At 33.1% G+C, this 57,671-nt stretch carries 45 protein-coding genes and 3 pseudogenes (2 of these 48 running past the window's edge); 23 read left to right on the top strand and 25 right to left on the bottom strand.

Going from position 1 to position 57,671, the window contains the following annotated elements:
- The 8 genes and pseudogenes from AMD28_RS11460 to AMD28_RS11425 form a co-directional block, all read right to left on the bottom strand.
- Window positions 1-1,090 carry the 5' portion of a BatD family protein gene (locus AMD28_RS11460; RefSeq protein ID WP_055444238.1) on the bottom strand. 683 nt of this gene lie to the left of the window's left edge, so the window shows 1,090 of its 1,773 coding nt (coding positions 1-1,090); its start codon is at window positions 1,088-1,090; the stop codon falls past the left edge of the window.
- Between the two features lie 90 nt (window positions 1,091-1,180).
- Window positions 1,181-2,038 (bottom strand): aerotolerance regulator BatC, encoded by an 858-nt coding sequence (locus AMD28_RS11455; protein WP_055444237.1) that lies wholly within the window; start codon window positions 2,036-2,038, stop codon window positions 1,181-1,183.
- Between the two features lie 162 nt (window positions 2,039-2,200).
- Complete coding sequence (locus AMD28_RS11450) at window positions 2,201-3,241, bottom strand: vWA domain-containing protein (protein ID WP_055444236.1); 1,041 nt, start codon at window positions 3,239-3,241, stop codon at window positions 2,201-2,203.
- 59 nt (window positions 3,242-3,300) lie between these two features.
- Entirely contained in the window at window positions 3,301-3,732 is a 432-nt protein-coding gene (locus AMD28_RS11445; RefSeq protein ID WP_055444235.1) for a cytochrome c oxidase assembly factor Coa1 family protein, read from the bottom strand.
- Between the two features lie 5 nt (window positions 3,733-3,737).
- Window positions 3,738-4,742 (bottom strand): vWA domain-containing protein, encoded by a 1,005-nt coding sequence (locus AMD28_RS11440; RefSeq protein WP_055444234.1) that lies wholly within the window; start codon window positions 4,740-4,742, stop codon window positions 3,738-3,740.
- Between the two features lie 3 nt (window positions 4,743-4,745).
- Window positions 4,746-6,455, bottom strand: a complete 1,710-nt coding sequence (locus AMD28_RS11435; protein ID WP_055444377.1) for a BatD family protein — start codon at window positions 6,453-6,455, stop codon at window positions 4,746-4,748.
- A gap of 47 nt (window positions 6,456-6,502) precedes the next feature.
- A pseudogene (locus AMD28_RS11430) lies at window positions 6,503-7,368 on the bottom strand (DUF58 domain-containing protein).
- A gap of 94 nt (window positions 7,369-7,462) precedes the next feature.
- Window positions 7,463-8,467 (bottom strand): AAA family ATPase, encoded by a 1,005-nt coding sequence (locus AMD28_RS11425; RefSeq protein WP_083478289.1) that lies wholly within the window; start codon window positions 8,465-8,467, stop codon window positions 7,463-7,465.
- A gap of 160 nt (window positions 8,468-8,627) precedes the next feature.
- On the opposite strand from AMD28_RS11425, the gene AMD28_RS11420 reads away from it, so the two are divergent.
- From AMD28_RS11420 to AMD28_RS11410, 3 genes and pseudogenes are all read left to right on the top strand, one after another.
- Window positions 8,628-9,500 (top strand): aldo/keto reductase, encoded by an 873-nt coding sequence (locus tag AMD28_RS11420; protein ID WP_055444376.1) that lies wholly within the window; start codon window positions 8,628-8,630, stop codon window positions 9,498-9,500.
- Window positions 9,501-9,678: 178 nt separating this feature from the next.
- Window positions 9,679-10,431 carry an SDR family NAD(P)-dependent oxidoreductase gene (locus AMD28_RS11415; protein WP_055444232.1) on the top strand — a complete coding sequence of 251 codons (753 nt, stop codon included), beginning with the start codon at window positions 9,679-9,681 and terminating at the stop codon, window positions 10,429-10,431.
- Between the two features lie 34 nt (window positions 10,432-10,465).
- Window positions 10,466-11,598: pseudogene (locus tag AMD28_RS11410) on the top strand (DUF5929 domain-containing protein).
- A 167-nt stretch (window positions 11,599-11,765) separates the two neighbouring features.
- On the opposite strand, the gene AMD28_RS11405 reads toward AMD28_RS11410, so the two are convergent.
- The 5 genes from AMD28_RS11405 to amaB form a co-directional block, all read right to left on the bottom strand.
- Window positions 11,766-12,941: a DUF1501 domain-containing protein gene (locus AMD28_RS11405; RefSeq protein ID WP_241492491.1), complete on the bottom strand. Its 1,176-nt coding sequence runs from the start codon at window positions 12,939-12,941 to the stop codon at window positions 11,766-11,768.
- A 20-nt stretch (window positions 12,942-12,961) separates the two neighbouring features.
- On the bottom strand, window positions 12,962-14,335 hold the full coding sequence (locus AMD28_RS11400; protein ID WP_055444230.1) for a DUF1800 domain-containing protein: 1,374 nt from the start codon (window positions 14,333-14,335) through the stop codon (window positions 12,962-12,964).
- A gap of 145 nt (window positions 14,336-14,480) precedes the next feature.
- Entirely contained in the window at window positions 14,481-15,092 is a 612-nt protein-coding gene (locus AMD28_RS11395; RefSeq protein WP_055444229.1) for a hypothetical protein, read from the bottom strand.
- Between the two features lie 19 nt (window positions 15,093-15,111).
- Window positions 15,112-16,041, bottom strand: coding sequence for an OmpA family protein (locus AMD28_RS11390; RefSeq protein ID WP_055444228.1), 930 nt, complete (start codon window positions 16,039-16,041; stop codon window positions 15,112-15,114).
- A gap of 178 nt (window positions 16,042-16,219) precedes the next feature.
- Entirely contained in the window at window positions 16,220-17,773 is a 1,554-nt protein-coding gene (amaB, locus tag AMD28_RS11385; protein WP_055444227.1) for an L-piperidine-6-carboxylate dehydrogenase, read from the bottom strand.
- Between the two features lie 243 nt (window positions 17,774-18,016).
- Here amaB and AMD28_RS11380 point away from each other — a divergent pair, with 243 nt between their 5' ends.
- The 3 genes from AMD28_RS11380 (at window position 18,017) to pbpC (ending at window position 26,584) form a co-directional block, all read left to right on the top strand.
- The gene (locus tag AMD28_RS11380; protein WP_055444226.1) at window positions 18,017-23,587 is read left to right on the top strand and encodes an alpha-2-macroglobulin family protein; all 5,571 of its coding nucleotides are present in this window, start codon (window positions 18,017-18,019) and stop codon (window positions 23,585-23,587) included.
- A 266-nt stretch (window positions 23,588-23,853) separates the two neighbouring features.
- Window positions 23,854-24,168 carry an antibiotic biosynthesis monooxygenase family protein gene (locus tag AMD28_RS11375; protein WP_055444225.1) on the top strand — a complete coding sequence of 105 codons (315 nt, stop codon included), beginning with the start codon at window positions 23,854-23,856 and terminating at the stop codon, window positions 24,166-24,168.
- 64 nt (window positions 24,169-24,232) lie between these two features.
- Window positions 24,233-26,584, top strand: coding sequence for a penicillin-binding protein 1C (gene pbpC, locus AMD28_RS11370; RefSeq protein WP_055444224.1), 2,352 nt, complete (start codon window positions 24,233-24,235; stop codon window positions 26,582-26,584).
- Between the two features lie 97 nt (window positions 26,585-26,681).
- Here the strand turns inward: pbpC and AMD28_RS11365 are convergent, their stop codons facing one another.
- The 4 genes from AMD28_RS11365 to AMD28_RS11350 are packed head-to-tail and all read right to left on the bottom strand — an operon-like array spanning window position 26,682 to window position 28,986.
- The gene (locus AMD28_RS11365) at window positions 26,682-27,215 is read right to left on the bottom strand and encodes a YciI family protein (protein WP_055444223.1); all 534 of its coding nucleotides are present in this window, start codon (window positions 27,213-27,215) and stop codon (window positions 26,682-26,684) included.
- 12 nt (window positions 27,216-27,227) lie between these two features.
- Window positions 27,228-27,713: a CYTH domain-containing protein gene (locus tag AMD28_RS11360; RefSeq protein WP_055444222.1), complete on the bottom strand. Its 486-nt coding sequence runs from the start codon at window positions 27,711-27,713 to the stop codon at window positions 27,228-27,230.
- The gene (locus AMD28_RS11355) at window positions 27,700-28,350 is read right to left on the bottom strand and encodes a lysoplasmalogenase (RefSeq protein WP_161804635.1); all 651 of its coding nucleotides are present in this window, start codon (window positions 28,348-28,350) and stop codon (window positions 27,700-27,702) included. The genes AMD28_RS11360 and AMD28_RS11355 overlap by 14 nt, the downstream gene beginning before the upstream one ends.
- A gap of 24 nt (window positions 28,351-28,374) precedes the next feature.
- The gene (locus AMD28_RS11350; RefSeq protein ID WP_055444220.1) at window positions 28,375-28,986 is read right to left on the bottom strand and encodes a DUF2238 domain-containing protein; all 612 of its coding nucleotides are present in this window, start codon (window positions 28,984-28,986) and stop codon (window positions 28,375-28,377) included.
- 44 nt (window positions 28,987-29,030) lie between these two features.
- Here AMD28_RS11350 and dinB point away from each other — a divergent pair, with 44 nt between their 5' ends.
- The 7 genes from dinB (at window position 29,031) to AMD28_RS11315 (ending at window position 36,027) form a co-directional block, all read left to right on the top strand.
- Complete coding sequence (gene dinB, locus AMD28_RS11345; RefSeq protein WP_055444219.1) at window positions 29,031-30,134, top strand: DNA polymerase IV; 1,104 nt, start codon at window positions 29,031-29,033, stop codon at window positions 30,132-30,134.
- Window positions 30,135-30,203: 69 nt separating this feature from the next.
- Entirely contained in the window at window positions 30,204-31,898 is a 1,695-nt protein-coding gene (locus tag AMD28_RS11340) for a hypothetical protein (RefSeq protein ID WP_055444218.1), read from the top strand.
- A gap of 76 nt (window positions 31,899-31,974) precedes the next feature.
- Window positions 31,975-32,469 (top strand): hypothetical protein, encoded by a 495-nt coding sequence (locus AMD28_RS11335; RefSeq protein WP_152975588.1) that lies wholly within the window; start codon window positions 31,975-31,977, stop codon window positions 32,467-32,469.
- Window positions 32,470-32,550: 81 nt separating this feature from the next.
- A complete protein-coding gene (locus tag AMD28_RS11330) occupies window positions 32,551-33,114 on the top strand; it encodes a TetR/AcrR family transcriptional regulator (protein WP_055444216.1) in 564 nt (187 codons plus the stop codon).
- Window positions 33,115-33,175: 61 nt separating this feature from the next.
- The gene (locus tag AMD28_RS11325; protein WP_055444215.1) at window positions 33,176-33,922 is read left to right on the top strand and encodes an SDR family NAD(P)-dependent oxidoreductase; all 747 of its coding nucleotides are present in this window, start codon (window positions 33,176-33,178) and stop codon (window positions 33,920-33,922) included.
- A 97-nt stretch (window positions 33,923-34,019) separates the two neighbouring features.
- Window positions 34,020-34,994 carry an alpha/beta fold hydrolase gene (locus tag AMD28_RS11320; RefSeq protein ID WP_083478287.1) on the top strand — a complete coding sequence of 325 codons (975 nt, stop codon included), beginning with the start codon at window positions 34,020-34,022 and terminating at the stop codon, window positions 34,992-34,994.
- A 37-nt stretch (window positions 34,995-35,031) separates the two neighbouring features.
- Window positions 35,032-36,027: an alpha/beta fold hydrolase gene (locus tag AMD28_RS11315; RefSeq protein WP_241492488.1), complete on the top strand. Its 996-nt coding sequence runs from the start codon at window positions 35,032-35,034 to the stop codon at window positions 36,025-36,027.
- Between the two features lie 17 nt (window positions 36,028-36,044).
- Here the strand turns inward: AMD28_RS11315 and AMD28_RS11310 are convergent, their stop codons facing one another.
- The 6 genes from AMD28_RS11310 to AMD28_RS11285 form a co-directional block, all read right to left on the bottom strand.
- The gene (locus tag AMD28_RS11310; RefSeq protein ID WP_055444214.1) at window positions 36,045-36,437 is read right to left on the bottom strand and encodes a hypothetical protein; all 393 of its coding nucleotides are present in this window, start codon (window positions 36,435-36,437) and stop codon (window positions 36,045-36,047) included.
- 453 nt (window positions 36,438-36,890) lie between these two features.
- The gene (gene pyk / locus AMD28_RS11305) at window positions 36,891-38,333 is read right to left on the bottom strand and encodes a pyruvate kinase (protein WP_055444213.1); all 1,443 of its coding nucleotides are present in this window, start codon (window positions 38,331-38,333) and stop codon (window positions 36,891-36,893) included.
- Window positions 38,334-38,376: 43 nt separating this feature from the next.
- The gene (locus AMD28_RS11300) at window positions 38,377-38,853 is read right to left on the bottom strand and encodes an IPExxxVDY family protein (RefSeq protein WP_241492486.1); all 477 of its coding nucleotides are present in this window, start codon (window positions 38,851-38,853) and stop codon (window positions 38,377-38,379) included.
- 118 nt (window positions 38,854-38,971) lie between these two features.
- A complete protein-coding gene (gene rnc / locus AMD28_RS11295; protein WP_055444211.1) occupies window positions 38,972-39,718 on the bottom strand; it encodes a ribonuclease III in 747 nt (248 codons plus the stop codon).
- Window positions 39,719-39,725: 7 nt separating this feature from the next.
- Window positions 39,726-40,976: a beta-ketoacyl-ACP synthase II gene (gene fabF / locus AMD28_RS11290; RefSeq protein WP_055444210.1), complete on the bottom strand. Its 1,251-nt coding sequence runs from the start codon at window positions 40,974-40,976 to the stop codon at window positions 39,726-39,728.
- A 12-nt stretch (window positions 40,977-40,988) separates the two neighbouring features.
- Entirely contained in the window at window positions 40,989-41,222 is a 234-nt protein-coding gene (locus tag AMD28_RS11285) for an acyl carrier protein (protein WP_013869581.1), read from the bottom strand.
- Between the two features lie 182 nt (window positions 41,223-41,404).
- Between AMD28_RS11285 and purN the strand changes: the two genes are divergently transcribed.
- From purN to AMD28_RS11265, 4 genes and pseudogenes are all read left to right on the top strand, one after another.
- Complete coding sequence (gene purN, locus AMD28_RS11280) at window positions 41,405-41,974, top strand: phosphoribosylglycinamide formyltransferase (RefSeq protein ID WP_055444209.1); 570 nt, start codon at window positions 41,405-41,407, stop codon at window positions 41,972-41,974.
- Between the two features lie 71 nt (window positions 41,975-42,045).
- Window positions 42,046-42,687: a ribonuclease H1 domain-containing protein gene (locus AMD28_RS11275; RefSeq protein ID WP_055444208.1), complete on the top strand. Its 642-nt coding sequence runs from the start codon at window positions 42,046-42,048 to the stop codon at window positions 42,685-42,687.
- Between the two features lie 56 nt (window positions 42,688-42,743).
- A pseudogene (locus AMD28_RS11270) lies at window positions 42,744-43,672 on the top strand (PfkB family carbohydrate kinase).
- Window positions 43,673-43,792: 120 nt separating this feature from the next.
- Window positions 43,793-45,691: an amidophosphoribosyltransferase gene (locus tag AMD28_RS11265; RefSeq protein ID WP_055444207.1), complete on the top strand. Its 1,899-nt coding sequence runs from the start codon at window positions 43,793-43,795 to the stop codon at window positions 45,689-45,691.
- 584 nt (window positions 45,692-46,275) lie between these two features.
- On the opposite strand, the gene AMD28_RS11260 is transcribed toward AMD28_RS11265, so the two are convergent.
- Window positions 46,276-46,884 (bottom strand): superoxide dismutase, encoded by a 609-nt coding sequence (locus AMD28_RS11260; protein WP_055444206.1) that lies wholly within the window; start codon window positions 46,882-46,884, stop codon window positions 46,276-46,278.
- 122 nt (window positions 46,885-47,006) lie between these two features.
- On the opposite strand from AMD28_RS11260, the gene AMD28_RS11255 reads away from it, so the two are divergent.
- The 5 genes from AMD28_RS11255 (at window position 47,007) to AMD28_RS11235 (ending at window position 56,722) form a co-directional block, all read left to right on the top strand.
- Window positions 47,007-50,156 (top strand): UvrD-helicase domain-containing protein, encoded by a 3,150-nt coding sequence (locus AMD28_RS11255; protein ID WP_055444205.1) that lies wholly within the window; start codon window positions 47,007-47,009, stop codon window positions 50,154-50,156.
- Window positions 50,157-50,362: 206 nt separating this feature from the next.
- A complete protein-coding gene (gene kbl, locus AMD28_RS11250; RefSeq protein WP_055444204.1) occupies window positions 50,363-51,556 on the top strand; it encodes a glycine C-acetyltransferase in 1,194 nt (397 codons plus the stop codon).
- 123 nt (window positions 51,557-51,679) lie between these two features.
- Entirely contained in the window at window positions 51,680-53,068 is a 1,389-nt protein-coding gene (locus tag AMD28_RS11245; RefSeq protein ID WP_055444203.1) for an OmpA family protein, read from the top strand.
- Between the two features lie 70 nt (window positions 53,069-53,138).
- Complete coding sequence (locus AMD28_RS11240) at window positions 53,139-55,886, top strand: PD-(D/E)XK nuclease family protein (protein WP_055444202.1); 2,748 nt, start codon at window positions 53,139-53,141, stop codon at window positions 55,884-55,886.
- Window positions 55,886-56,722 carry an alpha/beta hydrolase family protein gene (locus tag AMD28_RS11235; protein ID WP_055444201.1) on the top strand — a complete coding sequence of 279 codons (837 nt, stop codon included), beginning with the start codon at window positions 55,886-55,888 and terminating at the stop codon, window positions 56,720-56,722. Before AMD28_RS11240 ends, AMD28_RS11235 begins: the two co-directional genes overlap by 1 nt.
- A 7-nt stretch (window positions 56,723-56,729) precedes the next feature.
- Here AMD28_RS11235 and AMD28_RS11230 read toward each other — a convergent pair whose 3' ends face one another.
- Window positions 56,730-57,524: a universal stress protein gene (locus AMD28_RS11230; RefSeq protein ID WP_055444200.1), complete on the bottom strand. Its 795-nt coding sequence runs from the start codon at window positions 57,522-57,524 to the stop codon at window positions 56,730-56,732.
- A gap of 83 nt (window positions 57,525-57,607) precedes the next feature.
- Between AMD28_RS11230 and AMD28_RS11225 the strand changes: the two genes are divergently transcribed.
- Window positions 57,608-57,671: the 5' end (the start) of an MATE family efflux transporter gene (locus tag AMD28_RS11225; protein WP_055444199.1), read on the top strand. The gene runs 1,271 nt beyond the window's last position; 64 of the gene's 1,335 nt are visible here — the first part of the coding sequence; it begins with the start codon at window positions 57,608-57,610; its stop codon lies off the right edge, out of view.

The following is a 57,671-nucleotide window of genomic DNA, read 5'->3' as shown; positions in this document are numbered from 1 at the left end:
TAAATTGCGGAACAACCGTATAACTCTGGCTACGTGTTCCTTGCATGCCGTTTATACTTGTTCTTACATTGTCTGTATTTTCTGGTTCATAAACCTCTAAGGAGCTAGGAAGACTTAGTTTTGGTAATTCGAATAGTTTTAAATTTCCATTACCGGAAACAGCAACGGTTGCTTGTAAGGATTCGGATGCATTTAATGCTGTTTTAGAAGTAGCTACTTTAAAATCGAAATCACCAACCGCTCCAGTAAAATTAGCTGGTTTATTATTTTCTGGTAACGGTTTCACGTTAATTTTTCTACTTCCTGCAGAAATTGTTTTGTGCGCTTGCGTCATTAAACGTTCTCCAAAAATATTTCGTCTACTTGTAGGAACATCTACGGTAATATCTAAGCTTAAAGGCTCAATTTCTAGCTTCCCTGTTTTTTGAGGATAAAGTACTGTTTTACGTAAAACAACATATCTATAATCTTCACCTTTATAGGTTCCTTTTAAAATTTTTAAGCCTTTTATATCTATGTTTTGTGACCAGAAATCATTGTATCTCGGACTATCTATTTCTCGCCAATTACTAACTCCGGTATTTGGTGAAACATAAAGTTTATAGACAACGGTTATTCCTTCGTTTAAATAAGGACTTGTCTTAGATACTTCTGCAACCAAATGAATATTATCTTCTATTATAATATCTGGATTATTAGGATCATTTGGCTTGCTTACCGCTTTAGAAACCACTACGGTTATTGGCGTTGTTTTATAGGTCTCACCATTAATTTCTATAGTAGCCTGATTGATAGTAAATTTTCCTTGTTTTTTTGGTGCTAAAAAGTAACTGTACGTCTTATTGAATGATTTTTTTCCATTCATCCAAGAATGACTAACAGACTGGTTTGGACCTGCAACTACAGTGAAATCTTGAAAGCTTGGCGGATTAAAATTATCGCCATCTTCGTTCATTTCAAAATCAATACGTAAACGTTCATTAACACCAAGTTTCTTCTTGCTTGTTTTTGCTTCAAATTTAACCTGTGCAGAAGCAATACTTGTTGCAAGTAGTATAAATAGTATGGTTATGTGTTTTAGTGTTTTCATTTTTAAGATGCTTCGACTGCGCTCAGCATGACAATCAATTTTAATTTACAATTATAACTTCTAGCTTCGGTCTTCAGACTTCTAGCTTTTTTACCAGTCCTTTTCGGTTTGTACTCTTTCTCCTTTTGTTTTTTGAGCATTCATTTTATCTTGTACTTTCTGCTCTTGATCATTCATTGCTTCTAACAAGTTTTTCACTTGCTGTGGTGATAATTGTCCGGGTTGTGGTTTTGGTTGTTCTTTTTTCTCATCTTCACCACCTTTCCCTTCATCTTCTTTTTCATCTTTAGGATTACCTTCTTCGTCTTTTTTATCCTCGCCTTCTTTTTTATCTTTTTCTCCGTCGTCTTTAGGCTCTTCGTCTTTATTTTCGTCTTCCTGATCTTTTTTATCTTCCTTATCCTGGTCTTGATCTTTTTGATCTTTTTCCTGATCCTTGTTATCTTCGTTTTGATCTTTATTCTCGTCCTGCTTATCTTGTTCCTCTTGTTGCTGCTCTGCACATTCTTTTGCTAAAGCGTAATTATAACGTGTTTCGTTATCGGTAGGATTGTTACGTAATGCATTTTTAAAAGCTTCTGTCGCTTCTTTACATTGCTTATCCTGCATAAGAATATTACCAATATTATGAAATGCTCTATATTTCTCATCTCTAGTGGTTGCGTGTTTTGCCGTTTGTTTTAAACGATATAACGCTTCATCAAAAATACCTTTTTTGTAATACGAATTCCCTAAGTTATACGCTCCAACGGTATAGTTTGGTTGCTCAGACATGGCTTTTCTATATTCCATTTCTGCCGAAACATAATCTTCATTATCTGCCAAAATGTTGGCATCATACACTAAATCGTTCGCTTTTTGGTGCGCAAGTATTTGCTCTTCTTCTTTGTCTTGTGCAAAAGAAGAAATGCTAAAAAGGGCTAATATGATTATTACTACGTGTTTCATTTTGATTTTACTAAATTATAAAACTCTTGGCTTGGTTCTAGTTAAAGATTTTATAAATTATTTAACTGGTTAATTCATGAAAGACCTTTCGGTTTGCTTTGCAAGGTACTTTCAATGAAAATATATTTTCATCTCAACCAATGCGCAAGGTGACATTCTTATTTATAGGTTCTCGTTGAATAGGTTTAACTTTTTCAGCCAAGCTGTTTTTCGTTCTAACAAAAAGACATCGATAAACAATAGAAATATTGCTAATGCTAAAAACCATTGAAATTGGTCTTTAAAATCGGCAAACTCTTTGGCTTCAAATTCTGTTTTATCCATTTTATTTAAAATGTCTCTAATGGTATCTACTACTTCGTTTGTATTTCTCCCATTAATATAAACACCGTTTGCTTCTGCAGCAATGCTTTTTAAATTCTCTTCGTTTAAACGTGTTATTACCGTTTCGCCTTGTCTGTCTTTTTTATAATTTAAAACAACGCCGTTTCGTTTTATAGGAATTGGCCCTCCTTTAATATCTCCAACGCCAATGGTAAAAATTCGTATTCCTTCTTTACTCGCCTCTTCTGCTGCACGAACTGCCGATTCGCCAAAGTGATCTTCACCATCTGAAATAATGATTAAAACCCTATTGGTCTGCTCTTCATTATCAAAATAGGTTTCTGCTAATTCTATAGCGCCATTAATTGCTGTTCCTTGCGAAGACAACATATCTGTATTCATGTTTTGCAGAAACATTTTTGCCGCTGCATAATCTGTAGTTATTGGTAATTGCGGAAATGCTTTTGCCGCATAAGCAATAATACCAACTCTGTCACTGGCAAGATTATTTATAATTTGTGTTACTAATTGTTTCGACTTATCCAATCTGTTTGGCGCAATATCTTCTGCCAACATACTTTTAGAAACATCTACAGCAAATACAATATCTACACCTTCGCGTTTTACCGTTTCTAGTTTGGTTCCTACTTTAGGATTTACTAAAGCAATTGCTAAACTAGCAAATGCAAGACACCAAATAGCTACTTTTAAGATGCTTTTAAAAAGGGATTGGTTCGGACTTAATTTTTTTAGGATTGCTTTATTGGCAAAGTTTTTTTGTGCTTTATGTTTCCAAATTTGAAGCACCAAAAAAAGTAGGATTATTACTGGAATAATCACTAAAACCCAAAACCATATTTTTTCTTCTAATTGATACATTTATTTTAATATTCTTTCGCAATATTCAGTGAGCAGTGTATCGCTACTGAAATTTTCAGCTATTTTTTTATAATTACTATTGGCTCTTCTACTCCTTTAATACGAATTTTCAGCGCTTTATAATCCCAACTATTTTCATTCCTTTCTGCAAGAATATCTAGCTTACCTTGTCCTTTGGTGCCTTTTATTCTAATCGTTGATTGTACTTTTTTATTATCTTCAGAATAGCTAACAAACCCTTCGGCAATAGCCATTTTATCTATTGGCTCAATATCTCCTAATACATGAATAGCCTGCTTATTATTTCCCACTTCTTTTATCGCATTTTCATAAAGCGTTGCGTCTGTATAAGCTTTACTAACATCTTTAATCTTTCCACCTAATCCTGAATTAATGAAACCTATTAACATAATTATGAGGAATCCAATTAACGGAATAAACCATTTTTGATTACGCTTCATCCAATTTTTATGTGGTATTAGCTCATTCATGTTTTTTACACAAAACTTCTAAAGATAGTAAAACGCAATAATAATTCTAATGCTAATAAAAGTCCTGCTAATAATACTAACGGACGATATTTTTCTTCGTAATTATAAAATTTAAATTCTTCGATTTCTGTTTTTTCTAGTTTGTTTATCTCGTCATAAATCTCGGCAAGCTTCTTATTGTTTGTTGCTCTAAAATATCTTCCTCCAGTGGCATCTGCAATTTCTTGAAGTAGGGCTTCATCAATTTCTACTTGTACTCTTGCGTATTGAAAAGTCCCGTTTGGATTTGTTGCGTAAGGAGATAGCGCCATTCCATTTGTTCCTATCCCTATTGTGTATACTTTAATACCATATTCTAAAGCTAACTCACTAGCAATTTTAGGATCTATAAAACCAGAATTATTTACTCCATCTGTTAGTAAAATAATTACTTTACTCTTGGCTCTACTATCTTTTAAACGGTTTACAGAAGTTGCTAAACCCATTCCTATTGCGGTTCCTCCTTCAATAATCGTGTTGTATTTTATATCGTTTAGCGATCGTATTACAATTGCTTTATCACTAGTAATTGGTGTTTTTGTATAACTTTCTCCTGCATATTCTACCAAACCAATTCTATCATTTGGTCTTCCAGCAATAAATTCTGCTGCAACTTCTTTTAAAGCCTCTAAACGATTAGGTCTTAAATCTTTCGCCAACATACTTGCCGAAACATCTATTGCCATCACAATATCTATACCTCGAGTGGTTTTTGTTTTTGTTGAAACATCTACCGTTCTTGGTCTTGCCATTGCAGTTATTAATGCTGCTAAAGCTGCTAAACGCAAAGCAAATAGCAAGTGTCTTAGTTTTGGCAACCAAGAGTTGGTTACTTTAAACCCTTTTAAACTGGATATCTTTAATTCTGCTGTTTGCTTATTATGCTTAAAAACATACCATAGCAATGCTAATGGAAGTAATAAAAACAACCAGAAAAATTCTTTATTTAAAAATTCTATTCCTTCAAACATGGTTTAATTTTCTTCTTGTTCTTTTTTTGCTACTTCTTCTTTTATAAGCTCTACAGAATTAACAATTCTTTCTGCAATCGCCTCGGCATAAACATCGCCTTTTCTATATGTAATTGCTATTTCCTGTATAACGTTGTCTGCAGTGAAATGTAAAAGCACATATTCACCATCATAATACTTATCGGTATTTGCTACAGGAAGGCTCGCTGTTCCGTAGGTTTTTAATCCTTCGGCATTATTAGGAGTTACAAACTTTTCCTTTTTAACAAGTAAATTGGTAACACCTTGTTTTTCTAATTGCTGAATTGCCTTTTCGGAAACTTGATTTAAATCTATTTCTTCTTTTGCTCCTTGATTTTCGGGACCTTCTTGCGGACTAATTTTTAGCGTAGAGAGGTTAACACTTAAGGCTTGGGAAACATTACCAAAACTAAAAACAGTCATCTGTAGTTTTGCTTTTATCTCTTCTGGAATTGGTGGGTTTTCTCTTTTTAAAACTTCTGGTGTGCTAATAGAAATTGCTGGAAAACCATAATCACTAGTTACCCAATTACCTTCTAGTAATTCTTTACTTTCATGACCAACAATAGTATCTTTTACATAACCAAAACCATATTTCAAACCAAAGCCTACAAAAGTGGCAATACAAAGACCAATAACTATTGCTACAGTAATAATTATCTTATTACGTTTTTGTTTTTTCTCTTGTATTTCTTGATATTTTTGGTCTTGCAGTTTTTCTTCTTCGGTTGGTTCTGGCAACGCTTCTTTTACTTGATCTATTTCTAAATCTATAGTATTTCTATCTAATTTTGCTAGCTCTACATCTGGAGCAGATTTTGCAAACTTTACTAAATCGGCACGCTTTAAGATCGTTTCAATATTTCTAATATCGTCTTTAGTAATATCTATTTGATTTGCATCTTTAAGTATGTTTAATCGTGTGATTAACTCATCGGTTGTACTCTCTAATGCGCGATCATATACTTTTTCGTCTAGGTATTTTCTAATAATAAAGGTTAACTCGGAATAGTAATCTTTTAATTCAGCATTTTGTAAATAGCTGGTTTCATCTAAATTTTGAAGTGCTAATTTCGCTCTATCATAAGGCGGAAGCAATGCAATTTTCTCTTCTTTTGTAAGTGGTTTTGTTCTCCAAATAAACCAATATAACAAGAAACCTATTACCGATAAAACCAATAAAGTTAGCAGTAAATATTTCCACCATTGACTCGGACTTTTCTCTACTTCAATAATTGGTTTAATATCAAACAATCCTTGTTTTGTAGTGTCTACAACAATATTTCTCACTTCTACTTGTAGAGAATCGGTTTGAAAGACTTTGGTACCAATTACAATTTTCTGTCTTGGAATAGTGAATGCGCCAGAATCAAATTGCGTTAATCCATACTTTTTTATAAGCGTGTATTTAGCATCTTCTTTTGTGGTGTCTATTGCAAACGAATGGATAACCTCTAACGGAAGAAAGGTTTGTCCTTCCGGAAAAACTACAACATTTGTAGTATCGGTTTCTACCTGAACTTTATAGGTTATTTGCTCTCCTATTTTTATGGAAGTAGAATCTATTGTTGCAGTTACTTGCGCTGCTAAAAATAAAGGCAAAAGTAAAAAGGCAAAAGTAAAAAGACCCGAAAACGGAAGACCGAAAACGGAAGCATTTGTATTATTATATTTAAAATTCTTACTCTTCATATTAAAAATAGGTTTCCATTTACCGTAACCTGACATTATCTTATTAATTATCCTCTTCTTTTAAAATAACCTAAAAGCTTTTTTACATAACTTTCATCTACTCTACAATCTATGGTTCCTGCTCCAGATTTCGCAAAACTATCTTTATAATATCTACTTTTTCATGGTAGAATTTCGCATAGTTTTTACGGACGGTTTTAGATTGTGTATTTACCAAAAGGAACTCTCCTGTTTCTTCATCTTGCATTTGAACCATACCAATGTTTGGCATCTCTTCTTCGCGTTTATCAAATACTCTAATTCCGGTTACATCGTGTTTTCCTGCTGCTATTTTTAAGGTTTGCTTATAATCGTCTGCAATAAAATCGGAAAGCACAAAAACAATAGCTTTCTTTTTCATTACGTTACGCATAAACTTCAAAGCTTCAGCAACATTAGTGCCTTTGCTTTTTGGTTTAAATTCTATAAGTTCACGAATAATACGCAATACATGGGATCTTCCTTTTTTAGGCGGAATATAAAGTTCTACGTCGTCGGTAAATAAAATAAGCCCTATTTTATCATTATTCTGTGTTGCAGAAAATGCTAATGTTGCTGCGATTTCTGTTACCACTTCATTTTTAAATTGCTCTTCGGTTCCAAATAATTCCGATCCCGAAATATCCACCATAAGCATCATAATGAGCTCCCGTTCTTCTTCAAAAACTTTAATATGTGGAAGATTGGTTCTTGCCGTTACATTCCAATCTATATTACGTACATCATCTCCATATTGATACTGTCTTACTTCAGAAAAAGTCATACCACGACCTTTAAAGGTAGAATGGTATTCTCCTCCAAAAATATGATCAGACAAACGGCGTGTCTTAATCTCGATTTTTCGTACTTTTTTTAGTAATTCTTTGGTATCCATTTTTATTAAGTATGCAGTGAGCAGTCTTCAGTTAGCAGTAATTACAATTCAGAATTCGAGTAAGCGACTGCCTACTGAACACTGAAGACTCTCTTTATGGTACTTCAATCTCATTAACAATCTTGCTAATAATATCTTCTGAAGTGATATTTTCCGCTTCCGCTTCGTAGGTAATTCCAATTCTATGACGTAATACATCATATACTACCGCACGAACATCTTCTGGTATTACATAACCTCTTCGCTTAATAAATGCATAACATTTTGCTGCGGTTGCAAGATTAATACTTCCACGAGGAGAAGCTCCAAAAGAGATTAATGGTTTTAAATCTTCTAATTTATATTTTTCTGGGTAACGTGTTGCAAAGATGATATCTAGAATATATTTTTCAATTTTCTCATCCATATATACTTCACGAACCGCTTCTTGCGCTCTAAGTATTTGCGATACCGAAACTACCGGATTTACTTTTTCCCAAGATCCTTTTAAGTTCGCTCGCATGATTAATTGTTCTTCCGCTTGCTTTGGGTAATCAATAACTGTTTTTAGCATAAACCTATCCACTTGCGCTTCTGGTAAAGGATATGTTCCTTCTTGCTCTACAGGATTCATCGTTGCCATTACCAAGAATGGTTTATCCAATTTAAAAGTTTCGTCACCAATCGTTACTTGCTTTTCTTGCATTGCTTCTAATAAAGCAGACTGCACTTTTGCAGGCGCTCTATTAATCTCATCTGCTAGCACAAAATTCGCAAATATTGGTCCTTTCTTAATTTTGAATTCATTTTCCTTCATGTTATAAATTAAGGTACCAGTAACATCTGCAGGTAATAAATCTGGTGTAAATTGTATTCTACTAAAACTTCCAGATACTGCTTGAGACAGTGTATTAATTGCTAATGTTTTTGCAAGACCAGGAACACCTTCCAATAAGATATGTCCTTGACCTAATAATCCTATAAGTAATCTTTCGATCATGTCTTTTTGACCAACAATTACTTTATTCATTTCTAGTGTTAGTAAATCTACAAAAGCACTCTCTTTTTCAATTTTCTCATTAATTGACTTAATATCAACTGTACTTGTATCTTCCATCATTTTTTAATTTTTAAAGGCATGAATTTAACATTCATAATTTCGAGGTGTAAATTTGTTAAAATTTTTGATGCGCTGCTGTTAATAATTGGTTAAAAATTGTAGTGTTTAATATATGTTTAAGCGTTTTTCTTTTCTATTTTTAATGTTCAAAACAAAAAAAATGATAAAGAATAAATTTTCTAGAATTATTGCTGGCGCTATGACCTGGGGTGACTGGGGAAAGCAACTCTCTAAAAAAGAGATGATTACACTCCTGCATCACTGTATAAACCAAGGTGTAACTAGTTTTGATCATGCAGATATTTATGGGAGTTATACTACAGAAACTGCTTTTGGTAACGCCTTCGCGGAAAGCAATATCGTACGAGAAAAAATGCAATTAATTAGCAAATGTGGCATACAATATGTTAGTGAAAATCGTAAAAACGAAGTAAAACACTACAATTTTAGTAAAAATTATATCATTTGGTCAGCGGAAGAATCGCTAAAAAATCTAAAAACGGACTATTTAGATCTCTTTTTACTGCATAGACCAAGTCCGTTAATGCAACCCGATGAAGTTGCAGAAGCAGTTTCTATTTTAGAAGTTCAAGGAAAAATTAAAGCTTTTGGAGTTTCTAACTTTACCACCTCGCAAGTCGATTTAATTTCTAAATATACAGATGTTTCGGTAAATCAAATAGAATTCTCATTAACCCAACATCAAGCAATGCATGATGGCACTTTAGACCAAATGTTATTAAAAAACATGACGTCAATGGCTTGGTCTCCTTTAGGAAATGTATTTAAAGAAGATACCGAACAAACCAGGCGCATACACAAACAACTTGGGGAGTTATTAGAAAAATACAATGCAACAGAAGACCAGCTTTTATTGGCTTGGATTTTAAAACACCCTGCTAATATACATCCAGTAATAGGAACTACAAACGCGAAGCGAATTGAAAACGCAGTAAAAGCAATCCATATAGAATTAGAATTAGAAGATTGGTTTAAAATTTTAGTGGCTTGCCAAGGACATAAAGTGCCGTAATACATTCCTGCGAAGGCAGGAATCTCATAAATTGAAACTATATTCTTGCTTTGCAAAAGATTAATAACCACCTTAAAAAGATTAGTAGTATTCAGTCGCAGTAGGCAGTTGCTTACTCGGTTTTAATATAAATAAGTAAAAGATTTTCACCTTCGTGGAAATTAAAAATAAATTTTTCATGAAAAAAACAGCCTTAATAACAGGAGCAACAAGCGGTATTGGTAGAGCAACAGCTCATGAACTTGCAAAACATGGTATTAACTTAATACTTTGCGGCAGAAGACAAGAACGCCTAGACACCATACAACAAGCGTTAAGTAAACAAACCAACGTGCAAACTTTAAATTTTGATGTACGTGATAAAGATGCCGTTTTTAATGCCATCGATTCGCTTCCTGCAGATTTTAAACAAATAGATATCTTAATCAATAATGCAGGAAATGCACATGGTTTAGATCCCATTGAAACTGGAGATTTAGACGATTGGGACGCCATGCTAGATATTAATGTAAAAGGATTACTTTATGTTAGTAAAGCGGTAATTCCTATAATGACAGAGAGAAATTCTGGACACATCATTAATATTGGTTCTTCTGCAGGAAAAGAAGTATACCCTAAAGGAAACGTGTATTGTGGTAGTAAACATGCGGTTCTAGCAATTACAGAAGGTATGCGAATAGACCTCAACCCATACGGAATAAAAGTTGGCGCCATTAATCCCGGATTAGTAGAAACCGAATTTTCTCAAGTGCGTTTTAAAGGAGATGCCATTGCTGATAATATATATAAAGGCTACAAAGCATTGCAACCAGAAGATATTGCAGACATCATCTATTTTGCCATAACACGTCCTGCACATGTAAATATTGCAGACTTATTGGTGTTCTGTACAGCCCAGGCTAGTAGTACTATTGTGAAGAAAGATATTTAATTAAAAAAGATTCCTGCCTTCGCAGGAAGTAAACATGATTAACAAACGCTTACTTATTAAAAACCTATTAGCTCACAATGATGAGAACAGTTTTTATGATAAAAAGCGAAAAATAAATATTGACCTAAGAGAAGGAAAAGCGAAGTTTCTAAAGCATGTTTGTGCGCTTTCTAACAGTAATCCGAAAAACAATTCCTACATAGTCATTGGTGTAGAAGATGAAGACAATACTATTGTTGGCGTTGATTTTTTTGATGATTCTAAGATTCAGAATTTAATAAATGCATACTTAGCCAATCCGCCAATTGTGCAGTATGAGAATATTCCTTTTCCGCATTTACCAGACGACAAAGTAGTTGGTTTAGTAACTATTCGCCCTATTAATAGCTTGACATCACTTCGGAAAAATATTTGGAAATATTATGGCGGTACAGTCTTTTTTAGAGATGGTAGCATAAGTATGCCAAAGGTTTTTAAAAGCGATATTATTGATGTAAATTCTAAAATCGTGGAAGCGATTGAAAACCATTCGCAAAACAATATTCAACATACACTCGATGGCGTTTTTACTTTTTTAAATAAGCGGAAAGATTACCATCCTAAATACAAAGTCTTTAAAGAATATTTTGTGCTTTGCTGGTCTGGACAAAAGAAAATTGTAGGTAATGAAACCTTTTATTCTAGAGTTGATATTGAAATGGTTAACGAGCAAGTGCGTTTGTTTTTTTCCACCTTAGACGAAGTAGCAATAAGCTTAATGAAGATAGTTTTAAAATTATTGAATACGTAAACCTTAGTCTGCAAAACACATCTAAATATTATCCTTTAGAAGAAACTTTAATTCATTTTGAAAACAACGCAAGCTATAATATTGAAACTAATTTACTATTTGAAGCTCCTCAATTGGATAAAAAAGTATTACATCATATTTATAATGCTAATAATGCTTTATTAGAAAAATTAAAAAAAGGACAAAAGCTGAACACTAATGAAGAGGTGGATTTAATGAATCTTCCAGAAACCTATTTAATATGCTATTTAAATAATTTTCATGAAGCTATAGATAAACTTACTGAGGCTAAACCCTTTTTAAAAATACACAGTGAAGAAGCATATCTTTTTTATAAAGAATCGCTAAGAATTTTACGAAAAGTAAAGTATAACTAAACACCAACTATACAAAAAACAATACCAACTATATACTTCTCACTACCAAATACATATTTAGCATGCATTTATTACATTGATTTACATACATTTACACTGCTATTAATCAACAGAGTACTTTAAACCTTGTTTCATTCTTTATTCATTTAAAGATAGATACAAGGTTTTTATATAAAATCTAACTGCTTAAAAGATTTATTCAATATTTTTTTATCGTTTACTTTTAGCCATTTTTTCAATATAGTTGCATAAATAGTTCTAAAATCTATTTCATATTTTAAATCGCCATTAGCATCTAAATCGCTAAGACTTGCTAAATCATTATACAAACCTTGTTGCTTTAAATTTTCGCCAATAACAAAAACATTATTTGCAGCGCCATGGTCTGTACCATATCCAGCATTTTGTTTTACGCGTCTACCAAACTCCGAAAAAGTAATAATTAGCGTATTTTTAAATGAATTGTTTCTTTTTAAATCACCCACAAAAGCAGACACGCCATTAGCATAAAGATCTAATAAATGCTCCTGCCTATTTACTTGTCCGGCATGCGTATCAAACCCACCTAAACTTGCATAATACACTTTAGTATCTAATCCCGAATTAATAAACTCTGCTATCGTTTTTAATTGTCCGCCTAATGGGTTTTTTGTTGGATAGGTCTGTTTAGAATTATAGGTTTTGGTTTTTTCGAATAAATAATTCGCAGATGATTTTGCATCAATCATTGTTTTATATAAATACCCTAAATTATGCTCATTTAAATGATTACTGTTCTGATACTCTAAAATTCTATTAAAATTAGATTCATGTAATAATTTATAAAGCGAAGAAGAGCTTCTAGTTGCAATACCATTTTTAAACTCCCCTTTTAACACTAAAGATAAACTATCATCAATTTCTATTGCTTGATGCGCTTTTTTACCATATTCATCTAAATATCGACCCACCCAACCTGTTTGTGGATACTCATTAGAATTACTAGCAGATTGCCAAATATCGGTAGATCTAAAATGCGATCGACTTGGATTTGGGTAACCAACATTATTTATTATACTCAAATCTCCTCGGTCATATAACTTTTTTAATGGCAACAATTTTTTATGAAAACCTAAGTCGTCATTTAGTTTAATAATTTCGTTTTTACTTACAGCAATTTCCGGTCTTGCTTTATAGTATAAATCATTTCTGTATGGCACAATTGTATTTAAGCCATCGTTTCCACCAGATAATTGTATAACCACTAATTTATTATATCCTAATCCATTTAAATCTACATCCTCAAGTGCTTTTAAAAAGTTTGGGACAAAAAATAAACTACTAGCTAATGCTGAATTTTTCAAAAATTTTCTTCTTTCCATAATTAGCACATTTGATATTCAGGAAGACTCATTATTTTTGATAAATTTTTCCTTTTTGTTAATCTACCAAGTGTCTTTAAATAATTTTGTGTCCCAAGATTTATTTCACTTAAAATTAAAGAGAAAATCAAATCATTGGATGACACTTTTTTAACCGCTTTTTGATACGATTTCCAATCGACTCTTACATCTAATTTTTCTTGGTATTTATTTTTAACAGACACTAACTTAAATTTATCTGTAAAATTTCCTTTGGGCTGAATGGTAAAAGATTCTTTCTCTAATAACATTGTAGGTAATTTTATTCGAACTAAAATACTATTGGTATTTATCCAGTTTCTTCCTCCTTTCCAGCCTGCAACATTTGCTGGGTACAATAGTTTTTGATCTAGTACTGTTTGTATTTTCAACAGTTCATTTGTTTTATTAAATTTTATTGGAATTATTCTACCAATACCTACCAATAATTCTATTGGAGACTTAATTTTAGTTCCAATATTTTCTGGATTATAAAACCAATCGGACCCAAAAATATAGCGCATTAAATTTTCAATATTATAATCTTTATAAAATACTTCGGTCATTAAATTTACATGACTAACATTAATATCTTCACTCACAAAATACTTATAAATCTTCTCACTAATAAATCGTGCACATTGTTTTTGTTTTAAAATAATATCTATAATTTGATCTCCTTCAAAATTTCCTTTTTCTTCAAAAAAAGTTTTTATTTCAGAATCATGCTGCTTTTCATTAAACACAAATTGGGATTTAAAATTAAATCTATAACCAGTAAATGCTCTTGCACTTTCTTTGATATCTCTTTCGGAATAATGCCCCGTTCCTAGAGTAAATAATTCCATTAATTCTCTAGCAAAATTCTCGTTAGGCTTGGATTTATTATTTTGATTTAAATTTAAAAACTGAATCATTACAGAATCCTTAGACACTGCTTTAACAAATTGCCTAAAATCTCCTAATGCATGCTTTCGCAGTAGGTTATTATATTGTTCTACATTTTTAATTCTAGCATCTTTTGCAACAAAATGATTTGCCCAAAATAGCGTCATTTTTTCTCGTAAAGTTTCTTTTGAGGTTGCTAATCTATTAACCCAAATATGATTATATTTCTTCATCAAATTTGCGTTTAAAATGTTGTAGTCTTTTTTTACTTCTGGAGATTTTTTTATGGTTTCTTCTTTAAAAGCATCTAGACCCGTTGTGTTTATGCGCAATGGAGAAATCTTTTTAGATTCTAAGAACAAATCATTAATTATTTGCTCTTTACTTTTCCCAACAAGCAAATCTAACTGTTTAGGTAACAGTCCAAAACCCGCTCTCCAATATAAATGTAATATGTGCTTTTTGTTCATATTTATAAAACTAACTTAACGCCAATGTGCAACATTAAACTTATCAAAAATCTAACCAAACCATAAATAAAATTCCTAATTTAATTATAAAAAAAACCGTTTTAGTAGCCTAAAACGGTTTTATATTTACTTAGAAATAAAGATATTACTTCCCGCCATCCAATTTATCTTGCCAATCAGAAAGCTCTTTCCATTTTCCTTGAGAAGCCAATAAAGCTTGTTTAGGCCAAGTTCCAGGTTTATGTATTTTATACCTATCTCCTCCAGAATTTAAAACCTCTTGGCATTTTTCTACACTACATTGAGATAATGCATGCCATGTTTTTACATCATGCGTATGAAAAAGTTCTTTGATTTTTGGACCTATACCTTCTACAACTGTTAGATCATCTTCTTTTATTTTTTTACCAAATACAGCTTTGGCTGCATCTGCATCAAAGGTTATTTTTGCTACGGAAGCGACTCCTGCTCCAGCCGCAAAAGAAGAAACAGCAGTTCCTAATCCTGAAGATTTACTAGACTTGCACGCTTGTAAATCTGTTTCTAATTTTGTTATTTTATTCTTGTAAAGATTTACATCTGAAGACTTCTCTGATTTACAAGTCTCTAAATCTGCTTCTAGCTTAGCTATTCTATTTTTATAAACATCTTCACCAACAGCGCTGTCATTGCCTCCAGATAATAATTTACCTAGTAAATATCCTAATAAGGCACAAATTGCGCCAACCAATAATGGAATTAATATACACCAATTCATATTCTATATTTTTTAAGTTTTAGTTAATTGTTACAACGGTTCTTCTGTTTTTAGCTTTACCTGCTTCTGAAGCATTATCTGAAATAGGTTCATTTGGACCTTTAGAGGCTGCTTCTATGTTAGTACTTAAAATACCGTTTTGTATTAAATAGCTTTTTGCGAAATCTGCTCTTTGCTGACCAAGCATTACATTATTAGCCGCATTTCCAGTATTATCTGTATGGCCAACCACAAGTACTTTTACACCTATTTTATCTACACATCTAGAAATATTAGCTATTTTTTCACGTTGCGCTGTTGTTAAATTAATTTGCGCTTCTCCCGTATTAAAATACAATACCAATGGATTTGTTTTTAAAGCTTCGCAAGCCACTTTTAAAACCTCATCATTTGCTTTATCATCTTCAGAAACTGCAAACAATTCATAATGAACTGGACCAAAAAAGATTTTATTTTCATCAGCAATCATACTGTCTTTTAATTCTCCTTCTGTGTCCATTATTTTTGAAGAAACGCCTTGTGTTACAAAATAATTTTTAACTGCATTTGCTCTTGCTAAACCTAAATTAGGATATGCTGAATTATTTGTTTCTTCATTGGTATAGTACCCTGCAATCGAAACTCGCTTTGAAGGATTTTCATCAAAATACGTTTTAAGATTTAAAACAGCATTTTTTAATTCCTCTGAAACGGGTTCTAAAATTCTAAAACTAGAATCCTTAAAATTGAAGTTGTCATTACTCTTTAAAGCATAATCACTATCCTTAATAGAAAAAGGATTTAACGTTGCTTCCATCACATTCGGAGTTTCTACTATAGTCTTTTCATCTCCTTTTTTGTGATCGCAGCTTTCAGCATTGCAACAATTACAACATAGCCACCAATACAAAATGGTACCAATAATAATGGTTAGCAAAATACCGAGTAGGTAGGATGTTTTTTTACTCATTCGTTATTTCTTTTATAAGTTATTGACTATTAAGGTATTGAATTTTTAACATATTATTCCTTTTTAATGTTTAAGATTGTTTTTAAAATCGATTAATGGCTTAAATTTCTCGTTTTTAAACAAAAAAAAGCCACATCTTTCGATGTGGCTCTTCCAAATATAATTTAATTAAATACGTCTATAGATCAAATTTAATCCCTTGTGCTAAAGGTAATTCGTCTGAATAGTTTACTGTATTTGTTTGTCTTCTCATGTATATTTTCCAAGCATCAGATCCAGACTCACGTCCGCCACCTGTTTCTTTTTCACCACCAAAAGCACCACCAATCTCCGCACCAGAAGTTCCGATGTTTACGTTTGCGATACCACAATCAGAACCTGCATAAGACAAGAATTTTTCAGCTTCTTTCATTTCGTTTGTCATGATCGCTGAAGATAATCCTTGTGCAACACCATTTTGTTTTGCAATAGCATTTTCTACTTCTCCAGAATATTTCATTAAATATAAAATAGGTGCAAAAGTTTCGTGTTGTACGATTTCAAAATCGTTTTCTGCTTCAATAATTGCTGGTTTCACATAGCAACCAGACTCATAACCTTCACCTTCTAAGACACCACCTTCTACTAAAACGTTTCCGCCTTCTGCTTTTGCTTTTTCAATAGCAGCTAAATAGGTATTTACAGCATCGTGATCTATTAATGGTCCGATATGATTTTTTTCATCTAAAGGGTTACCAATCGTTAACTGCCCATAAGCACCAACAATAGCATCTCTTACTTTATCGTAAACCGATTCGTGAATAATTAATCTTCTTGTAGAAGTACAACGTTGTCCGCAAGTTCCAACAGCACCAAATACAGCACCAGGAACTACTACTTTTAAATCTGCAGTTGGTGTAATAATGATTGCATTGTTTCCTCCTAACTCTAATAAAGATTTTCCAAAACGCTCTGCAACAGTTGCTCCAACGATTCTTCCCATTCTTGTAGATCCTGTAGCAGATACAAGTGGAATTCTTGAATCTGTAGTCATCATTTCACCTACTTTATAATCTCCATTTATAATACAAGAAATACCTTCTGGCAAGTTGTTATCCTTTAAAACTTCTGCTATAATATTCTGACAAGCAATAGTACATAAAGGTGCTTTTTCAGAACCTTTCCACACACAAACATCACCACAAATCCATGCTAAAGCTGTATTCCAAGCCCAAACTGCAACTGGAAAGTTAAATGCAGAGATAATACCAACAACACCAATTGGATGCCATTGTTCTCTCATTACGTGTCCTGGTCTTTCTGAAGGAATCGTTTGTCCGTTTAACTGTCTAGACAAACCAACTGCGAAATCACAGATATCAATCATTTCTTGAACCTCACCATAACCTTCTTGCAAAGATTTTCCCATTTCGTAAGAAACTAATTTCCCTAAAGGTTCTTTTAATTCTCTTAATTTATTACCAAACTGACGAACAATTTCTCCACGTTGTGGCGCAGGCATATGTCTAAAAGATAAAAATGCTTTCGTTGCCGCATCCATTACCTTATCATAGTCTGCTCTTGTAGTCGTTCTTACTTTTCCTATTAATTTCCCATCTACTGGAGAATAGGACTCAATAATTTCACCGTTAGAAAAATTATTAGAACCTGTTGATGTTCCATCGTTAATAGCCGAAACACCTAACGCTTTTAAAGCCTTATCCATTCCGAAATCCTTAGAAATATCTCCCATATATGTTTGTTTTTTATGAATTATTTAATTTCCTGCAAAGATACTAATTATTTACCTGTTGAACCCTCGTTTTATTTCTTAAAAATATTCGTTTTAATTCACAGTAATACCTGCTTCTTTTTTTAACTTTATGAAGAATTTAACAGCAACAAAAAATCTAAAGTGTTTAAGAAAAGAGTATCTATATTAATAGGAATTGTATTACACTTCTTTAACCGTCATTCACTTTAAAAATCCATCACTATGCGCATCAAGAAACTTCTTGCTTTTGCTTTTATCCTGGCTTTAGCATTTTCATGTAAAAAACAGGTAGAAGAAACAGACAATATCTTCAAATTTAAAGACTATATAAGTTACACCTCTTCTGGTCGCATTTCTGTTGCAAATCCTATTGAAATTAATTTAGCAAATGACGTGGAAGGCTGGGAAATAAACCAAGAGATAACCGATAATATTGTTTCTATTAAACCGCATGTAGATGGAAAACTACTAGTAAACAACAAGCATTCTTTGCGTTTTGTTCCAGATGAAATACTAGATGCTGACACAGAATATACCGTAGACGTTAAACTGGATAAGATTTTTAATAACATTCCTACAGATTTTAAAACCTATACTTTTCAGTTTAAAACCATTACACCAAACTTCAATATGGTTACCAATAATTTGCAATCGTATAGTAAAGAATGGCAATATTTAGAAGGTGTTATTCGCGCAGCAGATATTATTACTTTAGAAGAAGCTAAACAATTAGTAGAAGCTTCGCAAAGCGGAAAAAATCTAGCAATCGTTTGGAATAAATCGTATAAAAAAGAAAAACTTTTCGAATTTAAAATAGATAGCATTCATCGTTTGGCGGAAGACAGCCAAATACTTGTAAAATGGAACGGGAAACCTATTAAAGCAGATAATTCTGGAGAAAACACAGTAAACATTCCTGGTAAAAATAACTTTACTATTACTAAAGTCGATGTGGTACAAACTCCGGAACAATACTTATCTATCAATTTTTCAGATCCTTTAAAAAAGCAACAAAATTTTGATGGTTTAGTGACTATTCAGAATGTAAAAAACCCAAAATACATAGTAGATGGCAATGTATTAAAAGCCTACCCAAATACGAAAGTGGTTGGTAATATTCAAGTCGATGTTTTTCAAGGAATAGCAAATACAGATGGATATAAACTGAAGAAACCCTTTTCGGAAACCATCGCTTTTGAAGACGAAAAACCACAAGTTAGATTAATAAGTAATGGTGTAATTCTACCAAATTCCCAAGAATTAAAATTCAATTTTGAAGCGGTTAATTTAAAAGCGGTTGATGTTCGTATCATCAAGATATTTGAAGATAATGTATTGCAGTTTTTACAAGACAACAACCTCAACAACACCAATAGAAATGATGTACGTCGTGTAGGAAGAAGAATTGCAAAGCAAACCATTACGCTACAAGATGCATCTGAAAATACTGGAAAATGGAAAACCTATAGTATCGATTTATCGAAATATATGAAAGCCGATCCTGGAGCGATTTACAGAGTAGAGTTAGAAATGAAAAAGGAATACTCGCTGTACAATTGTGATGGCAATCAAAACATAACAAACTCCGAAGATAACGACGATTATTATGAAGAGGAATACTATGAAGAAGACTATTATTACGAGGACTATAATGAAACAGCAACCGAAGACGAAGACCTTCGTGAAGAAGAATATTGGGACAACCTGACCTACAGTTACCAAAACAATTATTACAACTGGAACGATAGAAAAAACCCTTGTAAAGAAGCTTTTTATAACAACAAAACCGTTGCACAAAATCTATTAGCATCTAATATTGGTGTGATTGCAAAAAAAGGGGCTAACAACAATTATTACTTTGCTGTTACTAATATTTTAGATACCAATCCAGAAGCTGGAGCAACCGTAGCTATCTATAATTTTCAGCAACAAGAAATTGCAAAAACCAAAACAGATGCAGAAGGTTTGGCCACCATTCTTGTCGAAAATCATGCTGCTTTTGCAATCGTTTCCAAAGGAAATAACACGAGTTACATCAAACTAAACGACGGTAATTCTTTATCCTTAAGTAAGTTTGATGTTTCTGGAAATCATTTACAACGCGGACTAAAAGGATACATTTATGGCGAGCGTGGTGTTTGGCGACCAGGAGATACTTTGCATTTGTCTTTTATGTTGAATGACGCTGGAAACAAACTACCAAAAGCGCATCCCGTAAAAATGGAAATTACAGATGCAAACGGAAAACTTGCATATAGAAATGTTACAACAAACAACCTCAACAACCTATACACCTTTACCGTTCCTACTGCTACCGAAGACAAAACAGGAAACTGGAATGCGAAAGTTTCGGTTGGTGGTGCTACTTTTTATAAAGGATTAAAAATAGAAACCGTAAAGCCAAATCGATTAAAAATTAAAGTCGATTTTGAAGACGAAGTACTTTCTGGTGAAAATCCGTTAAACGGAAAATTAGATGTAAAATGGCTACATGGCGCTCCTGCAAAAAATGTTAGAACCGAAATTAAAGCGAAATTCAGCAATGCATATACGAGTTTTAAAAATTATGCCGATTATACATTTAGAGATCCATCACGTTCTTTTTCTACCGAAGAAATTGTTGTTTTTGATGGTAAAGTAAACGAAGAAGGTTTAGCAGATATTACCAATAAATTGAATGTTGGAAGCAATGCACCAGGAATGTTAAACGCACAATTTTTAGTCCGTGCTTTCGAAAACGGAGGGGATTTCTCTATGGATGCTTTCACCAAACAATATGCTCCTTATAAGTCTTTTGTTGGTTTAAAATCGCCAAAAGGAAAAGGTTACGGATCTTTTGTGACTAATGAAAATCAAACTTTTGATATTGTTGTGGTAGACGCACAAGGAAAACCTATAAAGCGTAATGGTTTAGAAGTAAAAGTGTACAAAATAAACTGGCGTTGGTGGTGGAATTCTTCCTATGACAATTTATCCTCATACACCTCAAGTACGTATCATCAGGCGTACAAAGACATGAAGCTAAATACAGATGCTAATGGTAAAACTAGTTTCACTTTAAATATTCCGGAAAACGATAAAGGTCGTTTCCTGATTCGTGTATTCGATCCTAAAAGCGGACATGCAACAGGGAGAACCGCATACTTTTATAAAAACTGGTATACACCTTCAGGAGATAAAGAAGCTGCCAAAATGTTAGCTTTTGCTTCCGATAAAGAAAATTATAATGTTAGCGAAACAGCAACCATTACTTTTCCTTCTGGTAGTGAAGGTCGTGCTTTAGTAAGTATTGAAAATGGCACAGAAGTTTTGGAACATAAATGGGTAAAAACCACCAAAGGAGAAACTACGGTAACTATTCCTATTACTGCAGAAATGGCTCCTAATGTATTTGTAAATATTTCGCTTTTACAACCGCACGCTATTACTGCCAACGATTTACCAATCCGTTTGTACGGTGTAATCCCAATAATGGTCGAAGATCCTAACACCAAACTAGAACCAGAATTAAAAATGGCTAGTGTTTTACGTCCGGAACAAGAATTTGAAGTTTTTGTTTCCGAAAAAAACAACAAAGCAATGACCTACACTATTGCAATGGTAGAAGAAGGCTTGCTAGATTTAACACGATTTAAAACACCAAATGCGTGGAGCGAATTTTACAAAAGAGAAGCTTTAGGTGTAAAAACTTGGGATGTTTTTGATGATGTCATTGGCGCATATTCTGGAAGCGTAGATCAGATATTTGCTATTGGTGGCGATGGCGCTGCTGCAGATGGTAAAAACAAAAAAGCAAATCGTTTTAAACCTGTTGTAACCTTTTTGGGTCCTTTTCAATTAAATCCAGGCGACAACAAAGCACATAAAATAAAAATGCCTAATTATATTGGTTCGGTAAGAACCATGGTAGTTGCAGGAGATATCAATAACGAAGCCTATGGTAGCACAGACAAAACGGTGCAAGTAAAAAAGCCATTAATGGTATTGGCAACGCTTCCGCGGAAACTAAGTCCGGGTGAAAAAGTAACACTTCCGGTTACCGTTTTTGCTATGGAAAAAAACATTAAAAATGTAAACATTAGCTTAAAACTAAGCGATGGAATCGAAGTTGTTGGTAGTAAAACACAGGTATTAACTTTTGCAAAACCAGACGAACAAATGGTTTATTTTGAACTAGATGTTAGTAAAGCAAAAGGTATAAATACGGTGGAAGTTATTGCCAGTGGGAATGGTGAAAAATCTACTTATAAAGTAGAATTAGATGTTGTAAATACCAATCCGATAACTTCTGTAGCTTTAGATAAGGACTTAGAAGCTAATGCTTCCGAAAATCTAGATTTTGAAACCTTTGGTGTTATTGGAACGAATAGTGCAACGGTGGAGTTTTCTACCATGCCTCCAATGGATTTCTCTAGAAGACTGCAATATCTTGTTCAATATCCACATGGATGTGTAGAGCAAACAACATCTGGCGTTTTTCCGCAGTTATACTTACAGGATATTTTCGATTTAACCTTTAAGAAAAAACAAGAAATCCAATCGAATATAGAAAACGGCATCAAACGTTTAGGACACTTTCAAAGACCAAATGGCGGAATGAGTTATTGGATGGGAGAAAATAATGCCAATGATTGGGGAACCAGTTATGCTGGTCACTTTATGATTGAAGCCGAAAAGAAAGGCTTTGTACTTCCGCTTACTTTTAAAAGCAATTGGATTGCCTATCAAAAACAAGCTGCTCGGGATTGGAGACCAAGCTATAAAACCTATAACTCTGATCTTGCGCAAGCGTATAGATTGTATACTTTAGCTTTAGCTGGAAGTGCCGATTTAGCAGCAATGAATAGACTTCGTGAGTTTACCGAAATTTCAAACGAAGCGAAATGGCGTTTAGCTGCTGCTTACGCTTTAGCTGGACAAGGTGAAGCAAGTGCACAAATTTCTAGAACTGCAAATATTGAATTCTTGCCTCCTAGATATAACTATTACACCTATGGTTCTGTCGACAGAAATCGCGCAATGGCATTAGAAACTATGGTAATTACCAAAGATCCACGTGCAAGAGATTTAGCGAAAACAATTGCTAAAGATTTGTCTAAAGATAAATGGATGAGTACACAAACCACAGCATATAGCTTACTTGCAATAGCAAAAATGGTAGAAGCTAATGGCGGAAAAGCAATTAAACTGGAATATACCTTAAACGGAAAAACGGAAGAAATAGACACGAAAAGCGCTATTGCACAACGAGATTTAATTGTTAAAGAAGGAAGTAATTCGCTTTCCTTTAAAAACAACCAAGGCAATCTTGTTTATGTTCGTGTGTTAAATTCTGGAAAACTGCCTTTAGGAAACGAAAAAACAGAACAACGAGGTTTAAGTGTTTCAGTAGTATATAAAGATTTACAAGGAAACACAATCGACATTTCTAAGTTACAACAAGGTCAGGATTTTGTAGCAACCGTTAAAGTGAGTAATCTTAAAAACGAAAAGGTGAATGATGTGGCGCTAACACAAATTTTTCCTTCCGGTTGGGAAATTGTAAATACGCGCTTTACCGACTTTGGAAGCAGTACTACTAGCCAAGCTAGGTTTACAGATATTCGTGATGACCGCGTTAATTTCTATTTCGATTTAAATAAAAAAGGAAAATACGATACCAATACCTTTAATGTCATGCTAAATGCTGCATATCTTGGAACTTATTATTTACCAGGAGTGCAAGCAGAAGCAATGTATGACAATGAGTTTTTAGTTAGAAATAAAGGTCGTTGGATTGAAGTTGTGAAGTAACCTATTCCTGCGCAGGCAGGAATCTCGTAATTAAATTGCCTTTGTTGGTGGAAAACACCAACAAAGGCTAATAGAACTAGATTATAAAAATAGTAACACGCAAAACTCCTTCCCTTTTTTCAAGGGAAGGTGGATTTGATTTCAAAAAAGAAATCAAAGACGGAAGGGGGAAAAGAACAAAAACTATCTAAATAAGTAAAAGAAAACATAATTGCCTTTGTTGGTGTTTTCCACCAACAAAGAAAAAAATTAAAAAATTGTCATTTATGAATAATGAATCGAAACCCTATTACGCCGTAATTTTCACTTCTACTCAAAATAAAAACATAGAAGGTTATGGGGAAATGGCTGAAAAAATGGAAATACTTGCCAAACAGCAAAAGGGTTTTATTGGTATAGAATCTGCTAGAGAAAATGTTGGTATTACTGTCAGTTATTGGGAAACTCTAGAGGCTATTAAAAACTGGAAACAACAAAGCGAGCATCTACAAGCACAACTAAAAGGTAGACAAGATTGGTACAGTTGGTACCATGTGCGGATTTGTAAAGTAGAACGTGAGTATGCGTTTCTAGCCAATTAAGTGATGTGCAATAAAAGACGGAAGGGTAAAAAATAAAAGATTCCCACTTTCGTGGGAAGTAAACATGAACAAAATAATAACCTACATAAAAAAGCATAAAATAAAAACAGTAATTCTTGCTGTACTTTTTCTTGCTTATTATTTCTGTTTACCGAAGCAGCTTTTTAGAGACCCGACAGCAACAGTAATAACGAGTGCGAATAACGAATTGCTTGGCGCACAAATAGCCAAAGATGGACAATGGCGATTTCCGCAGAATGATTCGGTGCCCGAAAAATTTAAAACCTGTATTATTCAGTTTGAAGACGAATATTTTTACAAGCATCCTGGTTTTAATCCGATTTCTATTTTCAAGGCATTAAAACAAAACCTACAATCTGGAGAAGTAAAACGAGGAGGAAGTACGATTACGCAACAAGTAATTCGTCTTTCTAGAAAAGGACAATCCAGAACATATTTTGAAAAAATGAAAGAAATGATTCTTGCCACGCGATTAGAATTCCGCGAAAGCAAAGATCAAATACTAGCCTTTTATAGTAGTTATGCTCCTTTTGGAGGAAACGTAGTTGGTATTGACGCTGCTTCTTGGCGTTATTTTAATAGAAATGCAAACCAATTATCTTGGGCAGAAAGTGCCACTTTAGCGGTTTTACCAAATGCACCAAGTTTGATTTATCCGGGAAAAAATCAAGAGCGACTGCTTGTAAAACGAAACCGTTTACTTAAAAAACTATTGGAGAAAAAGATTATAGATTCACTAACTTATAGCTTATCTATTGCTGAAGGTTTACCACAAAAACCATATCCTTTACCACAAACCGCTCCACATTTATTGCAAAAAGTAGCGAAAACAAATTATGGTAAACGTACACAAACTACTATTAATTCTAGACTGCAAAAACAAACCAATGCGATTGTAAAAAACCATTATAATTTGTTGAAGCAGAATGAAATTTACAACATGTCTGTTTTGGTTTTAGATGTCAAAACGCGTAAAGTTTTAGCTTATGTCGGTAATGCACCAACAGACAGAGCACATCAAAAAGATGTAGATATTATAGACAAACCTAGAAGTACAGGAAGTATTTTAAAGCCGTTTTTATATGCTGCAATGCTAGATTCTGGAGACTTGTTACCAAACACTTTAATTGCAGATGTGCCCACACAATACGGAAGCTATTCTCCTGTGAATTTTAATAAAGAATACGATGGCGCAGTTCCTGCTAGTCGTGCATTGTCGCGCTCTTTAAACGTTCCTGCGGTTCGTATGCTTCAGGAGTTTGGTTTAGATCGATTTCATCATTATTTAAAAGAATTAAAACTGAAAGATTTAAAATACAACGCCAATCATTACGGACTTACCTTGGTGCTTGGTGGTGCAGAAAGTAATCTTTGGGATTTATGTAAAAGCTATGCATCGTTGTCTTCCACCATAAACCATTACAGTGAAAATTCTAGCCAATATTTTAGCAATGAATTTTGTGAACCTACTTTTTTAGCTTCGGAAGCAATAGATTTCGGAAAGAAAACGTCGGGTAAAACCTTATTTGATGCCGCTTCTATTTACTTAACCTATGAAAGTTTAAAGGAAGTCAACAGACCAGAAAGTGATGAGAGTTGGGAGTTTTTTGATGGCTCGAAACAAATTGCTTGGAAAACAGGAACCAGTTTTGGCTTTCGGGATGCTTGGGCTATTGGAACGACCAAAGATTATGTAGTTGGTGTTTGGGTAGGAAATGCAGATGGCGAAGGAAGACCAGGTTTGGTTGGTGTACAAACTGCTGCTCCTATTTTATTTGATGTCTTTGACGCCTTACCAAATAGCGATTGGTTTGCAAAACCTTTTGATGAAATGCAAGAGGTTTCCATTTGCGAAAAAAGTGGTTACAGAGCAACAGAAAACTGTGAGAAAACCGAAAACAAATTCATACAGCTTAGCGGCTTAAAAACGAAACCTTGTCCGTATCACAAATTAGTACATTTAGATACCAACGAACAATATCAAGTAAATTCTTCGTGTGAGGATATTAGTAATATTAATAACAAGTCATGGTTTGTGCTTCCGCCGTTAATGGAATTCTACTATAAAACCAAGAATCCGTTTTATAAACCATTACCACGTTTTAGAAGCGATTGTTTGGGTGAAAATAGTATTTCTATGCAGTTTATTTATCCGAAAGAAAACACCACTGTTTTTCTACCTAAAGATTTTGATGGCAACACGAATGAACTCGTTTTAAAAATTGCACATTCTAAACCAGAAACTACTTTGTTTTGGTATGTCGACGCTGTTTTTGTTGGTACCACAAAAGACATTCATGATATGGCTATTTTACCTAAAGTAGGAAAACATGTCATTACCGTTGTAGATACTTTTGGTAATGAAACCAAGCGAATGATTACTATTTCTAAATAATTAAGTTAAGAATATAACAGGTAAACAAATGTCACCTCGAGTATAGTCGAGAGGTCTCATCTTCTATCGACAAAACAGAATCGTCTTTAATAAATAACTAACGTAAAGATTGTCCTTTTTTACACCACCAAGGATGCATTTCAATTTTTAATCGACCTGCTTGCACCATAGGATCTAGATTAGCCAAGCTATCTGCCATTTTTTTAGTCGGTACGTTATATACTGCAATACCACGAATATCGCCATCGTCTCCAAAAGGCCCTATTAAATCGGCAAAGCCTTCGTCGTACATTCTACTTAAATGCTCTAAATGCTCTTCTTGTAATCCTTTATCTACTTCTTCATTCTGACTTCTTATTGGTCCTTTCTTTAAGAATGCCATGAAGTACTTTTGCATGATTACAGTGTCTTGTGTTTTTTCATCTATGTAATCAAAAGTCTCAAATCCTTTCGCTTTCAATTCCGCTTTAAGCGAAGCAGCAGATTGTTTTATTTCTAAAACCTCCTCTATTACTTCTTCAACAACCTCTGTATTTGGAACCGTTGAAATCTCGTCAAGAACCGTTTTATCTTCTTTCTTACAAGCGACAACCGTTGCTAAAGCAAAAATTAAAATTATAAATTGTTTCATAGGTCTTCAGTTTTATTTTTTCCAAGTAGTAAATGGTTTGCTACTTAGTTGTGAATTGTAATATTTTATATTTCCTGTAACTTCTTTACCAAGCCAATCTGGTTTCGTGAAAGCTTCCTCTTCTGCTTGTAATTCTACTTCTGCTACAATTAAACCTTCGTTTTCACCGAAAAATTCATCTACTTCAAAAATATGATTTTCTACTTTAATTTCATATCGTATTTTATCAATAATTCCTTTTTTACAAAGTTTTAAAAGATCTTCTGCTTCGGTTTTAGAAATTTCTTTTTCCCATTCAAAACGCGATAATCCGTTTTTAGAAGACGCTCCTTTTATGGTTAAAAAACCTTGCTCTCCTTTTAGTCTTACTCTAACGGTTCGTTTTTTATTGGTACTTAAAAAGCCTTGAACAATTTTCGTGTTTTTAAAAGCTTCCGTTTTAAACGCTGTAGATTTTACTAAAAATTTACGTTCTATTTCTAAATTAGATTGCTGCACTTGTTTTCTTATTAATATAAATTGTGGAAAGCGAAATTAAGGTAATTGCTGTCCAATACGTACTAGAAACTAAAAATTGTGCGATGGTAAAATCGCCAATAAACTTTCGATAAGATAAAACGGAGTCGGAAACCAAAAACAAAGATGCACCAATAGCGATTAGCAGAAATCCGTATTCTTTTTTCCAAACATATACATTTATTGCTTGCCAAGCCATCAGTACAATACAAGTCACATAAAGAATTACAGGGATTAGTAAGTCGCCTAAATGGTCTTTTAAATTAAAAAAGATAAGCCCCGCAACGAGCACTAATGGCATTAAGGTTTTTAAATTCCAAGAAAATCCGCGAATGCTTGCAAATGCATATATAAAAAGCACATGCCCAATTAAAAACGATGCTAAGCCAAAAACAAAATACGCATCAAACATTAAAAAGACATCTCCAATTAGGCAAAACACCAAACCAATTAATATGATGTTTTTATATGGCTTTAATCCGTTTTTAGCATACAAAACAGGTAATAAGATAACTAGAATGGTAGACAACGGTTTAAAAATATAATGCATGATGTTACTATCGATATAAGACGAAACGATCGTGCAGATTACAGAAATTACTATTAATATTAGAAGCATGCTTTTTTTCATAATTCGTATTTTCTATTCATTAGTTGCACTTATTTTAACTAGTTGTTTATCATGAGTTCGACTTAAAAAAACTAGAGCACAAATTGCACCAATAACTGCATATAACATATCTGATTGTGTATCCCAAATGTATCCTTGAGTCCCTAAAAAAGAATCGCCACCTTCTCCCGTTCCTATAGAAACGCCCCATTCTATAAGCTCATAAGTCGCGCTAATTGCAAGTGCAATACAAACTACAATAAAATGTAGCCAATTATGCATTAACACTACTTTTTTACGAATCAATAGCTCCCTTGCTATCATAGCAGGAACAAAGCCTTGCGCAAAGTGACCTACCTTGTCATAATTATTTCTGCTCTGATTAAAGGTTTCTTGAATCCAATCAAATAAAGGCACTTCGGCATACGTATAATGGCCTCCAATAATTAAAATTGCACAGTGTATAAAAATGAGAATATAAACAAGATTCGTAAATCTAAATTGCCGAAATGTAACTACCAGTACAAGAATTCCAATGAGCACAGGTAATACTTCTAAAAACCATGTAAAATACTCGAAAGGCTGTATAGCAGACCAAATAAGTAACAAAATGGTTAAAGTAAGTAAGATGTATATAAGTTTCATTGCAAGAATTGTTAATGCAACCAAAGATATTATAAATTTGTGTGATGTTAGAAGGCTTACCAATACGAAAAATTATTCATGTAGATATGGATGCATTTTATGCTTCCGTAGAGCAGATGGATAATCCCGAACTACGCGGAAAAGCAGTTGCTGTAGGTGGCGGCGGAACTCGTGGTGTAGTAAGTGCTGCAAGTTATGAAGCTAGAAAATTTGGCGTACGAAGTGCTATTAGTGGCGCACAAGCAAGACGAAATTGTCCGCATCTTATATTTGTAAAACCCCGTTTTGATAGATATAGCGAAATCTCGAAACAAGTAAAAAAGATCTTTTTTGATTATACCGATTTGGTAGAACCGCTTTCTTTAGATGAAGCCTATTTAGATGTTACGGAAAACAAAAAAGGGAATCCGAGTGCATCTTTACTTGCAAAAGAAATTAGAGATCGCATTTTTAATGAAGTTGGTTTAACGGCTTCGGCAGGAATTAGCATTAATAAATTTATTGCTAAAGTTGCTAGTGATTACAATAAACCTAACGGACAAAAAACCGTAAATCCGGAAGAGGTTTTAGAATTTTTAGAGGTTTTAGATATCCGGAAATTTTATGGTGTTGGTAAAGTTACTGCGGAAAAAATGTATCAAAAAGGCATCTTTACAGGAAAAGATTTAAAGTCGAAAACACTAGAATTTCTAGATGAAAACTTCGGGAAATCTGGACGCTACTACTATTATATTGTCCGAGGAATACACAACAGTGAAGTAAAACCAAATAGAACCAGAAAATCACTTGCTGCAGAACGCACTTTTAATGAAAACCTTTCTTCCGAAATTTTTATGCTAGAAAAACTAGAGCATATTGCCGAAGAAGTTTCCAGACGATTAAGTAAAAGTAAGGTTGCAGGAAAAACGGTAACCCTAAAAATTAAATACAGTGATTTCACCTTACAAACTAGAAGTAAAACCCTGCCCTATTTTATAAGTGATGCTAGTATCATTTTAGAAACTGCAAAAGATTTATTGTATCAAGAAAAAATGAGCAATTCGGTGCGATTGCTTGGTATTTCTCTGTCTAATTTAAATACCGAAAAATCTAAAAAGCTTGTGGTAAAAGACAAAGAAGTTAGTGTACAGTTACAGTTTGGTTTTTAAGCATTTGTCTTTCCAACAAAAATATCGAACTTCGTTTACATCATACATTCGTTAGTTACGTTTAAAAATATGCTTTATATCCAATTCGAAATTCAAAATGCTTCCAAATTTGAAGATTTCAAAAATCTGTATAATCACATGGTGCAAGTACGGCAACCTGGTTTTAAGTTTGATGAGGAAGGTCCTGAATTTGACTGGGATACTATGTCTGAGGAGGAAGTAGATGCAGCCTTAAAAGAACTAAATACTTTTTTAGATGCACAAGTAGAACCAGAAAAATATAGATACAAAGCGCTCATTCCTAGTTACGCAAAGGAATTTTTAGAAAACTACATCAAAAATGAGAATGAAAAATCGGGTTATTTTGGGGAATCCGATGCACTTCCCATCTTTAATTATTTAGAATTCGGTTTCGAAGTAGATATGGATCATCTGAAAAAGATAAACGAGCATTCTGGCATTGTCGAGTTTTCTACTGGAAATTATCCCTTTGGCGGTTTAGAGCGTTTTATAATGACCTTGGCTGCTTATGAATTAAAACCCGTTGCTTGTTTTGATGGCTTCAACCCTTGTAAAATTCATTGGACATCTGCCTTTGCATATGAATCCATTGTCTCTACTAAAAAGAATCCATTTTCTAGAATTACAGAATGGATTAGCAATAGTCTCTTTAAAAAATCTCTTTTTTTAGTGCTGTTTTTAATATGTAATATTCTTTCCGCACAAATAGATACATCGGCATGTGTAGTAAATAATAAAATTATTAAAACGAACACTAAAGATGTACTCGTTTTAGAAAAACCAGAATTTCCAACACCAGAAGATGCGCTTCTCTTTTTTTTATCGGAAGACAAAATACTTAACCCAAGTAACTACAAAGGTGATGTAATTCATCTAGAAAAAATATATACAGAGCATACTAAAACAGGAAAAGTAGTTTATGCGGATACCATAATTACAAAGGATCCAAAAAGCTTTAAACACTTTAAAGAATTAAGCGAAGCACCAATTTTAGACCAGTTAGATATAGATAATGTCATTAAAATCGATAAGCATACTTTTCAATTACAAAGTACAGATTCCCTTTATCATCTAAATGTAATATACACGCTTAAAAATAATAAAATTATTGCGCTAACCGAAGACACATCCGTTTATGTAAACGATGTAAAATATGCGTACAACAAACAAGGCCAATTAATAAAAAAGAGCTATTTCAATGAATATGGAAGTGGCGTTATGGATGAAGCGATATACAATAGTAACGGACAAATTATAAGTCAGTCCCGTTTTGATAATACAGATGGTTTAGCGGTTACCATAAAAACATACACCTACAATACGAACCATTTGTTGACGCACTTAGAAATGACAAATACTTTATATTTTGTTCCTTTTGAAAATGAAGGAGAAAATATAGAAATAAACAAAGTCGATTATTTAAAATACAAACGACCAGAGACCTATGTGAATACACACAGCATAAGTTTTGAGTATAATGAACGCTGTCAACTCGTTAAAGTTTTAGAAGAAAGAAAAGGGTTTACCGAAGAAAACGGTATTGAAAATCAATCGAAGCGTCTTTATGAATTAAGTTATAAACCTAACCAATTGAATATTGCTGCTAGTTTACCAGAAAAAAGAAGCTACGCATATACTTTTGATGTCTTAGAAAATCCGAAAGAAATAAACTCATTTGTTGTGGACGCAGATACTACTTGGTTACGTAAAAAAACAAGCTTTAATATTTTATATAATAAATAAGATTTATATTTTACTCTTTTTAAATACCACAGCATAAAAGGTTTATGTGATTAAAAATCTAAAAAAATTAATTAAATTGAAAAAACAAGCACTCATTCTTCTAGTATTTATAATAAGTACAAACGCCTTATTTTCTCAAGTAACTATATTGTCTAAACAAAAACAAGCGCGAAGTTCCTTTTATGAACTTGTGGATTATATGGGAAGTGATAACGCGGCAGTATTACAGAACGATATACTTCTTGACCCTAAAAGCTCAGCCCTTTTTTTACGTTTTGAAGTTAAATTAAAGGAGGTAGCGTCTGAAGGTGTACGCTATAACAATGTCCTTTTTAAAGGAGATATACCTTTTAATGTTGTAAACAGCGTGTATATTGAAGGTGAAAAAGTTGTGTTAGATGTGAACTCCGAAGGATACGTCAACCAAGTGAAAGTTCCTGGAGAATATTGGACAGAAGCTATTAAACGATATAGCGACTTTACAATTACTGTTTATAATTCCCAAAAACGAGAAGAAATTGCAAAAGTACTTCAGTTTTTTGTAGATAATCCTTATATATCTAAAGACTAAATAACGCGGTACGATTCTTAGGAATTTAAAAACAATAGACAGACTTGTCTGTTTTTAAATTAATTTATATATATTTGCCCTGTGAAACACTCTGAAGTAAAAAATAGAATCATTGAAACGGCTTCCTTCTTATTTTATAAGAACGGCTATAATTCTACAGGAATAAATGAAATTATTTCGGAAGCTGGTATCGCTAAAGCCACGCTTTATAATCATTTTAAGGCGAAGAAAGATATTTGTTTGGCCTATCTTCAGTTTAAAAACACAAGCTTTTTAAAAGATGTGGAAACCTACACTACTTCGAAACCAAAAGGAAAAGATCAAATACTTGCCATTTTTGATTTTTTACAACTCTTTTTCATGGAGAAAGATTTTAATGGCTGTTGGTGTATTAAAACCGTTTCTGAAATTCCGAAGGATAATGTGATTATTAGAAATGAAATTCAGTCACAAAAAAATAGTTTTATTCAGCTTATAGCAAAACTGGTTACTAATAATTTAGGAGACATTAAAGAAGAAGAAGTCTCTTCTCTGTCTAGACAAATTTATCTAATCTATGAAAGTGCAGTTGGAGAAAGTCATTTACACCAAGCATATTGGCCTATCCAAGAATCCAAAAATCTTTGTGCTAAAATAATAAACTAAAAAAATTTACACAACAATAGACAGACCTGTCTGTCTAAATTAATATTTAAATAAAAATAAAATGAAAGAATTTGAAAACAAAGTAGCCTTAGTAATTGGAGGAACAAGTGGAATTGGAAATGCAACAACAAATGCATTATTAGAAAGTGGAGCAACGGTACATATTGTAGGTAGAAACACCGATAAAGTTGCAGATGCACCAAACTTAATTAAACATACCGTAGATATTTCTAAAACCGAACAAGTGGAAACGTTGTTAACTACAATTACCGCTTTAGATAACTTAGACTATTTAGTAAATGCTTCCGGAATTTTTGGCCCAAAGCCATTTTTAGATCACACTATGGAAGATTACAACTCTTACTTAGATTTAAATAGAGGTTTCTTTTTTATCACACAAAGTGCTGCTAAAAAAATGAAAGCAACTAAAGGAGGTTCTATAGTAAACGTAGGTTCTATGTGGGCAAAACAAGCCGTAAAAGCGACACCATCTACGGCATACTCCATGCAAAAAGCAGGTTTACATACCTTAACAAAGCATTTGGCTATGGAATTAGCAGAAGATAATATTCGTGTAAACGCAGTTTCACCAGCATTAGTAAATACTCCTGTTTATCATGGTGTTTTTGGAGGAAAAGAAGCCGCGGATAAGGCATTAGTCGGTTTTAACGGATTTCATCCAATAGGACGTTTCGGAGAAGCATCTGACGTGTCTAACAGTATTCTATTTTTACTATCTGAAAAAGCATCTTGGGTTACTGGAGCTATTTGGGATACCGATGGTGGTGTAATGGCAGGACGTAATTAATTAAAAAACATACATAAGCCATAGCTGTATTAGGATACGGTCTATGGCTTTTTTAACCTTCCGAATAATTACCAATTCCTATTTAAAATAAAACAACATGAAAAATTTAATTTATACTTTAATCCTTCTATTCCTTTTTGTTAGTTGTAAAAACGATACTTCTTCAAAAAATAGTACGGCAACAACAAACCTTAGTACTTCCATAAAAAAGGAAACTATTGCTTACAAAACTATAGATATAAACGGCGTACAGATAGCTTACAGAGAAAGTGGAAATCCTAAAAACCCAACGATTGTATTACTACATGGTTTTCCTGCTTCTTCCCATCAATATAGAAAAGTTTTAAGTCAGCTAGCAGACGAATTTCACCTTATCGCACCGGATTATCCTGGATTTGGAAATAGTGATTTTCCAAACGCAGATACGTATACATATACCTTTGATAACCTAGCAGTAACTATAGATGCTTTTCTTGAAAAAAAGGAAATCCATTCGTATGCATTAATGATTCAAGACTATGGCGCACCAATTGGTTTTAGAATTGCAACCGCACATCCAGAAAGAGTTACCGCTATTATTAATCAGAATGGAAATGCCTATGAAGAAGGTTTAGGTGCTGCTTGGGAAGGCATTCGAGCACTTTGGGAAGACCGTAACGCACAAACAGAAAATGCTTTATTACCTGCCTTTTCTTTGGAAGGTTTAAAATGGCAATATACCCACGGCGTTAGAAATGTAGAAACTGTAAATCCGGATAATTGGCATTTAGATTATTTAAGACTGAACAGACCAAATGCACATCAAGTAAATCTGGACTTGTTTTATGATTATCAAAATAATGTAAAACTATATCCTAAATGGCAACAATACTTAAGAGACCATCAACCTCCATTACTAATTGTTTGGGGTAAAAACGATGCTTTTTTTCCAGAAAGTGGTGCGGTAGCTTTTAAGAAAGATGTAAAAACCATAGATTATAATATATATGATACAGGTCATTTTGCTTTAGAAGAAGATGGCGATGCTATTATTCAAAAAATGAGAAGTTTTATGCGCAAGCTTAACAAATAAAAGCGTCTAAACTACCATATAAAATTCCCCATTGGAAATGAATACTACTACCATGAAACAATTATTTCTATTTACACTTTTAGGTATTGCATTATTAGGATGCAATCCCTCTAAAGAAGAAGGTCTTAAAGACGATAAAAACCAATACTTTTTACCACCTGCAACCACCTATAATTATACAAAAATAGATAGTGTACAATTATTTTACAGAGAATCTGGTAGTAGAGAAAATCCGACCATTGTTTTATTACATGGCTATCCATCTTCTTCCCATACGTATAGAAATTTGATTCCTATGTTGTCTACGCATTATCATGTGATTGCTCCAGATAATCTTGGCTCTGGTTATAGCGATCATTTAGATCCGAGTACCACAAAATACACCTTTGATTTATTGGCTAACTATACCCAGCAACTAATAAATAAACTGGAAATTAAAAACTATGTGATGTACATGCAAGATTTTGGAGCTCCTATAGGATATAGAATGATGGCAAAGGACCCAAACCGGATAGATGCGTTAGTTGTTCAGAATGCAAATGCCTATTTGGATGGTTTAACTCCAAAAAGGCAAGATTTTTTTAGAACTGCGCAAACGGATACCTCCCAAACAAAACGAGATTTTTTATATACACTTACTGGCGAGGATGCTGTAATTAACAAGCAGTATTTATTTGATTTGGATGCCACTAATAGAAATAGTCAAAGTCCGGATGCTTGGACCCATGATTTGGCATTTTTAAACACGAAAAAAGACAGAGAAATTCAGGTACAGCTTTTTCAAGACTATAATACTAATTTAATTCGATATCCGAAATGGCAAAAAATGCTCCGAGAAAACCAACCTAAAACGCTTATTGTTTGGGGTAAAAAGGATTTAAAATTTAATGCCAATGGAGCAAAAGCATATTTAAAAGATGTGCCAAAAGCAGAACTTCACTTATTGGATGCAGGACATTTTGCTGCAGAAGAAAAGACTAGAGAGGTTGCTAAATTAATAGTAGACTTCTTGAAGCATAACGGTATAAAATAAGAATAGGCAATACGAAACTATTCTATATCACTCTTTGCTTCTGTAACATCTTTAAATGTTGGAGGGTTCTCGGTAATACTAGCGGCTCCTTTTTTATTAATTTTAAAAATCACATCCTTGGTTGTGGTAAATAAAATAATAGAGACAAAAGGCTTTGGTAAATATTGTTTTAAAAACTCAAAAGCTTCTTCTAATGTAAGTTCTTGTTCTTCATCTTCTACTTCTCTAGGTCTGTAGCGTAATTTCACTAAGACTTTAAAATCGTCTTCGGAATAGATTGGTCTTACAAAAATGTTTTTCAATTCGAGTTTACCAATGGTTTTTGCCATGGTTAATTTAGCAAAGCGACCTTCTTGAACACTTTCTTTTACTTGTTCCCAGAAAAGAACTAAAACATCTTGGTATGGCATAAAACTATGGATTACAGATAAACAATTTGAGTCTACAAAAGTACCATTTATAATTCAATTATTACCTTGTTTGTTGTGTGTGGATAATGAAGAAATAAAAAACCAGCTACATTACGGTAACTGGTTTTTTATTATTCTTCTATTCTTGATTTCGCGTTAGCGATTGCAACGGCATCCTTTTGCTTTTTTCGCAAAAGATATAGTGGAAAGCGCGGTACTACGAAGCTTTTTAAGCGAAGTAGTAAACGCTATAAAAATTAACTGTATTACTTATTGTCCTTTCGAGTGTAACGAATCACATAAAAGATTCCTCCATTACAGTCGGAATGACATAATACTTCCATTTTTAATCAAACTCTAATATAAGTTGCGTTGTCATTTCGAGTCTATCGAGAAATCTATAATCCATGCGATAAGAGATTCCTGTGTTGCAGTCGGAATGACAAAAGGAATTTAGAAACTACAACTTGTAATTTCGGTTACACGCAAGGTGTTTACCATTCCTTTTTCTTGTATTGGCATCGCTGCTAAACTGACTAGCATGTCTCCTGTTTCCAGATATCCTTTTTTACAAGCAATGGCATTTACATCTTCTATGGTTTCGTCTGTGCTTACAAATTTGTCGTAAAAGAACGCTTTTACTCCCCAAAGTAAATTTAGTTGGGTTAAAATACGTTTGTTAGAGGTAAATACTAAAATGTGTGCTGATGGACGCCAAGCTGAAATTTGGAATGCAGTATACCCACTATTGGTAAGTGTGGAAATACCTTTTGCATTAATTTCGTTTGCCATATTTGCCGCGTGATAACATATCGATTTTGTGATATATCTTTTTGTACGAATATGTGGTGGCATTTGTGGTACCTGAATAAGTGGAGAATCTTCTACACTTTTAATAATGTTAGACATTTGTGTGATTACTTGCACTGGGTATTGCCCAACAGAAGTTTCACCAGAAAGCATTACTGCATCTGCACCATCCATTACCGAGTTTGCAACATCATTCACTTCTGCTCTTGTTGGTGTAAGACTAGAGATCATGGTTTCCATCATTTGCGTTGCAATGATTACTGGAATTCTAGCTTTTTTAGCACGTAGTACTAATTGTTTTTGAATAAGTGGTACTTGTTCTGCAGGTACTTCTACTCCTAAATCTCCACGAGCAACCATCAATCCGTCACAATAGGCAACAATTTTATCTATGTTTTCTACTGCTTCTGGTTTTTCAATTTTTGCTATAATTGGAATTTTATGCTCGCTATGCTTTTTGATTAGCTCTTCTAATTGCATTAAATCTTCTGCATGACGTACAAAAGATAAAGCCATCCAATCTACTTTTTGCTCGATAGCAAAAATAGCGTCTTCAATATCTTTTTCGGTTAAAGCAGGTTGTGAGATATTGGTGTTTGGCAGATTTACTCCTTTTTTAGATTTAAGTGGTCCACCTTGTATTACTCTTGCTTTAACCTCTGATTTTTTATCTGTAGAAACGACTTCAAAAATAAGTTTACCATCATCTAAAAGAATACGTTCTCCTGGTTTTGCGTCTTGAGGAAAACGGTCATAGGTCATGTAAACGCGCTCTTTTGTACCTTCAAAACGTTCTCCTGTTGCAAAGATGATTTCGTCTCCTTCTTTTACAATAACGTCTCCTTTCATTACTCCTACACGAAGTTTTGGTCCTTGTAAATCCCCTAAAATAGCGGCATTATAACCAAATTCTTCATTAAGTTCCCGTATCATTTGGATGCGTTCTTTTACGTCTGCATAATCTGCATGCGAAAAATTAATTCTAAACACATCTACTCCTTCTTCTAGCATTCTTTTTAAAACCTTTTTGGTGCTTGTTGCTGGTCCTAAAGTTGCTACTATCTTGGTTTTTTTTCTTTTTATCATATTCGTTTTCCTTGAGTCCCGATAGATATCGAGATATAATATTTTAATTAAATATTAATTGGTCTGTAGTTTTTAATTTGTTTGCATCAATACCAAAAGCAGTTACTACTCGAGGTATTTCTAAAATTTTATTTAAGGCTTGCTTTTCTAAATGCTGATTAGGATCATCACTTATTTTTAATATAAAATTCACCTTTTTATATTCGGGAACTAAATAGTTTGTTTTTGTGAATTTCTCTTCATTTACAAATAGCGAAGTAACATCTACAGTATCATTAACTTCTATTTTGCTAATGTTAGATATCAGATTCCAAACGGTTAGTTGTTTTTCGTCTTCCCATTCAAAAATAGAGTAGCAAGAAGTATCTTTATATTCTATATCTACGGATTTTCTTTTAAGGTTTAGTCCTAGATATTTGTTTAGTAAATAGGCTAGTCTGTAGTCTTCAATAGAGCAATGTATGCCAATTAAAGCATAGTCTATGTCTTCTATAAAATCTTCAAGAATTAGTTTTCGCAAAATGTTAATTCCTTTTAATTATTGTAAATATAGTATTTAAAACGAAGAATTGTGTTAAGCTAAAGGTAATATTAACAGTAGTTTTTAACGAAATCGTTATAGTTGGTGGATAACAATTTTAAACAGTAGCTCCTCTAGGAATTTGTTTTTGTAAAGCAAAAAATGCTCTTTTGGATGCTTTTTCTTCTGCTTTCTTTTTGGAAGTTGCTCGCGCTTTAGAAATCACTTTTTTATCTATAGATAGTTTCACTGAAAAATGTCTTATATCATCATTCCCTGTGTCCTCATAGACGTCATAATTAAAGTTTTTCTTCTCTTTTTGACACCATTCAATAAGTAAACTTTTATAGCTTATTACTTTACCTTCTAGCGTTTCTATATCTACATGAGGTGTAATTACTCGTTTGTAAATAAATTTCTCGCAGTACTTATAGCCTCGGTCTAGAAAAATAGCACCTACTAAAGCTTCAAATAAATTGCCATGAATATTATCACCAAATTGACCTTTGGGTATTTTACTTTCTACTAGTTTTATTAGTTTAAGATCTCTTCCTAGTTCGTTTAAATGCTCTCTACTTACAATTTTAGAACGCATTTTGGTAAGATAACCTTCATCACCACTTGGAACTTCTATATATAAATGATGTGCCACTACAGCACTCAGCATAGCGTCTCCTAAAAATTCTAATCGTTCATAATTAATAGCATGTCCTTTGCCATTTCTTATGTTCATAGAACGATGGGTAAAAGCAGTTTGGTAAAATTTTATTTGCTTAGGCTTAAAGCTTAAGATTTTTGCGATAGACGTAATAAAATCCCCGTTGTCTTTAGAACGAGAATTAAATATGTTACGAATGTAGCTCATTCAAAAATTAATCTAACTTCTTAAATAATACACAAGCATTATGGCCACCAAAGCCAAAGGTGTTGCTCATGGCTACTTTAACATCTCTTTTTTGAGGAGTGTTAAGTGTTAAATTTAATTCAGGGTCTATACGGTCATCCACTGTAGTATGGTTTATTGTTGGCGGCACGATACCATGTTCCATTGCAAGAATACATGCAATAGATTCAATAGCTCCTGCTGCACCTAACAAATGGCCAGTCATAGATTTTGTAGAATTAATGTTTATGTTTTTCGCATGCGCACCAAATACTTGAGAAATAGCTTTAAGTTCTGCAACATCTCCTAGAGGTGTTGAGGTACCATGTGTATTAATATGGTCTACTTCTTCTGGTTTAAGTCCGGCATTTTCTAAACAATTTTTCATAACAGCAATAACACCAATTCCTTCTGGATGTGGCGCTGTCATGTGATATGCATCTGAAGACATTCCGCCTCCTAATACTTCTGCATATATTTTTGCTCCTCTTGCTTTTGCGTGCTCATATTCTTCTAAAACAATAGCTCCTGCTCCTTCCCCTAAAACAAAACCATCTCTGGTAGCGTCAAAAGGTCTAGATGCTGTTTCTGGATCTTCATTTCTAGTAGATAAAGCATGCATTGCATTAAATCCACCCATTCCAGCAATAGTTACTGCTGCTTCACTTCCTCCTGTAACTATAACATCACAATGTCCTAAACGAATATAGTTTAAGGCATCTATCATAGCGTTAGCAGAAGAGGCACAAGCCGAAACCGTTGTGTAATTAGGTCCCATAAATCCATGTTTAATAGATATGTTTCCCGGTGCAATATCTGCAATCATTTTTGGAATAAAGAACGGATTGAATCTAGGTGTACCATCTCCTTCTGCAAAGTTTAAAACTTCGTTTTGAAAGGTTTCTAGACCACCAATTCCTGCTCCCCAAATAACACCAACACGTAATTTGTTGATGGTATCTAAGTTTAGCTTAGCATCTATGATAGCTTCATCTGAAGCTACCATAGCGTACTGAGCGAACCTGTCCATTTTACGCGCTTCTTTTCTATCAAAAAAATCGGTCGCGTTAAAGTTTTTTATTTCACAAGCGAACTTGGTTTTGAACTTTTCTGTATCAAAATATGTTATTGGCGCAGCACCACTTTTACCACTTAATAAGGCTTCCCAATATTCATCTTTGGTATTACCGATTGGTGTTAATGCTCCTAGACCTGTAACTACAACTCGCTTTAGTTCCATAAAAATTTGTTCTTATTTAGCTGCTTCAATATAAGAAACTGCTTGACCAACTGTTGCAATATTTTCAGCTTGATCGTCTGGTATTTGGATATCGAATTCTTTTTCGAACTCCATTATTAATTCTACAGTATCTAATGAATCTGCTCCTAAGTCGTTTGTAAAGCTAGCTTCAGTAACAACTTCGTTTTCATCAACTCCCAGTTTGTCTACGATAATCGCTTTTACTCTTGATGCAATGTCTGACATAATCTTTTTAATTTTAAGTTTTAATTAGATGGCAAAAATAAAAAACTTTATTTTAAAACACACCTTTAGTTTAAAAATGTGTCCTAATTTAATAAATAAAGCTGAATATTTCTTTTTTACCCGCTAATTGTTAATAATTATTCTTTTTTTTGTTTGAACAATTTTAACATTATTATCTGTAAATGAAACGTATTGTAATTTTTGCTTCCGGAAGTGGAACTAATGCTGAAAATTTAATTAAGTTTTTTCACAACAGAGAAAATGCTTCTGTTATTCAGGTTCTAACTAACAATCCTCATGCCAAAGTTTTAGATCGATGTAAAAAACTGAATGTTAGCGCATTATCATTCAACAAAATAGCATTCACTAAAACCAACGATGTACTCGATTTACTTAAAAACAGCCAACCCGACCTTATTGTGTTAGCTGGTTTTTTATGGAAGTTCCCTGAAAACATACTCGCGCATTTTCCTAATAAAGTGATAAATGTACATCCTGCTTTACTACCAAAATATGGTGGAAAAGGCATGTATGGAATGCATGTTCACGAAGCTGTTGTTAACAATAAAGAAAAAGAAACAGGAATCACTATTCATTACGTAAATGAACATTATGATGAAGGAGCCATCATTTTTCAAACAAAATGTAAGGTAAATATTACAGATTCTGCCGAAGATGTCGCTAAAAAGATTCATTTATTGGAAATGGAGCATTTTCCTGAAGTAGTAAATAAGGTATTATGTTCAGAATAGAAGTTAAACTATAAATAATCCGATTTTCGCTAAAGTATATATTGAGCGATGTGGAAAGGCGGAAGCTAAAGATGTCAAAAAAGAAAAAAAAATATTATACCGTTTGGAAGGGACACCGTGTTGGTGTTTTTGATACTTGGAAAGACTGCAAAGCACAAATTAAAGATTATCAAGGCGCACAATACAAATCTTTCGCCACTTTTGATGCTGCAAAAAAAGCATTAAACGGAAGCTATAAAGACTATATAGGAACCAATAAGAAATTTAAAAGCGAACTTTCTGCAGAACAACTTAAAAAAATAGGGCTTCCTAATTATAATTCTATTTCTGTAGATGCTGCCTCTTCTGGAAACCCTGGTATTATGGAATATCGTGGTGTAGAAACAAAATCTAAAAAACAATTATTTATTCAAGGTCCTTTTGCCGAAGGCACAAATAATATAGGTGAATTTTTAGCTTTGGTTCACGGACTAAGTTTTTTAAAAAAACACAATAGTGATCTCCTTATATATACAGACTCTAAAACCGCTATGAGTTGGGTTCGTAAAAAAATATGTAATTCTAAATTAGAACGCAACGCAAAAAACAAACCGGTTTATGATTTAGTAGATCGTGCCGTATTGTGGTTAAACAATAATACGTATAAAACAACCATTGTAAAATGGGAAACGAAAGCTTGGGGAGAAATACCTGCAGATTTTGGTAGAAAATAAGTTATTATACTAGTTTTAAAATAACGTATATTTGCAAAAAAAATTAATATCGCTTTATGAGCAAATTAGTCATTGTAGGTACTGTAGCATTTGATGCTATTGAAACACCTTTTGGTAAAACCGATAAAATTCTTGGAGGAGCAGCAACCTATATAGGTTTTTCTGCAGCAAATTTTGATAATGTGGATGCAGCAGCAGTTTCTGTTGTTGGAGGAGATTTTCCACAAGAATATCTAGACCTTTTAACCGATAGAAAAATAAGTATAGAAGGAGTAGAAATAGTAAAAGAAGGAAAAACGTTCTTCTGGAGTGGTAAATATCATAACGATATGAACACTCGTGATACTTTAGCAAAGAATTAAATGTACTAGAACATTTTACGCCAGTTGTTCCTGAAAGTTATAAAGATGCAGATATTGTAATGCTTGGTAACCTACATCCTTTAACACAACAGAGTGTTCTGGATCAAATGTCTAAAAAACCAAAATTAGCCATTTTAGATACCATGAATTTCTGGATGGATATTGCTATGGATGATTTAAAAGCAGTTATAAAAAATATAGATGTGATCACCATTAATGATGAAGAAGCTCGCCAGTTATCTGGAGAATACTCTTTAGTTAATGCAGCAAAGAAGATTCATGAAATGGGTCCTAAATATGTGGTTATTAAAAAAGGAGAACATGGCGCTTTACTATTTAGTGAAGGTAATATGTTTTATGCACCAGCTTTACCATTAGCCGAAGTCTTTGATCCAACAGGAGCAGGAGATACTTTTGCAGGTGGTTTTGCAGGATATATTGCTAAAACGGGTAACATCTCTTTTGAAAACATGAAGAAAGCAGTAATATACGGTTCAGCCTTAGCTTCCTTTTGTGTAGAAAAATTTGGAACAGAACGTATGCTAACTTTAACAGATAAAGAAATCTTCGAGCGCTTGCAACAGTTCAAGGATTTGACACAATTTGATATCGAAATAAACTAAATACAAACGCGCTCAAAATGGAGCGCGTTTTTTTTTCGCAAAATCAAAGTTTCATAACTTGTTATGAAACAATGTAAAAAGCGACAACACAAATAAGAAACAACAAACACACAACTAAAAATGAGCGATGCTTTAAAACATGAATGTGGAATAGCACACATTAGACTTTTAAAACCATTAGAATTTTACAAAGAGAAATATGGTACTGCGTTTTACGGTGTAAACAAAATGTATCTATTAATGGAAAAGCAGCACAATCGCGGACAAGATGGCGCTGGTTTTGCAAGTATTAAATTAGACACCAAACCAGGAGAACGTTACATAAGTAGAGTCCGCTCTATTGCGCAGCAGCCTATACAAGATATCTTTGCTCAAATAAACGGTAGAATAAACAAAGAACTAACAGAGCACCCAGAATATCAAGATGATGTTGCATTACAAAAAAAGAACATTCCATATATAGGAGAAGTGCTTTTAGGACATGTTCGTTATGGTACTTTTGGTAAAAATAGCGTAGAAAGTGTACATCCTTTTTTAAGACAAAATAACTGGATGCACAGAAACCTTATTCTTGCTGGAAACTTTAATATGACAAATGTTAAAGAATTATTTAAAAACTTAATAGATCTAGGGCAACACCCAAAAGAGTACACAGACACCATTACTATAATGGAAAAAATTGGACACTTTTTAGATGATGCTGTTTCTAAAATATACAAGAAGCTTAAAAAAGAAGGATACAATAAAAACGAATGCTCTCCTTTAATTGCTGACCGATTAAACGTAGCAAAAATTTTAAGAAAAGCTGCAAAAAACTGGGATGGTGGTTATGCCATGGCTGGACTTTTAGGACATGGAGACTCTTTTGTACTTCGTGATCCTGCAGGAATAAGACCAACCTATTATTACCAAGATGATGAAGTGGTTGTTGTAGCTTCAGAAAGACCAGTAATACAAACCGTATTTAATGTAGACTTTGATGACGTTAAAGAATTAGAACCTGGTCATGCTATCATTACCAAGAAATCTGGAGAAGTTTCTATTCAACAAATATTAGAACCTTTAGAAAGAAAAGCATGTTCTTTTGAACGTATCTATTTCTCTAGAGGAAGTGATGCTGAAATTTATCAAGAGCGTAAAGAACTTGGTAAATTATTAATGCCTAAAGTTCTGGAAGCTATTGATAATGATACAGAAAACTCTGTTTTCTCTTATATACCAAATACGGCGGAAACTTCCTTTTTCGGAATGATAGAAGCTGTTGAAGAACATCTCAACCAAAAGAAAACACAAGCGATTTTAGATGGCGACGGAAAACTATCTAAAGAACGTGTTATTGAAATCTTATCGGAAAGAACAAGAATTGAAAAAATAGCAATTAAAGATGTTAAGCTAAGAACTTTTATTACTGAAGATAGCAGTAGAGATGATTTAGTTGCGCACGTTTACGATGTTACTTACGGTGTAATTAAACCAACAGATAACCTGGTTATTATTGATGATAGTATTGTAAGAGGTACCACTCTAAAAAAGAGTATCATTAAAATGATGGATCGACTACATCCTAAAAAAATAGTTGTGGTTTCTTCTGCGCCACAAATACGTTATCCGGATTGCTACGGTATTGATATGGCAAAAATTGAAGGATTAATAGCCTTTAAAGCAATGCTTTCGCTTTTAAAAGACAACAACAAGTATCATTTAATTGAGGAAGTATACAAAAAATGTAAAAAGCAGGTAGATTTAGAAGATGCGCAAGTAAAAAACTTTGTAAAAGAACTATATGATCTTTTTACAGCGGATGAGCTTTCAGATAAAATCTCAGAATTATTAAGTGATGAAACAGTAAATGCCGAAGTAAAGATAATATTTCAACCGGTATCTAATTTACACAAAGCCTGTCCTAAAAACTTAGGAGATTGGTATTTTACAGGAAATTATCCAACAGCTGGAGGTAATAGAGTTGTAAATAAAGCGTTTATTAATTTTTATGAAGGAAATGAAGAACGTGCTTACTAGCTTTTTTCTTACGGTTTTTCCGTATCTATTTAGTTTTGAAGCGCTTAATCCTAAAAAAAAGCGGTTCATCTAAAAGATTTCACTTAATCAAAGAAATAAAACTACATTAGTACCACCATAACATAAGTAGGTTAAGTTCATGGTAGATTTGGGGCAAAAAAGGTGAACTCTCGTTCACCTTTTTTCATTTTACACCCATTCCATTTTATACGACATTTCTTTCTAAAACAGAATAAAACAGACTCTTTACTCCTTTAGGCTAATATATTAGTAGTTTATCTAATAAGTTTTACAATTTGGCCCAAGCACACTTATATTTGCTAGACCATAACATAAGTAGGTTAAGTTTATGGTAGATTTGGGGCAAAAAAGGTGAACTCTCGTTCACCTTTTTTCATTTTCGGTAATGAAATGTTTTTCAACATTTTACAATATTCAAAATATTTTCACGTTATTTATATATCTCCATGACATAAGTAGGTTAAGTTTATGGTAGATTTGGGACGAAAAAAGGTGAACGTAAGTTCACCTTTTTTTATATCCACCTATTAAAAATAGGCTATTGTTATTGTTTTAATAAAAGCTTATTTCGCTTCTGCATAACGTCTTTCTACTTCATTCCAGTTAATTACATTAAAGAAAGCTTCAATATAATCAGGTCTTCTGTTTTGGTAGTTTAAGTAATAAGCATGCTCCCAAACATCTAATCCTAAAATTGGTGTTCCTCCACAAGTAACTCCTGGCATTAATGGATTATCTTGATTTGGTGTAGAACAAACTTCTACTTTTCCTCCTTTATGCACACATAACCAAGCCCAACCAGAACCAAATTGTGTTGCAGCCGCTTTACTAAAAGTATCTTTAAAAGCATCTACAGAACCATAAGCTGCCTCAATAGCATCTTTTAAATCTCCAGATAAACGTCCTTTCCCTTCTGGATTCATTACTTCCCAGAATAAAGAATGGTTGTAAAAACCTCCTCCATTATTTCTAACAGCACCATTTTTCATATCTAAACCTCCAAGAATATCTTCAATAGATTTCCCTTCTAAGTCTGTTCCTTCAATTGCTGCGTTTAATTTTGTTGTATAACCGTTATGATGTTTCGTGTAATGAATCTCCATTGTGCGAGCATCAATGTTTGGTTCTAAAGCATCATAAGCATATTTTAATTTCGGTAATTCGAAAGCCATAATATTTATTTTTAGTTGTTATTATTAAATTTTATTCAAATTTACGCATAAATGCCTTCAATTAAAAATAATAAATAGTTATCAAATTATCGATAATCTTTATCTTGTGTAAAATTTAACGCATGACTAACCAACATCCTTTCACTATATACAATGCATCTGCCGGAAGCGGAAAAACATTTACATTAGTTAAAGAGTATTTAAAGATTTTATTACAATCTAATAATACGCAACAATACAAGAACATTCTGGCTATTACATTTACCAATAAAGCAGTTGGTGAAATGAAAGAACGTATTATTGAAATGCTTACCGCGTTTTCTTCGGAAAAAATTATAGAAAATCCAAACAGCATGTTTTCTATACTTACTGAAGAATTACAACTGAAACCAGAAAAACTACACAACAAATCTAAAAAGATACTAAACAGCATTATTTATAATTATGCCGCTTTTGATGTTTCTACTATTGACGGATTTACACATAAAATAATTAGAACCTTTGCGCATGATTTAAAACTGCCTTTAAATTTTGAAGTCGAATTAGATCAAGACTCTCTTTTACAAGAAGCGGTAGATAGTTTGATAGCAAAAGCGGGAACGAATAAAGAGCTGACAAAAATTTTAGTGGATTTTTCCATTGAAAAAGCAGATGATGATAAGAGTTGGGATATTTCTTTCGACTTTAATAAGATTGCAAAACTATTAGTAAAAGAAAATGATGTCGCGCATATTGAAAAACTAAAAGATAAATCGCTTGAAGATTTTAAAGTACTTAAAGCGCAATTAAGAAAAGACACCAAAAATCTTGAAAGCCGAATTACAGAAATTACACAAAACGTTTTACAGCTAATTGACGAAGCTGGTTTACAGTTTAATGATTTTAATAGAAGTTCTCTACCAAAACATTTTGAAAATCTAAAGAATAAGCGATTTGACATTAGTTTCACCAATAAATGGCAAGCGGAATTAATTAATAACGAAACACTGTATCCTAAACGACTTACTCCAGAACTTGGAGCTGTTATAGATGGGTTGCAACCGCAATTCATTAAAGCTTTTGAAGAAACCAAAAAACTAGTTTTTCAGCAAAAATTCTTAAAAGCTTTTTATAAAAACATAACGCCTTTATCGGTTTTAAGCGCCATAAACCAAGAGTTAACAAATATTAAAATAGATCAGAATAAATTATTAATTTCTGAATTCAACACCTTAATAAGCAAGGAAATTAAAGACCAACCAACCCCTTTTATTTACGAACGACTGGGCGAAAAATTTAGACATTACTTCATCGATGAGTTTCAAGATACATCTAAATTACAATGGCAAAATTTAATTCCGTTAATAGATAACTCGCTTGCTGGTCAAAACTTAAAACAAGAACAAGGAACAGCCATGTTAGTAGGTGATGCCAAACAAGCAATTTATAGATGGCGTGGCGGAGAAGCAGACCAATTTATAGACTTATACTCTAAAAAAACAGATCCTTTTCAAGTAGAACAACACGTAGATAATTTACCTACAAACTTTAGAAGCTACCAAGAAATTATACATTTCAATAATGCTTTTTTTAAATATGTTGCCGAAACTTCATTATCCAACCAGGATTATAGCGAACTCTATCATGAAGGTTCTAAACAAAACACCTTCAATAAAAATGAAGGCTATATACAATTAGACTTTTTAGATCTTAAAGACGAAGATAGAGACGAAATCTATCCGCAGAAAGTTTTAGAAACCATTAGAACGTGCCAAACCAATGGCTATTCTTATCAAGATATTTGTATTCTTGTCCGTAAGAAAAAAGAAGGAATCGCTATTGCAGAGTTTTTAAACACTAAAGGCATCCCTATTATGTCTTCCGAAACGATGCTTATTTTTAATAGTCCCGAAGTACAGTTTATAGATAATATCTTAACGCTTTTAGTGCAATCCGAGAACGATGAAATCAAGGTTAAGGCTTTAAATTATCTTTCCGAAAAATTCAGAATAAAAGACAAGCACGCATTTTTCAGTGAACATATCCATCAGTCCCTTTTCCAAACCTTTAAAAGTTTGGAAGACTACCAGATCTTTTTAACCCCAAACCAATTACTACAATTACCATTATATGAGTTGGCAGAAAGCATTGTTAGAAACTTTAATTTAGTAGAAACCTCCAACGCTTACGTACAATACTATTTAGATTTTGTATTAGAATATTCGCAAAAACAAGGCTCTAGTCTTTCCGGTTTTTTAGAACACGCAAATAACAAAAAAGGAAATCTAAGTATTGTTTCTCCGCAAGGACAAAATGCTGTGCAGATTATGACCATTCATAAATCTAAAGGTTTAGAGTTTCCAGTAGTTATTTTCCCTTATGCAGATTTAAATATTTATAGCGAAATAGAACCCAAAGAATGGTTCCCATTAGAAGCAGAAAACTTTAATGGCTTTTCTAGCACACTATTAAACTACACCAAAGAATTTGAAAACTACGGCGAGGTTGGTCTGCAAATCCACAACAAGCATCAAGCAGAATTAGAGCTAGACAACATCAACTTATTATATGTTGCATTGACTAGACCAAAGGAGCAACTCTTTATTATTTCTAAAAGAGATGTGTCTGCCAAAGAATTAAAGGAACAAAAAACCTACGCTGGCTTATTTATAAATTACTTGCAACAAGCAAACAAGTATAATGAAAGCGAAAGTAGCTTCTCTTTTGGTAATCCTAAAAAAACATCGAAAGAAGAAACCAAGCATACAGAAATTATAGAACAACAAGAATTTATAACCACAACAAAAGAAAGTCACAACATAAAAATTGTTACTAATTCTGGTTTTTTATGGAATACAGCGCAACAAGAAGCCATCGAAAAAGGAAATCTTATTCACAATATATTGGCACATATTAAAACAAAAGAAGATGTTTTATTTGCAATTACCCATTTTAAAGAAACCGCAATTATAAATCCAGAACAAGCCATAGAATTACAAAAAACGATAGTACAAATAATAGATCACCAAGACCTAAAAGATTATTTCACCACTGAAAACACCGTTTATAACGAACGGGATATAATTTCAAATCATGAGATTATAAGACCAGACAGATTGGTAATTAATGCCAATAATGAAGCAACCATAATCGATTATAAAACGGGAGCAATAAACAAAAAACACCAATTGCAACTAGAAAATTACCAACGGGTTATAGAAGAAATGCCATACAAAGTGATCCATAAAATTCTGGTATATATAAATGACGATATTCAAGTAATAACCTTTTAATAATGGCGTTACGCGCTTTCGTAAAAACTGCAGCGCGTCGTGTCATCCACTATATCTTTTTTATTTTTTATAGTATCCAATATGCTATGCACAACTCATATACTTATAGCACCTATTGATGAGAGGTGTTATATTTCACATAAAAAAGGATGCCGTTTCTACCACTAACGCAAAAAACATTATAAATTTGTAAAAAAATAAAACCCATGTACGGAAATATACAACAACAACTACAACAAGAACTTCAAGACATAAAGGACAACGGACTTTACAAAGAGGAACGTATTATTACTTCTCCGCAAGGAGCAGAAATAACGCTTAACACCGGAGAAACCGTTTTAAACTTTTGTGCTAATAATTACTTAGGTTTATCGTCACATCCAGAGGTGATTCAAGCAGCTAAAGACACTATGGATACCCACGGTTTTGGTATGTCTTCTGTTCGATTTATTTGTGGAACACAAGACATTCATAAAGAATTAGAACAAAAGATTGCAGATTTTTATGGTACAGAAGACACCATTTTATATGCTGCAGCCTTTGATGCCAATGGAGGTGTATTTGAACCTTTATTAGGAAAAGAAGATGCTATTATCTCCGATTCTTTAAATCACGCATCTATAATAGATGGTGTACGTTTATGTAAAGCAGCAAGATATCGTTATGCGAATAATGATATGGCCGATTTAGAACAACAACTAATAGATGCCAATAAAAATGGAGCAAGAAATAAAATCATAGTAACAGATGGTGTTTTCTCTATGGATGGCTTAGTTGCTCCTTTAGATAAAATATGTGACTTAGCAGACAAATACGATGCTATGGTAATGATTGATGAATGTCATGCCACTGGATTTATTGGACCAAAAGGAATTGGAACCTTAGAAGAAAAAGGGGTTCTAGGAAGAGTAGATATCATTACAGGAACTTTAGGTAAAGCTTTAGGTGGCGCAATGGGAGGATATACTACCGCAAAAAAAGAAATTATTGAAATATTACGTCAACGTTCTAGACCATATTTATTTTCAAACTCTTTAGCTCCTGCAATAGTTGGTGCCTCTATTAAAGTGTTTGATATGTTAAAAAACGACACGACTTTACGTGATAAATTAGAATGGAACACCAACTACTTCAAAAAAGGAATAAAAGAAGCTGGATTTGATATTGTAGATGGGGATTCTGCTATTGTTCCAGTAATGCTATATGACGCAAAACTATCTCAAACTATGGCAAATATGTTATTAAATGAAGGCATTTATGTTATCGGTTTCTTTTTTCCTGTAGTTCCAAAAGAAAAAGCAAGAATAAGAGTACAGCTTTCTGCAGCACATGAAAAGGAGCATTTAGATAAGGCTATATCTAGCTTCATTAAAATTGGGAAAACATTAGATATTATTTAAATTGACTACAAACAGTTATAATTAAAGATTTTTTTTAATATTTTTTTATATTTGTCTTTGTTAATAATATTTAACAACTTACTTTTGCTTATCAATTAACACTTAAAAATTAAATTTTTGAATATGAAAAATCTTAGCAGATTATTGTTCGCTATGTTGCTTGTATTAGGTTTTAGCAACACGTATGCACAAGATGATAACAATCCTTGGGCAATTAGTTTCGGGGTAAACGCAGTCGATCTTTATCCAGTTGGAGAAAACGCTCCTCAAGGAGATTACTTTGATGAGTTCTTTAACGCAACAGATCACTGGAACATCCTTCCATCTTTATCTACTATTAATGTATCTAAATACATCAATAATGGATTTTCTGTTGGAGTAACAGGATCTATCAACAAAATTGAAAAAATCGGAGAGACATTAGGAGTACCTAGCTTAACAGTTAGCGAAATGACTTATTATGGTCTTGACGGAGCTGTTAAATATAGCTTTGCAGATTTATTAAACTGTAACACTATTGAGCCTTATTTAGGTGTTGGTGGTGGTTACACTTGGATTGATGAAATTGGAGCTGGTACTTTAAACGGTTCTTTTGGTTTAAATTTCTGGTTAACAGAAAACATTGGACTAAACCTTCAATCTACTTACAAACATTCATTTGAAGATTACTTATCTAAACATTTCCAACACTCTGCAGGTATAACTGTTAAGTTTGGTGGAAAAGATTCAGATGGTGATGGTATATATGACAAAAATGATGCTTGTCCAGAAGTTTTCGGATTAGAAGCATTTAACGGTTGTCCTGATACAGATGGTGACGGAATTGAGGATTCAAAAGATTCTTGTCCTAATGAAGCTGGTTTAGCTGAATTTAACGGATGTCCTGATGCTGATGGTGATGGTGTAGCTGATAAAGATGACAAATGTCCTACAGTTGCTGGATTAAAAGCTTTAGCTGGTTGTCCTGATGCTGATGGTGACGGAGTTGCTGATGGAGATGATAAATGTCCAAGTGAAGCTGGTCCTGCTGCTAACAATGGTTGCCCATGGGCAGACACTGATGGTGATGGTGTATTAGACAAAGATGATAAATGTCCTAACGAAGTAGGTGTAGCTGCAAACAATGGTTGTCCAGAAGTAATTGCTGCTCCAACTGCTGAAGTAATGGCAACATTAAACAACTACGCTAGAACAATCTTATTTTCAAGCGCTAAGTCTTCTTTCAAACAAGAAACTTACCCAGTATTACAAGCGATTACTGCTATCTTAAAAGAATATCCTGAATCTAACTTTACGTTAGAAGGACATACGGATAGTGACGGACCTAAATCTTCTAATCAATTATTATCTGAAAGAAGAGCTAACGCTGTAAGAGATTACTTAATCTCTAACGGAGTTAACGCTGACAGATTAGTTGCTGCTGGATTTGGTGAAGATTACCCAATCGATTCTAACGCTACAAGAGCTGGAAAGAAAAATAACAGACGTGTTGAAGTAAAACTTAGAAAATAAGTTTCACAAAACAATCTAAATATTTAATAAAAACGCTTCGATATATCGAAGCGTTTTTTATTTTTATAGAATGACAACATTCATTCTAGATGTACTAAAAGATTTACAAAACAGGAATAAAGATTTATCTTCATTAATCTTTATTTTACCCAGTAAACGTGCTGGTATCTTTTTAAAACACCAAATTGCACAAATAGTTAATCATACTATTTTATCTCCTAAAATAATTAGTATTGAGGAGTTTGTAGAAGATCTATCGCAATTAAAAAAAACTTCAAATACAGAACTCCTATTTGTATTTTATAAAGTCTATTTAGAACTAACTAAAAAAGAAGAACAAGAAAGCTTTGATTCTTTTTCAAAATGGGCGCAAATATTACTTCAGGATTTTAATGAAATAGACAGGTATCTCATTCCGCAAGAAAAAATATTTAACTATTTAAGTGCTATTCAAGATTTAAAACACTGGTCTTTAGAAGAACCTAAATCGGATTTTATAAAAAAATATCTTTCCTTTTGGAATAAATTAAACCAATACTACACCAAATTTGCAGAAGAACTTCTACAAAACAAAACAGGTTACCAAGGACTAATTTATAGAGAGGCTGTAGAAAATATAGAATCGTACATACAAACTGCTTCAGAAAAACAACATGTTTTTTTAGGTTTTAACGCACTAAATAAAGCGGAAGAAAATATTATTCAAGAATTACTTCAAAATGAAATGGCAGAAATTTTTTGGGATATTGACCAGAAATTTTTTGACAATAAATACCATGATGCTGGTTTGTTTACCAGACAGCATCACAAAAACTGGAAGTACTTTTCCACGAATCCTTTTAACTGGAAAACCAATAACTACACACAACCTAAAAACATCGAAGTCGTTGGTATTCCTAAAAACATAGGGCAAGCAAAATATATAGGCACCCTTTTAAAATCTTTAAAAGAAAAAGACCCTACACTACAAAAAACAGCTGTGGTACTTGCAGATGAAAATCTACTTACTCCTACATTAAACGCACTACCAGAATCTATTGATGCATTAAACATCACTATGGGTTTCCCATTGCAATCCATTCCGCTAGCTTCTTTATTTGAACAAATATTTCAAGTACATAAAAAAGCAAGTAATACCTTTTATTATAAAGATGTTATCGCCATTATATCCCATCAATTTATTAGACCACTAATGAATACAGATAATGTAGATACAGCTTCCAAAATAACTGAAACTATATTAACAAATAACCTAGTTTATTTAACGGTAGATCGTTTAAAAGAACTTAGCCCCACCGCAACAAACGTAATAGACTTATTGTTTGTTGTAAAAGAAAACAGCGTAGAAAGTATTCTTAAAAACTGTTTGAATCTAATTTTATCTATTAAGGAAAACTTAGATATAAATAAACCACTAAATAAACTCTCTCTAGAATATTTATTCCGCTTTAACGAGCTTTTTAATGAACTATCAAGTCTAAATGCTAGATATAGCTACATAAAAGATGTTAACACACTGCATGGCCTTTATAAAGAATTATTAAGTGCTGCTACTTTAGATTTTCAAGGAGAGCCGCTACAAGGTTTACAAGTTATGGGAATGTTAGAATCACGCGTTCTAGATTTTGAAACCGTAATTATAGCATCGGTAAATGAAGGTGTGCTTCCGTCAGGAAAAACAAACAACTCCTTTATTCCTTTCGATGTAAAAATAGAAAATCAGCTACCAACCTACAAAGAAAAAGACGCAGTGTACACCTACCACTTTTATAGGTTATTACAACGTGCTAAAAACGTTTATATTTTATATAATACCGAAGCAGATATTCTAACTGGTGGAGAAAAAAGTAGATTTATAACGCAATTAGAATTAGAAGGAGATCACAAAATAAAACACCAAATTGTAACGCCAAAAGTAGAAGCTTGTTTTACCGAATTATTAGAAATTGAAAAAACAGATGCCATACAAAACAAGTTGAAGTATGTTGCAGAAAGAGGTTTTTCACCTTCTTCCATTACTAATTACATTAGGAATCCTATCGATTTCTATTATCAGAAAATATTAGGAATTTCAGAACAAGAAGACGTAGAAGAAAGTGTTGCTTTTAACACACTTGGTACCGTTGTACACAATACTTTAGAAGATTTATACACCAACTTTATTAGTGCCTTTTTAACCGTGGATGCCTTAGAAAAGCAAAAGTCCAAAATTAATGAAAGAGTTACCTATCATTTTGAGAATGAATATAAAGAAGGAGATATTAACACAGGAAAAAACCTCATCATTTTTGAAATTGCAAAACGCTACGTCCTCAATTTTCTAAATTTAGAAATGGAAGATGTAAAACAAGGAAACGAGATTAAAATCATTTCTCTAGAAGCAAATAACAGAACATCCATTAACATTCCTGAGTTAGACTTTACAGTTAATCTTACCGGAAAAGTAGATCGCGTAGATACTTACAATGGTATCACTAGAATTATTGATTATAAAACAGGCAAAGTATTATCTAATGAAGTCGAAATTTCTAATTGGGAAGACCTAACCACAGACTACAAAAAATACAGCAAGAGTTTTCAAGTATTGATGTACGCGTATATGATGATGAAAGAAAACAACGTGCAATTTCCATTGGAAGCAGGTATTATATCCTTTAAAAACTTAAGTAACGGTTTTTTAAAATTCGCAGTAAAAGAAGGAAGAAATAAAAACCAGCTTATAACGGAAGAAACCATGCAGCATTTTGAAATAGAACTTAAAAAAATCATTCTAGAAATCTGTAATCCAAAGATTCCTTTTGTGGAGAAAGAAGTATAATGATACAGAAAAACAACATATTACAAAGAGATTCCAAAAAACCAATCGTTTGGGATGCTTTCTATAAAGAGAATAATACAAAAAAACCGTTAGTTCTTTTCTGCCATGGTTATAAAGGATTTAAAGATTGGGGCGCTTGGGATTTAGTTGCACAAGCGTACAGTGAAGCAAACTTGTTTTTTGTGAAATTTAATTTTTCGCATAATGGCGGCACAGTAGAAAACCCAATAGATTTTCCAGATTTGGATGCTTTTGCTGAAAACAATTATACCAAAGAGTTAGAGGATGTAGACAGTATGTTAAACCATCTTTTATCTAAAGAAAATGAATTTACAGAGCAAATAGACACCAATAACATTACGCTAATTGGTCATTCTAGAGGTGGAGGAATTTCCATAATTAAAGCATCAGAAGACACTAGAATAACCAAACTAATCACTTGGGCAAGTGTAAGCGGGTTTGGTAAAAGAACGTCCACAACTGGAGATTTAGAACAATGGAAAAAAGAGGGTGTTAAGTATGTTTTAAATGGTAGAACCCATCAACAAATGCCACACAACTATCAGTTTTATTTAGACTACAAAGCAAATAAAAATCGATTAAATATAGAATTGGCAACCAAAAAAGTAAGCATTCCTTTTTTAATTATTCATGCAGAAGGAGATCCTTCCGTGAAATTTAAGGAAGCAGAAAATTTACATGCCTGGAATAACAAAAGTGAATTATATTCTATAGAAAATAGCAATCATGTATTTGATGCTTCCCATCCTTATAAAAACAAAAAACTACCTGAAGCTTTACAACAGGTAGTTACTAAAAGTATTTCTTTTATATAGTTATTTGTTACTCTGCTCCTTTTAAGACTAAAAGAGGCACGCGACTTTCAAAATCTACTTTCTTAATCGTGTTTTGCTCCCAAAGTTTTTTAAAGAATCCTCTTTTACGTCTAAAAACGCAAATAACATCGGGGTTATGTGTATTTAAATGCTCTAAAACACCTTGAAATAAAGTTGCATTTTCAGTACTATTATACGAAGTAGCTAACGCTTTCAACTCCACATTTATTTCGGAATCTTCTGTAGAAAAAGCCTTCGTTTTTACTTGCAGTAAATGCATTTCTGTATCAAAGGTCTTTATTATCTTTTGTAATGGTACTAAGGAATTCTGTTTGCTAACGACACCAGATTTTATTGCTGTTAAAATCTTTGTAATCGGTTTATAAACATATCCTTCTGGTATAACTAATACAGGAATATCTGTCTTTTTCACAATGCTTCCTGGTGTTCTTCCTAAAAAATAACTTTCTTGTAAATCATTAGGTCGCTGTCCTACAATTATTAAATCTATTCCTAATTCTTTATTTATCGTCTCTATACTATCTACAACTCCTCCTTTTGCAGATATTATTTTTACGGTTACATTTTTGGTGTCTACTTGACCAACAACTTCTTTCACATTTGCAACCTGCTCTCTAGCAACAATACTATCTACATTTATTATTGTTCCTGCTTTTGGAGCTAAACTAAAGGATCTGAAAACATAAACATCTGCTTGCATAACTTGCGCAAAATCTATAGCGTATTGCAAAGTGTTTTTTGCATTTTGAGATGCACCAATAGGAACTAGAATATTTTTCATTACTTATTATTTAGAATGCAAAAATACAGATTTTATAATAATAGTTGCGACCTTTACCCTTTCTTAAATAAAAATTTAAACTTTTGTCAACCAAAATAAGTCTGAAACAAATAAATAAACTTGCAATTCCTGCATTAATTGCTGGCG

Origin of the sequence: Lacinutrix himadriensis, assembly GCF_001418105.1 — a bacterium.
GTDB classification, from domain to species: domain Bacteria; phylum Bacteroidota; class Bacteroidia; order Flavobacteriales; family Flavobacteriaceae; genus Oceanihabitans; species Oceanihabitans himadriense.
This window is presented reverse-complemented; position numbering and strand designations above follow the sequence as displayed.

Coding starts and splice junctions, on each gene's coding strand:
- AMD28_RS11445 (WP_055444235.1), bottom strand. CDS start 3,732: ATGAATGAGCTAATACCACATAAAAATTGGATGAAGCGTAATCAAAAA.
- AMD28_RS11390 (WP_055444228.1), bottom strand. CDS start 16,041: ATGAGTAAAAAAACATCCTACCTACTCGGTATTTTGCTAACCATTATT.
- AMD28_RS11380 (WP_055444226.1), top strand. CDS start 18,017: ATGCGCATCAAGAAACTTCTTGCTTTTGCTTTTATCCTGGCTTTAGCA.
- fabF (WP_055444210.1), bottom strand. CDS start 40,976: ATGGAACTAAAGCGAGTTGTAGTTACAGGTCTAGGAGCATTAACACCA.
- AMD28_RS11235 (WP_055444201.1), top strand. CDS start 55,886: ATGATACAGAAAAACAACATATTACAAAGAGATTCCAAAAAACCAATC.
- AMD28_RS11455 (WP_055444237.1), bottom strand. CDS start 2,038: ATGAAACACGTAGTAATAATCATATTAGCCCTTTTTAGCATTTCTTCT.
- AMD28_RS11340 (WP_055444218.1), top strand. CDS start 30,204: ATGCTTTATATCCAATTCGAAATTCAAAATGCTTCCAAATTTGAAGAT.
- amaB (WP_055444227.1), bottom strand. CDS start 17,773: ATGGGAGATATTTCTAAGGATTTCGGAATGGATAAGGCTTTAAAAGCG.
- AMD28_RS11275 (WP_055444208.1), top strand. CDS start 42,046: ATGTCAAAAAAGAAAAAAAAATATTATACCGTTTGGAAGGGACACCGT.
- pbpC (WP_055444224.1), top strand. CDS start 24,233: ATGAACAAAATAATAACCTACATAAAAAAGCATAAAATAAAAACAGTA.
- AMD28_RS11265 (WP_055444207.1), top strand. CDS start 43,793: ATGAGCGATGCTTTAAAACATGAATGTGGAATAGCACACATTAGACTT.
- AMD28_RS11325 (WP_055444215.1), top strand. CDS start 33,176: ATGAAAGAATTTGAAAACAAAGTAGCCTTAGTAATTGGAGGAACAAGT.
- pyk (WP_055444213.1), bottom strand. CDS start 38,333: ATGATAAAAAGAAAAAAAACCAAGATAGTAGCAACTTTAGGACCAGCA.
- AMD28_RS11425 (WP_083478289.1), bottom strand. CDS start 8,467: ATGATGGAAGATACAAGTACAGTTGATATTAAGTCAATTAATGAGAAA.
- AMD28_RS11435 (WP_055444377.1), bottom strand. CDS start 6,455: ATGAAGAGTAAGAATTTTAAATATAATAATACAAATGCTTCCGTTTTC.
- AMD28_RS11365 (WP_055444223.1), bottom strand. CDS start 27,215: ATGAAACAATTTATAATTTTAATTTTTGCTTTAGCAACGGTTGTCGCT.
- AMD28_RS11240 (WP_055444202.1), top strand. CDS start 53,139: ATGACAACATTCATTCTAGATGTACTAAAAGATTTACAAAACAGGAAT.
- AMD28_RS11440 (WP_055444234.1), bottom strand. CDS start 4,742: ATGTTTGAAGGAATAGAATTTTTAAATAAAGAATTTTTCTGGTTGTTT.
- purN (WP_055444209.1), top strand. CDS start 41,405: ATGAAACGTATTGTAATTTTTGCTTCCGGAAGTGGAACTAATGCTGAA.
- AMD28_RS11415 (WP_055444232.1), top strand. CDS start 9,679: ATGAAAAAAACAGCCTTAATAACAGGAGCAACAAGCGGTATTGGTAGA.
- rnc (WP_055444211.1), bottom strand. CDS start 39,718: ATGAGCTACATTCGTAACATATTTAATTCTCGTTCTAAAGACAACGGG.
- AMD28_RS11315 (WP_241492488.1), top strand. CDS start 35,032: ATGAATACTACTACCATGAAACAATTATTTCTATTTACACTTTTAGGT.
- AMD28_RS11285 (WP_013869581.1), bottom strand. CDS start 41,222: ATGTCAGACATTGCATCAAGAGTAAAAGCGATTATCGTAGACAAACTG.
- AMD28_RS11255 (WP_055444205.1), top strand. CDS start 47,007: ATGACTAACCAACATCCTTTCACTATATACAATGCATCTGCCGGAAGC.
- AMD28_RS11230 (WP_055444200.1), bottom strand. CDS start 57,524: ATGAAAAATATTCTAGTTCCTATTGGTGCATCTCAAAATGCAAAAAAC.
- dinB (WP_055444219.1), top strand. CDS start 29,031: ATGTTAGAAGGCTTACCAATACGAAAAATTATTCATGTAGATATGGAT.
- AMD28_RS11395 (WP_055444229.1), bottom strand. CDS start 15,092: ATGAATTGGTGTATATTAATTCCATTATTGGTTGGCGCAATTTGTGCC.
- AMD28_RS11375 (WP_055444225.1), top strand. CDS start 23,854: ATGAATAATGAATCGAAACCCTATTACGCCGTAATTTTCACTTCTACT.
- AMD28_RS11320 (WP_083478287.1), top strand. CDS start 34,020: ATGAAAAATTTAATTTATACTTTAATCCTTCTATTCCTTTTTGTTAGT.
- AMD28_RS11400 (WP_055444230.1), bottom strand. CDS start 14,335: ATGAACAAAAAGCACATATTACATTTATATTGGAGAGCGGGTTTTGGA.
- AMD28_RS11420 (WP_055444376.1), top strand. CDS start 8,628: ATGATAAAGAATAAATTTTCTAGAATTATTGCTGGCGCTATGACCTGG.
- AMD28_RS11245 (WP_055444203.1), top strand. CDS start 51,680: ATGAAAAATCTTAGCAGATTATTGTTCGCTATGTTGCTTGTATTAGGT.
- AMD28_RS11450 (WP_055444236.1), bottom strand. CDS start 3,241: ATGTATCAATTAGAAGAAAAAATATGGTTTTGGGTTTTAGTGATTATT.
- AMD28_RS11350 (WP_055444220.1), bottom strand. CDS start 28,986: ATGAAACTTATATACATCTTACTTACTTTAACCATTTTGTTACTTATT.
- AMD28_RS11355 (WP_161804635.1), bottom strand. CDS start 28,350: ATGCTTCTAATATTAATAGTAATTTCTGTAATCTGCACGATCGTTTCG.
- kbl (WP_055444204.1), top strand. CDS start 50,363: ATGTACGGAAATATACAACAACAACTACAACAAGAACTTCAAGACATA.
- AMD28_RS11260 (WP_055444206.1), bottom strand. CDS start 46,884: ATGGCTTTCGAATTACCGAAATTAAAATATGCTTATGATGCTTTAGAA.
- AMD28_RS11310 (WP_055444214.1), bottom strand. CDS start 36,437: ATGCCATACCAAGATGTTTTAGTTCTTTTCTGGGAACAAGTAAAAGAA.